The organism is Cognatiyoonia sp. IB215446 (genome assembly GCF_033963825.1).
Classification (GTDB): Bacteria; Pseudomonadota; Alphaproteobacteria; order Rhodobacterales; family Rhodobacteraceae; genus Yoonia.
In genome coordinates this window covers 432,716-488,931 of the sequence record NZ_JAXBMD010000001.1, presented here as the reverse complement: position 1 = coordinate 488,931, position 56,216 = coordinate 432,716, and the positions used below count along the sequence as shown (strand labels likewise).

The following is a 56,216-nucleotide window of genomic DNA, read 5'->3' as shown; positions in this document are numbered from 1 at the left end:
GTCAAGACCCAGGGGGAAGAGCGTCGCGTTGCGCTGAAACGCCTGCAGTTCCGGGAGTGATAATTGGGCCTGGTCTTTGATGCCCGGTCCCTCCAGCGTCGCGCCTTTTGCGGTCAACGTGTTGGTCTCGACAATGCAGGTGACAGAGCGGTCGGGATATTCCGGCGTGCCGATGGCAAACGCGTCGAGCGGCAGCTCATCCCACGCGCCCAGCGCAAACATCGCATCCTTTGCGGCGGCAATCGGCGCGCCGGTATGGAACGTGATCCAACCGCGCGCCTCCGGGGTGTCACGGCTGGGCGCGAGGTAGAGCGGCGTGTCGGGGTCGCACAGCGTCAAGATCACAACACCCGCGGCGGTCGAAAGCGGCGCAGGCGGTGTGGCCCCGGCGACCGTTGAGATCATGCCGGGCCGGGCCATCGCGTTCATGATCTGCCGGAACGCCGCAGCGGCGGCAATCGGGGCGTCCTGAAATCCCCCTTCGAGCGTTGCTGCCTGCATCAGTCCTCTCCCCGTGCCATGGTAAAGAAATCCACCTTGGTCGCTGCCGCCTTGGCCGCGCGCTGTGTCTTTGCGGCGGTCAAGGCCTGCTCCAACGGGGCCAGCACCGCCTGCCGGATGTCATCCGCGCGGTCGGTCAGCATCAGCGCATCTATCAGCGCCGCCTGCACCGCGTGGTCCTTGTTGCGCCCTTGCACATAGGCATGACCAACCGTACCGCAGGCCAGTTTGAGCGAGCAGCGGGTGACCGTCATCTCGCCCAGGTTAAACGCGGCACCGACCGCGCCTGCACGTCCGCGGACCATGACGCCGCCAATCTCGGGCGCGCGCAGATAGGTGTAGTCCGGTGCCTCGACACCGCCCCAAAGCCGCGCGAGATCAGCCGCCGTTGCTTTGGCCAAGAGGCTCATCCAGGCTTTCCGGTCGGCATGCGGGTCGGCCATCACATTCATCTAGACACCTTGCAGATTTGTTGAAATAAATATACAACTAGACAAATATTAGCCGAAGCCCTCTCGGCTCACAAGACCGGCACATGTGAAACTTTCGTGACAAAATGCCCCGCACTGCGATCTGGACCTCAATTTCCAACACCCTGACGCGCGATATCGCAGAAGGGCGCTATGGCCCTGGAGACAAACTGCCGACCGAGGCGGCGCTGTCTGCGCGTTTCGGGGTGAACCGTCATACGGTACGGCGGGCGCTGGCTGCGATGGCGCAGGATGGTTTGGTGCATGCGCGGCGGGGTGCCGGGGTTTTTGTGGCCCAGAAACCCACGGAGTACCCGATCGGGCGGCGCGTGCGGTTCCACCAAAACCTTGCCGCCGCCGGGCGCAGCCCCGCGAAAGAGGTGCTGATGTGCGAAACCCGCGCGGCAGATGCCCGCGAGACGGAGGCGCTTGTCCTTGCGCCCGCCGCGCAAGTCCATGTCTATGAAGGATTATCGCTTGCCGATGACATGCCCGTCGCTGTCTTTCGCAGCGTCTTCCCGGCGGAGCGCTTTCCCGGCCTTCTGACTGATCTTATGGACACAAAATCTGTCACAGCCGCCCTCAAGCGGCACGGCATCAACGATTACACCCGCGCGTCAACCCGGCTCACGGCGAAACAGGCGACGGCCACCCAGGCGCTACATCTTCGGATCGCCGAGGGCGCGCCAATCTTGCGCAGCGTCGGCATCAATATCGACGAGACCGGCACGCCGATCGAGTACGGCCACACCTGGTTTGCGGGCGATCGCGTGACGCTCACCCTGCAAGATAGCTGAATCAAATGGATTTTTGTCACATCCGCGATACATCATGCTGCAATACACGATGAACGTGTTAAGAGGCGAGATCAATGATTGTCCCCCCTTTGTCAGAGCTCACACTGACTGGCGCGCGCTGTCTCGTGGACGGCGCGATGCAGGACGGCATGCTGACCATCCGCGACGGGTTTATTGATTTTGACGCGGGCGGGCAGCATCTTGCACTGGACGGCTACGACGTCCTGCCCGGGATCATAGACCTGCATGGCGACGCGTTCGAGCATCACATCGCGCCACGCCCAACAGCACCTTTCCCGATTGAGCTTGGCCTAACCGGGACGGACCGCGATGCCGCCGCACATGGCGTGACAACCGCCTGGATGGCGCAAAGCTGGTCTTGGGAGGGGGCCGCGCGCGGTCCCGATTTTGCCGAAGCATTCCTCGCCGCTCACCAGACCCTCAAACCCAACCTGCTGACAGATCTGCGCGTGCAAATCCGCTGTGAGACGCATACCGTCGAGACGGAGGAACGGCTGATCAACGCCGTGCGCGATTTCGGTGTCGACTATGTGATCTTCAACAACCACCTCGATGAAGCCATTGAGATCGCGCAGAAATATCCCGAACGCATTGGCGCATGGGCTTCGCGCGCCGGGCGCACATCAGAAGAACATATGGAGGTCGTGCGCAGAACCAAGGAAAGCGGGCCGCGCGTGCCACGCTATCTCTGCAATCTCGCGGTGGCTTTCGACAATCTAGGTGTCCGTTACGGTAGCCACGATGATGGTGACGCCAATACGCGCGATTACTACTCGAATATCGGCGCCAAGATTTGTGAGTTTCCCACCCATCGCAGCGCGGCGGCGATTGCGCGGACCTTGGGCGATCCGGTTGTCATGGGCGCGCCGAATGTTGTGCGCGGCGGCTCTCAGGCGGGGAACATCTCGGCAGCAATGCTGATCCGCGAGGGCCTATGCGACGCGCTGGTGTCGGACTATCACTACCCAACCCTCGCGCAGGCGGCGCAAGCCTTGGCAGATCAGGGACTGAAGGACTTTGCCGATGCCTGGGCACTGATCTCGACCCGACCTGCCCAGATAATGGGGTTAACTGATCGCGGCACGCTGGCCCAAGGCAAGCGAGCTGATCTGGTCATCCGTAACCGAGAAAACCGTCAGATTGAGGCGACGATGGTGGGCGGGCGCTGGTCCTATCTCAGCAACGGCGTGGCCCATCGGCTGTCGCAGGCACCGCGTGCGATGCGCCACGCGGCGGAATAGTCAGGCGTATTTCTCCAAAAACGCCTTAGCGGAAAGCGCACGAAAATCGTCAAGCGCTGCCCGCAGACGGTCGTGCGGCCAATCCCACCAGGCGAGCGCCATCATCTGCTCGGCAATCTCCGGCGCGAAGCGTGCGCGCAAGGGGGCCGCAGGAATACCAGCGACGATCATGTAGGGCGGCACATCCTTGGTGACGATTGCGCCGCCTGCGATGACGGCTCCATGGCCTACTGAGACTTCAGGCCTGATCTGCGCGCCATGTCCGATCCATGTGTCATGCCCAATGAACGCGCGGCGCGACCGGCGGTGGGCGAACCAGGCCTCGTCATGGGTGGCATCGTCGAAATAATCAGCCGAGCGGTAGTGAAAATGATGCAGGCTGGCCTTGTCCATCGGGTGGTCGGTTGCGCCGATGCGGACATAGCTCGCGATGTTCGAAAACTTGCCGATCTCGGCATTGGCGATGTCCGCGTAGCGGTCGCAATAAGAGTAATCACCAAGGCGCGAATGCGCGATCCGGCTGCCGCGGCCAACTTCGGTGAACCGGCCAAAATCCGTGTCGGTAATCTCACAATCCGGATGCAAGAACGGTGCATCCTCCGTCAGTCGCGCCACTTAATGCCCGCCTTCGTCGCCTTTGATTAGCTTGTTGCGGAGCCAGCCAGAGAATGTGTCCATCAGCATGACCATGATCACGATCAGGACGATGTAGTAGGTCACCTCTTCCCAGTCTTTCTGGGTCACGATGGCCTGCGTGATCAAAAGGCCGATACCACCCCCGGTGATCGCCCCGATGATCGTGGCCGACCGTGTGTTGGATTCGAGGAAGTAGAGCACCTGGCTCAGCAGGATGGGCGTCACCTGCGGGATCACGCCAAAGCGGTAGCGTTGCAAGGGTTTTGCCCCGGTCGAGGTCACACCCTCGATTTGTTTGCCATCGACGTTCTCGAATGCTTCAGAGAAAATTTTCCCGAAGGATCCGGTATCTGTCACCAGAATGGCCAGAGCGCCTGTCATAGGCCCCGGCCCGAAGGCGCGCGAGAGGATGATCGTCCAGATCAACCCATCCACGCCGCGCAGGAAATCAAAGACGCGCCGCACGATGTAGCGGATCGGGCCAAGTGGCGTGAAGTTCTTCGCAGCCAGAAACCCAAGCGGCAAGGCAATGATCGCCGCGCCAAACGTGCCGAGAAACGCCATCAGGATCGTTTCGCCAATCGCCCAAACCACATCGGAATGGCGCCACATATTGTTGCCCCAGAAATCCGACAAGATCGCCCCAGCCTCACCATCAAAGGCACGGCCCAGCAGGGCACCCGGCCCCATGCCGTGATAGGGGCTGTCGAGCGTGAAAAAGAACAACTCCCACCCACCGAAATAGCGGAACACCTCGCTCCGGTTACGGGTGATCGTCAGCCGCCCCGCCTCGGTCGTCACTGCAAGCCGGTTCTTGGACGCATTGATCCATTCCGGCACATCACCTTCGGGCAAGGTGGCATTCACCCCGTCCGAACCGGGCCGCGCGGTGATCAGGCCGTAGCCCGGCACATCATAGCGGATCTCTTCCGTTCCAAAAGTCACTACATGACCATCTTCCAGTTCAATAATCGTGCTCTCGCCCAGCGTGACCCATGACGGCGCCTCGCCTTCGGGATAACGACCCTTACGCTCCCCCTCAATCGCCACCCGGACAGAGCCGTCGCGATTGTCTCGCGCCACATGTGTTTTGTAGCTGTAGCTGTCCGCGATCAGGATGCGGGCATCTTCCCCGTCCACGCTGCGGATCACTTCCGGCACGTTGAAGGCAAAGAACACGTAGATCAGATAGGCGACAATCGCCGACAACAGGCCAAAACCCATCAGCCGCTTGTTACGCAGATGGGTCACGGTTTCGGACGTGACCGTATCGATATTGGTCTGCGCCATGGTCATGAACTTGGTTTCCCGTGTGTCAGCCGGTCGCGCACGCGCGAGGAGAGCTGATCGACAATCACGATGGTGACAAAGAGCAGGATGAAGATCGATGCGGCTTCATCAAACTTACCCATGCCGAAGGTGATCGTGTTGCGCAGGTCGTAACCGATGCCGCCTGCGCCCACAAAGCCAAGGATCGCAGACGCCCGAATATTGATCTCAAACCGCAAGAGCGCGTAGCTGAGGTAATTGGGTGCCACCTGCGGCATCACACCCAAGAGCATCCGCTGGCTCCAATTCGCGCCGACCGATTCCAGCCCTTCGATGGGTCCAAGGCTCGCATTCTCGTTGATCTCGGAGAAAAGCTTGCCCAAGGCACCCGCCGTATGCAGCGCAATCGCGATCATTGCGGGGATCGGGCCACCGCCGAGGATAAAGATCAGCACAAGGGCGATCACGATCTCCGGGAACGCCCGCAGAAAGTCCATGGTACGGCGCACAACCGGGACAAATCGCGGATATTTGGCCAAGCCGCGCGTGGCAAACAGCGACAGAAAGATCGCGACCAGACCCCCGATGAGGGTCGAGACGGCTGCGATGTTGATCGTTTCAATCAATGACGGCGTGTATTGCGCGAGGAAACCCGGCAATTGCGCGCGGTTTTGCCAGGCCTCGGCAACCACATCACCCGGAAACTCCAGCACTTTCGGCAGGCCGGGCAGAAAATCTCCGGCGTTCCGCTCTTGCGCGATCAGGAAGCCGCCAACCATCAAGATGATAAAAACTGCCAGGATGATGCCCGACATCAGCCGTTTCTGGCGCGTCATCGCCATATAGGCGGCTTGAATATCCGGACCGCCTTGTTGGCCTGCTTCGGCAAGTGCCATGAAAGATCTCGTGCTGAATGGAAAAACGCACTGACCCCGGCGGGGTCAGTGCCAGATGAAGAAGACCGTCAGATCAGTTGATGACGGATTTCCGTGCGGCGATGATCGATTCGTAGACTTCATGCTCAACCGGCTGGAAGCCGAGGCTTTCACCCGCGGACACGCCGTAAGCGCATTCCTGATCAGTCTCCAACAGGTTGTCGACCAGTTCCGTCATAGTCACCTTGACCTCATCAGGCAGCGCCTGACGCAGCACGATTGGCCCTTCAGGGATCACGTTTGAGCGCCAGATTTCAACCAAGTCGTTCATGTCCACAAGACCGGCATCAACCGCACGACGCAGCGCGCCAGAGTTGAAGCCGTCTTCCCAGTTGCCCTGACCGTCGGCCCAGGTCACACCGCCATCAACGTCACCGGCGTTCACCGCGACGATGGTTTGCTCGTGGCCGCCGGTGAACTTCACTTCACCGAAATAGTCGCCTGAATCCATCGTCGCACCCGTGATCTGCGGGATTTCGATGGAGGGGATCAGGAAGCCGGAAGTGGAGTTCGGGTCACCAAAACCAAAGACCTTGCCCTGCATGTCTTCGAGGGATTCAATGCCGCTATCGGCACGCGCAAACCCTATGGAGTGGTAGCCGATAGAACCGTCGAGGTTTGTTTTGACCAGCACAGGCTCAACCGCGTCAGGGTCCTGAATGTAGATCGCCGCGTAAGACGACGCACCCAGCCACGCCATGTCGATGGTGCCGCCCAGAAGGCCCTGGATCACGCCGTTATAGTCAGCAGGTGTGAAGATGTTCACGTCAACACCGCCCAGCGCCTCGGACGCGTAATCGGCCAGACACTGGTTCGCCGTCATCCGGTCCTGCGCGTTCTCACCACCCAGAACACCGATATTGAATTCGGTGATCCCTTGCGCAGACGCAGCCCCTGTCAGCGCGGTTGTTGCCAGTGCAGCAGCAATCAGTTTTTTCATTGTCTTCTCTCTCGTTAAGCACCCCGTCCGCCGGGGCGCGGGGTTAAAAAGGAAAAAGGCTCAGGCGCTTTCTGCGACCTGAGCCAGTTTGACGACCTCAGCATTGAGGGCTTCGATTTCGGTTGATGTGGCCGCTTCGGAGAATGTCTCGTCCGCGCCGTAAATGTCGCGCGCGACCCCGGTTGTGAGTTGCGCAGGCGTGCCGTCAAAAACGATGCGGCCATCGCGCATACCAATCACACGGTCACAATAGCGGCGCGCCGTGTCGAGCGTATGGAGGTTTGCGATGACCATACGCCCGTCTTCTTCATGAATGCGGCGCAGCGCATCCATCACGACCTGCGCGTTCATCGGGTCGAGTGAAGCGATGGGCTCATCGGCCAGAATGATCTTCGGATCTTGCATCAGCGCCCGCGCAATCGCAACGCGCTGCTGCTGGCCGCCTGAAAGCGCTTCGGCCCGCTTCGGCGCATGTTCGGCAATGCCAAGACGGTCGAGAATCTCAATGGCGGTGTGGATATCTTCGGTTGGATAGAGGTTGAACATCGTCGCCAGCGTGGACCGGCGGTTCAACGTGCCATGCAAAACGTTCGAGACGACATCCATCCGAGGCACGAGATTGAACTGCTGAAAGATCATCGCGCATTGCGATTGCCAGTTCCGCTTGGCGCTGCCGCGCAGTTGCGTCACATCCTGATCTTGAAACATGATTTGGCCGGATGTGGCATCTGTCAGGCGGTTCAACATCCGCAAAAGCGTTGATTTCCCTGCTCCTGAACGCCCGATGATGCCGATCATCGCCGGTTGCTCCACAGCAACGGACGCAGCATCAACCGCCACGTTTGCGCCAAACGATTTCGTTAACTTATTGATGTGCAGCATATACGTCCCCAATGTCGGGCCGTGTGTGACGATGCTGCTTTGCAAATTTGTATCAGAAAAGCGAAAGTTTTGTAACAGAGGGTCTTCGCCTGTGGATATGTTTTCTCTTTCCAGAACCGTTAACAAAGCTAGGATGACTTCGGGGAATCATTAAGACGGGTGTCTGGGTATGGAAGATCTTCGGCATGCAACGCAGTCAGCATCGCAAGAGGTGCTCAGCATCGAAAAAGGCGGTGCTATGGCCTTTATTCAGCAGCAATTGCACGACAGGTTGCTGCATGAAACGGTTGTAAAACTGAACCAGGAATACCTGTTCGGCACGCCAAATGAACGCGAAGACGCACGCAAGGCGTTAACGCGTCTGGGATTTGCCGAAGTTTAACGCCTCAGAAGATCAGCTCGGCTAACGGCCATTTCCACCGATTGCTGTGGTCAGCGTCGCGGCGGCTTTCATGACAAATTCTGCAAGGCCGGGGATGCGATCCTCGGTAATTCTGCTTGTGGGGCCAGAGACGGAGATTCCGGCAACCGCTTCCCCGAACACATTGTAAACTGGGGCAGCGATGCAGCGCATGCCAAGGTTCCGCTCTTCCCCGTCAATCGCATAGCCGCGGGCCTTGGCCGCATGCAGGTCGGCGATCATCGCCTCCGGCTCGGTCAGCGTATGGGGTGTGAATTGCTCCAATTTGCTCGCGGCAAGCACCTCGCGCTGGCGTTTGTCATCCATCCGGCTCAGCAACGCCTTGCCAATGCCAGATGCATGCATCGCCGACGCCGTGCCGGGCGGAAAAAACGCGCGGATCGTGGCATGGGTTTCGACCTGACCGAGGAACAGGACCTTGCCATCACGTTCGATACCAAGATTAGCGGTCTCGCCGGTCGCCTCCATCAAATCGCGCATGATGGGCCGCGCGCGTTCGACCAGCGATGTGCGCCGCAAGAACTGTGACCCAGTCAAAAACGCGGCAGGCCCGATGTTCCAAACCTGGCTTTCGTCGTCGAAATCCACAAAACCCCGCGCCTTGAACGTGCTCAGAACCCGGTAGACCGTCGTAGGCGATTGGCCCAGTTCCCCTGCAATCTCGGACAACGTGCCACCCTGCATCTGGCCAAGCTGCACCAACACCTCAAGCGCACGGTCCAGCGACTTGATCGTGTTCTGCGCGGCCTTGTCATCCCAGGCTTTGGGCCTGCCGCGCCCGCGTTTTACGTCCTCTGCCATCACACAAATATCATTTATGAAAATCGCTTTCACAATATGAAAAATTCAACGTGCTGAAAATGCTTGATTTTTAGACGCACTGGAAAACTGAAACCCAATTTCAAAAAAATGGATTACCGGGCCACGCTCTGCCAAAACACGCTTACCGTAATGGAGGAACGGCCCCATGAGCTTTCAGAACCCCGTCTTTATCCCCGGCCCCACGAACATGCCCGAGGCGATCCGCAAGGCATGTGACATGCCTACAATTGACCACCGCTCACCGCTATTTGGGCAAATTCTGCACCCAGCCCGGGCGGGTGTTCGCGAGATTCTGAAATCGAAAGAGGCTGAAATCTTCATCTTCCCCTCAACCGGCACAGGCGGTTGGGAGACTGCGCTGACCAACACGCTGTCCCCCGGTGACACCGTTCTGGCGTGCCGCAATGGCATGTTCAGCCACAAATGGATCGATATGTGCGAGCGTTTTGGCCTGCAGGTGGAACTGGTCCAGACCGCGTGGGGCGAGGGTATCCCGGCAGAGCGCTACGCCGAAATCCTCTCCGCAGACAAGGCGCATAAGATCAAGGCAGTGCTCGCCACGCATAACGAAACCGCAACCGGCGTGAAATCCGACATCGCGGCCATCCGCAAGGCGATGAATGCGGCAAACCACCCGGCGCTGTTGTTCGTCGACGGGGTCAGTTCCATCGCCTCCATGGATTTTCGGTTTGACGAATGGGGCGTGGACGTCGCCGTCACCGGCTCCCAGAAGGGGTTCATGCTGCCTGCGGGTCTCGCGATTGTTGGCTTTAGCCCAAAGGCGCTTGATGCAAATCGTGATGCCACGCTGCCTCGCACCTTCTTTGATATCAACGACATGACCAAGGGCTATGAGGCCAACGCCTATCCCTATACCCCTGCGGTCGGCCTGATGAACGGCTTGGCACTCGCCACGAAAACGCTGCTGGACGAAGGGCTCGACAGTGTCTTTGCCCGCCATCACCGGATCGCTTCGGGGGTCCGCGCGGCCGTGGATGCCTGGGGCTTGAAGCTCTGTGCCGTTACGCCAGACCTTTATTCCGATACGGTCAGTGCTATTCTTACGCCAGAGGGGTTCAACGCATCAGACATCGTCGCCCATGCCGCCGAGAAATACGGCGTCGCCTTTGGGACCGGTCTGGGCGACGTTGCAGGTAAAGTGTTCCGTATCGGCCATCTGGGCAGCATGACAGACGTCATGGCCCTGTCGGGCATCGCCACGGCCGAGATGTGCATGGTTGATCTTGGTTTGGACATCAAACTTGGTGCCGGTGTCGCCGCTGCGCAGGATTACTATCGCGGTAACACGGCCCAAGCTCTGAAGGATGCAGCATAATGAAAGACATCGGCGATCTCGATCTTCCCACCTATCAGGACATGCTGGACGCGCATGAGCGGATCAAACCGCATATTAACCGCACAGAGGTGTTGACCTCGGATTATCTGAACGAGCTGACGGGCGCGCAGCTCTTTTTCAAGTGCGAGAACTTTCAGGAACCCGGCGCCTTCAAGGTCCGCGGCGCGGCGAATGCCGTCTTTGGCCTGAGCGATAAGCAGGCCGCGAAGGGCGTGGCAACGCATTCGTCCGGCAATCATGCCTCCTGCCTCAGCTATGCCGCAATGCGCCGGGGCATTCCCTGCAACGTTGTGATGCCGCGCACCGCCCCGCAAGCGAAGAAAGACACCGTGCGCCGCTATGGCGGGGTGATCACAGAATGCGAACCGTCGACCACGTCGCGAGAAGAGACCTTTGCCAAGGTTCAAGCCGAAACAGGTGGCGATTTCGTGCATCCCTATAACGATCCGCGCGTTATTGCCGGCCAAGGCACATGTTCCAAGGAATTCATGGAACAGGTCGACGGGCTTGACATGATGGTGGCCCCCATCGGCGGCGGTGGCATGATCTCGGGCACCTGTCTGACGCTGTCGACCCTCGCGCCAGAGGTGCAGATCATCGCGTCCGAGCCGGAACAGGCCGACGACGCCTATCGCAGTTTCAAAGCGGGCTACATCATCGCCGACGATGCGCCCAAAACCATTGCAGACGGGTTGCTGGTGCCGCTCAAGGAACGCACCTGGCATTTCGTATCGAACTATGTGAGCGACATCCTGACAGCGTCGGATAAAGAGATCATCGAGGCAATGAAGATCACGTGGAAACACCTGCGGATCGTGATGGAGCCAAGCTGTGCCGTGCCGCTCGCCACGATCCTGAAGAACAAGGAGCGCTTCGCAGGCAAGCGCGTCGGGGTCATCGTCACTGGCGGCAATGTGGATTTGGACAAACTGCCCTGGATGCAGAAGTAAGGGAGAGAGACCATGAATGATATGAGTAACCTTAGAAACCTCGAAGTGGGCTACGACGTCCCCGCCCTGCCCGGCATGGACGAGGCGGATATCCAGACGCCGTGCCTCGTGCTCGATCTGGATGCGCTGGAACGCAACATCAAGAAGATGGGCGACTATGCGAAGTCCCATGGCATGCGCCACCGCGTGCATGGGAAGATGCACAAGTCCGTGGATGTCGCGCTGTTGCAGGAAAAGCTGGGTGGGTCCGTCGGGGTCTGCTGCCAGAAGGTGAGCGAGGCCGAGGTCTTCGCCCGTGGCGGGATCAAGGATGTGCTGGTGTCCAATCAGGTGCGCGATGCACAGAAGATCGACCGGCTGGCGCGTATTCCCAAACTTGGCGCGCGCGCAATCTGCTGTGTCGATGACCTGGACAACGTTGCCGATCTATCGGCAGCAGCTCAGAAACATGGCACGCAGATTGAATGCCTCGTGGAAATCGACGTCGGCGCGGGTCGCTGTGGTGTGCAGTACGGGGCTCCGGTCGTGGAACTCGCCAAGGCCATCGACGCCGCACCTGGCCTGAAATATGCGGGTATTCAGGCCTATCAAGGCGCCATGCAACATCTCGACTCTTACGAAGAGCGTCAGGGCAAAACACAGATTGCCATCGATCAGGTGCGCGAGACGCTGGAGATGCTGAAGGCCGAAGGGATTGAATCTGATATCGTCGGAGGCGGCGGAACAGGCTCCTACTACTTCGAGAGCAATTCAGGCGTGTTCAACGAATTGCAGTGCGGGTCCTACGCGTTCATGGATGCCGATTACGGACGTATCCTCGACAAAGACGGGAACCGGATCGACGAAAACGAATGGGAAAACGCTCTGTTCATCCTGACAAGCGTGATGAGCCACGCCAAGGCAGATAAGGCGATTGTGGATGCTGGGCTCAAAGCCCAATCCGTCGATAGCGGCCTGCCGACGATCTATGGCCGGACGGATGTGGAATACGTCAAATGCTCGGATGAGCATGGCGTGGTCATGGACCCGGAAGGGGCGTTGAAGGTGAACGACAAGCTGAAGCTTGTGCCGGGCCACTGTGACCCGACCTGCAATGTCCACGACTGGTATGTCGGTGTGCGCAACGGAAAAGTCGAAACGCTCTGGCCTGTTTCGGCCCGCGGCAAGGCGTACTGAGCCACATCAAATTTCTAGAAATTTGATCCCCGGCAGGTCCACCTGCCGGGCTAAGACTATGACGACCAGCCAAGGCTGCTGATCTGCACTAAAGGAATACTCATGATCATTGTCCCCGAAGCGGCGATTGCCGATCTTATCACGCGCGCCAACGCATTCACCGCCGTCGAACAAGTCTTCGCCGCAATGTCATCAGGCGACGCCTACAACTTTCCAGTCATTCGCGAAGCGATCGGCCACGAAGACGCGCTCTACGGTTTCAAGGGCGGCTTTGATGGCAAGGGCATGGCGCTTGGCCTCAAGGCCGGTGGCTACTGGCCGCACAACATGGAGCGTCGTGGGCTGATCAACCATCAATCCACGGTGTTCCTCTTTGACCCCGATACCGGCAAGGTCGCGGCGATGGTCGGGGGCAACCTGCTGACCGCCTTGCGCACCGCTGCAGCCTCATCCGTCTCGATCAAGCATCTGGCCCGCAAAGACGCTAAGGTCATGGGCATGATCGGCGCGGGTCATCAGGCCAAGTTCCAACTGCGCGCAGCGCTGGAAACCCACCAATTCGAGAAGGTTATTGGCTGGAACTATCACCCGGAAATGCTGCCAGGCCTCGCCGAAGTGGCTGAGGAAGCGGGCGTGCCTTTCGAAGTGGGCGACCTCGACGGCATGGTTGAGGCCGATGTCGTGATCTCCATCACTTCCGTCTTCTCGCCGATCTTCGGCGCGGCTCATATCAGCCCTGGCACGCATCTGGCCTGCATGGGCACGGACACAATCGGTAAGCAGGAATGCGAAACCGATCTGGTCGCCAAGTCCACCATTTTCACGGACGAAATCGCGCAATCCATCACACTGGGCGAGGCGCAACATGCCGTCAAGGCAGGCCTCAAGACCAAAGACGACATCACCGAGATCGGGGCCGTCATCAACGGCAAACATCCTGGTCGCACAAGCGATGATGAAATCACGCTTTTCGACGGGACGGGCGTAGGTTTGCAAGACCTCGCCGTCGCCGCTTCAATCGTCGATCTAGCCATTGAAAAGGGAATGGCGACCGAGGTTGATTTCTAACCAATCTATCGGACCACACGGAAGGGCACATCAAAGACATGCTCTTCCAGATTGGGCCCGTCATCCACACGATCAATCACGGCAAAAAGTCCCGGCCCTGACAGCGGCGTTAGCACTCCGTGCCACGTGCCCCGATGAAAATTGATGCCCTCACCAGGGGCGGTCACAAACGACTGCGGGCGCAAATCAAGATCAGCGACTATCACCAGAAACGAATCCATGCTCATTGGAATGAAGGCCTGCGAGCCCAGCGGATGTCGTTCCACCAGATCAAGCTGATAGGGCAACGCGCGCAGCTCTGACCGAAACAGGCTGATCCCGACCTGCCCATCACAATCCACCTTGGCTCGGTCGTGAAATCGCCCGCAGAGACCCGCATTGATCATCTTGTCCGGGTCGCCGTCGCAATTGAGCACATCGCCGAACGGCGCAAATGCCTCTGCCGTCAGCGGAGCGATCTTGATATCGCGGCTCATCGTGGCAGCAAGTCCTTGAGGCGGTGATAGGCGATGCGTTCGACCTGATGACAGGCCTCTGAGAACTCAGTTTCCCGATCATTCTCTAGCCGCGCAGCAAACGCCCCCTTGATCGACGCCTTATCGTGATCGCGCACCGCAATGATGAACGGAAACCCGAATTTCGCGGTATAAGCCGCATTCTGCCTTGCGAACGCCTCGCGCTCCGCATCAGTCAGCGCATCAAGGCCCGCACTCGCCTGCTCTGCCGTGCTTTCTGCGGTCAGCCGCTTGGCCGCTGCGAGTTTCCCGGCAAGGTCGGGGTGGGCTGTCAAAACCCCCAGCCTCTCCTCTTCGGTCGCCGACCGAAACGCCCGACACATCGCGCTATGCAGGCCCGCGACCGTGTCATGGGCCGGACCAAGCTCCAGATCAAAGGCACGGTTCGCGACCCATGCAGAATGCTCAAATATATGACCATAAGCCCCCACGAATGTGGCCTTGTCCATCTGCGACGGGCGCACGAACCGCTGATGCGGATGCACCGTCGCCCAGTGATCCGCGATCTGTTCGCGGGTCGCGAACCAGACGCCTTCATGGTCCTGTGCATATTCAATAAATTGCCGCAAAGCCTCTGCCCGTCCGGGTCGCCCGATCAAACGGCAATGCAGCCCAATCGACATCATCCGCCCGCCCTCGCGATACAGCGCATCAAACGAGGCTTTCAGATAATCTAGAAACTGCCCACCCGCGTTGAAGCCCTGCGGCGTGGCAAAGCGCATGTCATTCGCATCCAGCGTATACGGGACGATCAGCTGTTCACGCCGTCCAAACTCCATCCAGTAAGGCAGGTCATCGGCGTAGCTGTCAGCAACATAGGCAAACTGCCCAGTCTCCGCCGCGAGCCTGACTGTGTTCATCGAACAGCGGCCCGTATACCAGCCACGCGGCGGCGCACCCACCACCTCGGCATGCAGACGAATGGCCTCTGCCATATGTGCCCGCTCCACATCCTCAGGCGTGTTCTTATATTCAACCCATTTCAGCCCGTGGCTGGCGATCTCCCAGCCCGCCTCTTTCATCGCGGCCACCTGTTCCGGCGCACGGGCCAAAGCTGTCGCCACGCCGTAAACCGTGACCGGCAGGTCCGCCATCATCCGGTGCAGCCGCCAGAACCCCGCGCGTGCGCCATATTCATAGATGCTTTCCATGTTCCAGTGGCGCTGGCCAGGCCACGCCGCAGCGCCAACGATCTCGGACAGAAAGGCCTCTGACGCCGCATCACCATGCAGGACGTTATTCTCGCCGCCTTCCTCGTAATTCAGCACGATCTGCACCGCGATCCGCGCGCCACCTGGCCAGCGCGGATCGGGCGGATGTGCCCCATAACCGATCATGTCACGCGGATATCGCTGCACCTTTGCCCCCTGAGCCCGTTTGGCCTTGACTGTTACAGGCAATAGACGCCAACACAAGACGGGTGTGAAATCAGCCGGTTGAGGGGCATTGCCGATGTATGATGCAGCGATCTTGTGGGACTGGCTAGCCTTCGCCGTCCGCTGGCTGCATGTGATCACGGCCATCGCTTGGATCGGGTCGTCCTTCTATTTTATCGCGTTGGACCTGTCGCTGAACCGCGATATCGATGGGCCCGCGGATGGCGAGGAATGGCAGGTCCATGGTGGCGGGTTCTACCATATCCAGAAATATCTGGTGGCCCCGGCGGCGATGCCCGAACATCTGACCTGGTTCAAATGGGAAAGCTATTGGACTTGGCTTTCGGGTTTCGCGCTACTGGCCGTGGTCTATTGGGCCGGGGCCGAGCTTTACCTGATCGACCCCAACAAGGCCGATCTGGCGATCTGGCAAGGCATCCTGATCTCTGCTGGTTCGCTGGCAATCGGCTGGATCATCTATGATTTCCTTTGCAAATCACCCCTTGGCGACCAGCCCACCACCCTGATGCTCCTGCTTTTTGTCCTGCTTGTGGCGATGTCGTGGGGCTACAATCAAGTCTTCACCGGGCGGGCAGCACTTCTGCATCTCGGCGCTTTCACCGCGACGATCATGACTGCCAATGTGTTCTTCATCATTATGCCGAACCAGCGGATTGTCGTGGCCGACCTCAAGGCCGGGCGCACGCCAGACGCCAAATATGGCAAGATCGCCAAGCTGCGTTCGACCCATAACAACTACCTAACCCTGCCGGTCATTTTCCTGATGCTGTCCAACCATTATCCGCTGGCCTTTGGCACAGAATATGCCTGGATCATCGCCGCCCTCGTCTTCCTAATGGGCGTAACGATCCGGCATTACTTCAACTCCATGCATGCACGCAAAGGCCGCCCATCCTGGACATGGGCCGTCACGGTCCTGCTCTTTATCCTGATCGCGCGGCTCTCGACCCAGCCGGGTCACGACACTTACGAAGAGGCCGAGGCGCGGGCACTGACACCATACGAAGCGCGGTTCGCGTCAGCGGACGGCTTTGAAGATGCCCGCGATATCGTCATCGGGCATTGCTCCATGTGCCACGCGCGCGAGCCTGTCTGGAACAATATGCAATGGGCGCCCAAAGGCGTTTTCCTCGAAACCGAAAGCGACATCGCCCGCCACGCGCGGCAGATTTACCTGCAGGCCGGGGTCAGCCACGGCATGCCACCACCGAACGCGGTGGACATGGCGGCAGAAGACCGTGCCAAACTTATCGCTTGGTATCGCAGCGGATCGTAGGGTGGGTGAAACCCACCTTGATTCACAGATAAATACGCGCCCCGGTCTCCGCTTCGAAGAAGTTCAACTTACCTGGTGTTATCGAGAGGTTGACCGGGTCTGTGCTGTTCTCATCCATTCGTCCCGGCAGGCGTGCCGTGACTGTCACGCCGTTCAGACCGAAATTCAGATAGCATTCGGCACCTGTATTCTCGATCATTGTTGGGGTGACTCGCAGGTCTGACCCGCCTAGAGAAAGATGCTCCGGACGAATGCCAACCTGCACGTGGTCGGGCAGACCTTGTCGCGCCGGGAGCGACACATCCCCCAAGTTCAATCGACCATCTGAAATAGTGGCTGGAATGATGTTCATCGGCGGCGACCCCATGAAATCGGCCACAAATGTATTTGCAGGCCGGTCATAAATCTCCTGCGGCGTGCCAATCTGCTGAATGTCGCCGCCTTTCAGCACGACAATCCGGCTGGCCAGTGTCATCGCCTCGATCTGATCATGGGTCACGTAAACGACACTGGCGCCGGTCGTCTTGTGCAGGCGCTTGATCTCGGCCCGCATTTCCACTCGCAACTTGGCGTCGAGGTTTGAGAGCGGCTCGTCGAACAAAAACAACTTGGGGTCCCGCACCAGTGCGCGGCCCATGGCGACCCTTTGGCGCTGTCCGCCAGACAGCTGCGACGGGTTGCGGTCCAACAGATGATCAATCTGTAAGAGCTTCGCCACTTCGGCGATCTTCGCATCCATCTGCGCCTTGGGCACCTTGCGGATCTTCATGCCGAAACCGATGTTTTCGGCAACCGTCATCGTGGGGTACAAAGCATAGCTTTGAAACACCATCGCGATGTCACGGTCCTTGGGCGGTTCCTGCGTGACGTCCCGCCCGCCAATCATGAGCGACCCGGCACTGATCTCCTCTAGCCCCGCGATACAGTTCAAAAGCGTGGATTTCCCGCAGCCCGAAGGGCCGACCAGAACGAGAAACTCGCCTTGTACCATGTCGATATTGACATCGCGCAAGACCTCAACAGCACCGTAAGCTTTAGCAAGGCCGTTGGTTTGAAGGACGTGTGAGGTGCTCATGTCGAGAGCCATGGTGTTTCTCCTCCTTTTGGTGCAGGACCGGTCGAGGCACGGACGATGAGTTCCGCCCGCTCGATCCTTTGTTCGGCCGGTGCGCCCTTCACATGGGCCACAAGCAACTCTGCCAGGGGCTGACATGCATCGCGCAACGGTGCACGGGTCACCGTCAGGGCCGGTTCAAGATCGCGTGCCTGCGTCAGTGGCAAGGCATCGTCATGACCCATCACCGAAACGTCGCCCGGCACGGACAACCCGCGATCCTTCACGGCTCGCATGACGCCCGCCGCGACTAGCGTCGATGCGCAGACAAAAGCCGTGGGCGAAGGTCCGTCACGACCGGCCAACATTTCAAGCGCATGCGTATAGCCATGTGTCTCGGTCTCGGCATCTGACGTCATGAAGGCCGCAGGCACAGAAAGCCCCTCCGCTTCCATCGCCTTGGAGAAGCCGCGCAACCGGTCGACCGAGAATGCGTAGCGGGACTGCCCGTTGATCAGCGCGATGCGCTTGTGACCAAGCGAGGTGAGCAGCCGCACCGCATCGGCAGATACGGCCGCGTTATCGATCCCGAAACAGGCATAATCGACATCCGGTGCCGTCTGCCCGTGCATCACAAACGGGATGCCCTTTTCCTGCAAAAATGCCACGCGGGGGTCGTCGGGCACCGGCGCATTCAGGATGAAACCATCAAGGATGTCACGCTCCATCAGTTTGCGGTAAGGCAGCACCGGATCATCATCCTGATCCACGGCAAGAACGAGGTCCGTATCCTGCGCCCCAAGTGCTGCGGTCAATCCCGTGAGCATCTCGAAGAAGGTCTGGTCGGCACTCATATCTGCACGGATCTTAATGATTAGCCCCACCATGCCAGAGCGTCCCGTGACCAGCCGCTGTGCCACGCGGTTTGGCCGGTAGCCAAGCCGCTCTGCCACCTCGCGGACGCGGTCAACGGTGTTCTTGTTCACTTCGGGAAAGCCATTCAGCGCCCGGCTCACCGTCGCAGGTGACAGTCCCAGCTCGGCGCCGATTTCCTTGAGCGTTGCCACACGCGCTCCTCCTCAAAGCGATTACATATCTTCCATCTTGTAATGCAATAAATCGACTATTCATAGCGGAAAACCGAATTTAAAACGATTTGAAAGTCTGATCCGATTTGTTACCGTACTGGCGAATCAATGGAGAGCACCAATGCGTGAATGGTGGCGTGACGCCGTAATCTATCAGGTCTACCCCCGCTCGTTTCAGGACGATGATGGCGACGGGATCGGCGATCTGAAGGGGATTACACGCCGCCTGCCCCATATCGCGGCATTGGGGGCTGATTGCATCTGGCTGTCGCCGATCTTCACCTCGCCGCAAAAGGACATGGGCTATGACGTGTCCAATTACACCGATATCGACCCGCTTTTTGGCACGTTGGAAGATTTCGACGCGCTGATCGCCTGTGCCCATGAACTGGGGCTGAAAGTGATCACCGATCAGGTCTTGTCACATACCTCTGACCAGCACCCATGGTTCATGGAATCGCGTGTCAGCCGGGACAACCCGAAGTCGGATTGGTATGTCTGGGCCGACCCGCTACCTGACGGGTCCCCCCCGACCAACTGGCATAGCCATTTCGGCGGCCCGGCCTGGGAATTCGACCCGCAGCGCGGTCAGTATTACCTGCACAATTTCCTCGCCGCGCAACCCGATCTGAACTTCCACAACCCCGATGTGGTCGATGCGATCCTCGAGACGTGTAAGTTCTGGCTCGACCGTGGGCTCGACGGCTTCCGGTTAGACACGGTGAACTACTACTTCCACGACGCGCAGTTACGCTCCAACCCCCCAGCGCAGTCCCGTCCGCAGGTCATGGCGACCGATCTTTATGGGATGCAGGACAACATCTACAACAAGACCCGGCCCGAGAACCTTGGCTTTCTGGAACGCTTGCGCGCGCTGACAGACCAATATGACGACATCATGATGGTCGGTGAAGTGGGCGAGATGGGGCGCAAATCGATTCAGATCATGGGCGATTACACCGCCGGCAGCAGCCGTCTGCACATGGCATATAGCTTTGCGATGCTCAGCCCCGATTTCACCGCCGATCACTTCCGCAGTTGCATCGAAGGCTTTCAACAAGGTGCGCCCGATGGCCACCCAAAATGGTCTTTCAGCAACCATGATGTGCCCCGCCACGTTACCCGCTGGGATGAGCATGCAGTCAGCGAGGGGCATATGGCCCGGCTCGCCTGCGCGATGCTGATGTCATTCGAGGGCACGATTGGCATCTACCAAGGCGAAGAACTGGGGCAAACCGAAACCGAGCTGACCTATGACGAACTGACCGACCCACCAGCATTGCGGTATTGGCCCGCAATCAAGGGGCGCGATGGTTGCCGGACACCCATGGTCTGGGAACAGGACAAACCGAATGCCGGTTTCTCGACCGGGCGTCCCTGGCTGCCCATCAAATCGCCGCAGGCCGCACTTGCCGTCGATGGCCAAGAGGCGGCCAATGACAGCACGCTGCATTTCTACAAAAGCGCTATAGCTTTTCGGAAATCGCAGCCCGCGCTGACCACTGGCGACACGTCTTTCATCAACCTGCCCGAACCCCTGCTGGCGTTTCAGCGCCAATCCGAAGGGCAGCAGATCACCTGCGCTTTCAACCTCTCGAAAGACCCGCAGGTCATCACCCTTTCAGGCGAGGCGGCCCTGACCGGCCCGCGTCACGCCAATCTTGACGGGCCTACACTCACCCTGCCCGGCAACGGCTTTGCTTACCTGACCCATGACGGGGCGCTCGCCTTGTCAGCCTAAACCAACTCTCTGGGAGGAGACAAAAATGAAAAAGACCCTGACCACTCTGGCGCTGTTGCTCAGCACAGCCGCCCCTGCAGCCGCATTGGAAGACGGCAAGATCCTGATCTGGACAGGCAACAACCGCGACCGCGATGCATTGCTTGAAGCTGTGCAACCCTTTGTTGATGATCTCGGGGTCGAGGTTGCCGTCGAAATCGTTGACCCGGACCTGGCGCAGAAGTTTCAGCAAGCAGCCGCCACGGGCGACGGTCCTGACATTGTGCTTTGGGCGCATGACCGCTTTGGTGAATGGGCCAGCGGCGGTCTGATTGCACCGGTGCAACCCGCGGCCAGCTGGTCCGACGACATCCTGCCTGCTGCAATGGATGCTGTGCAATTCGACGGCAAGACATGGGGCTATCCGCTCGCCGTCGAAGCGGTGACCCTGATCTACAATAAGGACATCATCGACACCCCGCCGGCATCTTTCGAAGAGATCAAGGATCTCGACGTGTCGGGCCAGAAAATCCTCTGGGACTACAACAACACCTATTTCACGATGCCATTGCTGATGGCAGGTGGCGGATATGCCTTCCAGAAGGTCGATGGATCCTATGACGGCTCCACCACGGGCGTAAATACCGAAGGCGCCATCGCAGGCGCTGAAGTCCTGAAATCACTCTTCGACGATGGCGTGATGCCGCAGGGCGTCGATTACGGTGTTATGGACGGCGCAATGAATAATGGCGAAGTGGCCATGGTGTTGAACGGCCCATGGTCCTGGGGCGCGTTCAAAGACTCTGAAATCAACATTGGTGTGGCCCCGATCCCCACGGTGAATGGCGAGGTTTCCCCACCCTTCCTTGGCGTGCAGGTTCTTGGGCTCAATGCGGCCTCACCCAATACGGATCTGGCTGTTGAGCTTATCGAAAACTACCTTGCAACTGATGACGGACTTGCAGTCTGGAACGCAAATGGCGCTCTGGGTGCACTGGCGGACATGTCTGCGGCCACAGCGCAGGGCGATCCACTCGTGACTGACATGTTGGCCGTAGCAGCCAACGGCGTGCCGATGCCCTCCAACCCTGAAATGGGTGCGTTCTGGGCCGCGATGGCGCCCGCGCTCACGAACATTACAACGGGTGCTGCTGCGCCCGCCGACGCGCTGAACGACGCTGCGGCGCGCATTCTGGGCGAGTAGTCCCTGCTTCGGGCGGCGGCTCCTCCCAACCGCCACCCCCATCCACACAAAGACACCACTCCTGTTTCACCGGGCCGTGGCAGGCATGCACCTTCAAGGACAGCGATGACCGCAATCAACGACATACCCGCAGACGAAGGATCACCGATCCTGCGGCTGGCCCTTGTGGGGATCGTCGCGGTCGCGCTGCTTTTTGGAGCGTTCTTTCTTTATCAGATTGCGCAGCCGATCTATGGGGTGATCCTGCTGGTACTTGCGACCGGCTTTGCGATCGTCTTTGGTCTGAACCAGTATTACGGTGCGCGATTCATCTTTCCGGGTGTCGCCGCCGTTCTGATCTTTATCGCCTTCCCGGTCGTCTACACGATCTATATCGGCTTCACGAATTACAGTTCTTCCAATCTGCTGACCTATGAACGCGCAATCGAGGTGCTCACCGCGCGCGGCTCGGTCGACCCCGCAACCGAACAGCCTTTCGCCGTCGCGCGCGACGGTGATCAATACCGGATTTGGCTGCCAGAGGCAGGGCTGTTGTCCGGTCCGGTCGCGTTGGATGGCACCGCCGAGACAAGCCTTTCCCCTGCTGACGCACCAGCAGTGTTGCTCGAACGTCGCGAGGCCATTCAGCTGCGCGCCGGTCTCCAGGCGCTGACCCTCATCACGCCCGATGGCGGGATCATCCAGAATGCAGGATTGCGCACCTTCGCCATCGTCACGCCTGACTATGTGCAGACCGGCCCCAATACACTGACCCGCTTTGACGGCGTCAAACTGATAGCGAACCATGATACCGGTTTCTTCGTCGACGAAAACGGCGATCAGGTGCCACCTGGCTGGCGTGTCGGCGTCGGCCTGGCCAATTTTGAACGCGTGTTCCAGTCCGAAGGCATTCGCGGCCCGATGGTCAGCATCTTCATCTGGACCTTTGTTTTCGCAGCACTTTCAGTCGTACTCACATTTGCAGTCGGGCTGACACTGGCCGTCATCCTGCAATGGCCACATCTGCGGTTCAAGGCGATCTATCGGATCCTGCTGATCCTGCCTTATGCTGTGCCAGCCTTCATCTCGATCCTCGTCTTCAAGGGGCTCTTCAATCAGAACTTTGGAGAAATCAACCTGATCCTCGAGGCTCTGTTCGGCATCCGTCCAAACTGGTTCACCGATGGCAATCTCGCGCGGGCAATGGTGCTCATCGTGAATACCTGGCTCGGCTACCCATACATGATGCTGCTCGCCATGGGGTTCCTGCAGGCCGTGCCGGAGGATCACAAGAAAGCCGCCGCTCTGGAAGGCGCCAGTGCTATCCGTGTTTTCTTCACGATCACCCTGCCGCAGATCATCCCGCCTTTCCTGCCTCTCATGATCGCGAGCTTTGCGTTTAACTTCAACAATATGGTGTTGATCTTTCTGCTGACACGCGGGTTGCCTGACATTCCGGGCACCATCATCCCGGCGGGCGAGACAGACATACTTGCCAGCTTCACCTACCGGCTTGCCTTTGACAATGCAGGCCAGCAATTCGGCCTCGCAGGTGCAATCACCTTGCTGATCTTCCTCGCTGTCGCGGCCATTTCCTATGCCAACTTCGTCGCCATGCGACGCGCCGCCGAGAAACGGGCGGGCCGCTAACGGGACGGTGGGTGGGGCGATGTGGCAAAGCCACGAGCGTCACTCAGCCGGAAAGGACATACATGATCGTCGAACGCCCAAAAGACCTTCTGATCAAAAAGATCCTCGCCCATGGGTTCATGCTGATCTTTCTGACGTTGATCCTCTTTCCCTTCTTCATGGTGCTGTCGATCAGTTTCCGTGAAGGGAATTTCTCGGTCGGCTCTATCATCCCTGAGAACCCAACGCTCGAGCACTGGTATCTCGCCTTCGGCTTCGACTACACACGGGCCGACGGCACCGTGGTTGAACCACCCTACCCCGTCATGCTCTGGATGTGGAACTCGGTCAAAATCGGTCTGATCGCGGGGCTTGGCGTGCTGGCCATCGCGACAATCTCGGCTTACGCGTTCAGCCGGATCAAGATCAAAGGCAAGGGCGCAATGCTTGACGGACTTTTCCTGATCCAGATGTTCCCGACCACGCTGGCATTGGTCGCCATCTATGCGATCTTCGACGCTTTGGGTGAGGTTCATCCCGTTCTCGGCCTCGATTCCCATGTCGCGCTTATCCTGATCTACCTCTCGGGCGTCACGCTGCATATCTGGACGATCAAGGGCTATTTCGACAGTATCGACACCGCCCTCGACAAAGCCGCCGCGATCGACGGGGCGACGCCTTGGCAAACCTTCCGGTACATCTTCCTGCCGCTTGCTGTCCCGATCATGAGCGTCGTCTTCGTGCTCGCCTTCATCGGCTTCATCAACGATTATCCCATCGCCTCCGTTCTGATCCGCTCCGAGGACCAAATGACCCTTGCAGTCGGTTCCAGGCTTTATCTCAACGAGTTCAAATATCTCTGGGGCGATTTCGCCGCAGCCGCGATCCTGTCAGGTCTGCCGATCACCATCGTTTTCCTGATCGCCCAGCGCTATCTGGTCTCGGGATTGAGTGAAGGTGCAGTTAAGGGGTAGATCGGTGATTTCACCCGTCAAACCGGATCTCGAATGTCGCGCCCGGACCGTCCATCAGCCTGATTTCCGCGCCCTGTGCCTGCAATATCCGCCGTACAATCGGCAGGCCCATACCGGTACCGCCGGCCTCGCGCCGTGTGGTGAAAAAGGGGTCGAAAATCCGGTCGCGATTGCCCTCGGAAACACCCGGCCCGTCATCGCTTACGATCAGCCTGTCCGCGTCCAGTTCAAATGTCACAGAACTGGCCCCATGCGCGTGCGCATTTCCGATCAGATGCGTCGCCACAAGGTCCATCACGTCACGCGGCAGGGGCACCCGTCCATCACGCGGTAGAGCCACATCATGCGGCGCCAAAACTTCTGACAGCAGGCAGGAACCGGGTGGCATCGGTTCCTGTGCCTGCGCAAGGGCACGCTGCCCGTCCAACAGCGCCTCCATCCGGGCCACGGCATCGCCGATATTGCCCAGCATCCGGCCTCGGTCTTGATCACACAGCCCCGGATTATCCAAGAGTTCCGCCGCCCCCCGGATCACCGTCAGCGGCGATTTCAGTTCATGCGTCACATGATCCGCGTAAGACCGCAACACCGCCTCGCGGCCCTGCAAGGTCCGGGTCATGCCGATCACGGCCTGCCCAAGCTGCGAAAACTCCGGCGTCCCGAAATGGGCGGGCACCTTCGCCGTACCCTCACTTTTGGCATAGGCGGTCAGTGTACGGACGGGGGACAGGACCAACCGCCACAAAAGATATCCCAGCACCACGGTCGCCACAAAGGCCATCCAGCCGATCATCCACGACGTCTCTGCCCAGCCCAGAATGCCGCCCGCCACCCGGAAATAGGCAATCCCGATGATCGGCAGAAAGAATACCGCCGCCAGCGGTCCGACCAGCACAAGCGCCAGAGGCGGGCGCCATTTCCGCCTTACCCGCCGCGACATGCGCCCATCCGGATCCCCACGCCATGCACGGTTTCAATCGCATCCGCACAGCCCGCCTTGGCGAGCTTACCGCGCAAGTTGCGCAGATGGCTGTCCATCGTCCGGTCGCTGACATGGACATTGGTGCCATAGATCGAATCCACCAGTTGCGGGCGTGACATCACGTGATCGGGGCGCGAGATCAGGCGCTCCAGCAACGCCATTTCCCGAGATGTCAGCGTGACCGCCGCCTCGCCCACATGGCACAAATGCCGCTCCGGATCGACGCTGACCATCCCGCGCCGCAGCACCGCCTGCGCCGCCTGCACCGGTGCCGCCCGCTTCAGGATCGCCCGCACACGCGCCACCAGCTCGCGCGGCGAAAACGGTTTGGAGACATAGTCATCCGCCCCGAGCTCCAGCCCCACAACCCGGTCAATCTCATCACCATGGGCGGTCAGAAAGACCACCGGAACCTGCGACGCCTTGCGCAGTTCACGGCAAACATCGAGCCCGTCCATCTCCGGCATCCCGATATCCAGCACGATCAGATCGGGCGTCAGGCTCTGCGCCATCTCCAGCGCCTCTTGACCGTCAGCAGCCTCGGCCACCGTAAACCCCGCCTGACCCAGCGCGATGCGCACCACATCGCGGATCTGCCCGTCATCATCGGCGACCAGTATCTGACCACTCATCCCTGCACCTCTTCCATCTGTGCCACGCTACGGCGTAGCCTTGCATTGCGAAACCCCCATGCGCGCCAATCCTGCGGCACGCTAACCGCGCGCTGGCAGAGCGGCGGACCATAGGCCGCCAAAGCGGGTGCGGCCCCTTCGCTCAAGCCGCAAAGGTAGTACCCATCCACCTTGCCCACTGCGAGATTATGCCGAGCAATGAACCCGTCCACATTGACCAGAGACACGGTGTAAAGCGCGAGCAACCCCAGCCCAGCCGCCCGCGCGATGAACCAGCCAGCGCTGCGTTTCGCCATCATCTGCATGATCATCAGCACAAGGCCCAGCGCCACCAGAACCATCCAGATGAAGGCCGCAAAGCGCAGGCGGGTCAGCCCATAAGCCTCCACATAAAGGTCGAGCCGCAGGATCGAGGACAACACCAACAGAACGGTCTGCCCAATCCAGATATAGAGAAGGATGCGCAGCACCGGTCGGTCACCCGCAAAAGGCTGTGAGATCAGCGCGAAGAAGCCAGCGAGCAGTGCCGCAACCAGCAACGGATAGGCCCCGCGGTGGGCATATTCGGCGTAACTCATCCCGGCAGGCAGTCTGACCCCGCCCCAAAGGTAGCCCATATCCAAGAGGCTTTGGACCGCGAAAATCAGGTTGAACAGGACAAGCGCGCGCAGCACCGAGCGGCCATTGATCAGGCGGCTTTGTGGCAGGGCGATCCGGCGCGATGGGCGGTTCAATGTGCCTTTCATGACGGCCAGGCGCAGCAGCGGCCAGGCGATCAGCGCCACCGCACCCCAAAACGCGACACGCCCCGCATCTACGGAAAAGCCGGTTTCCAACGCCCCTAGCCGAATGAGCCAGGCATCAACCACCGGATTGGCAAGCGCCAGCAGACATATGAAAACGCCGCCCACCGCCAATGGCACCAGCCAATCGGTCAGCACCCGTCCGACCGCGACTTTCGACGGCATCGATGGCTTTGCATTCTTCGCATCGCGGAAGGTCTGGACCAGCCCCGCGCCGGGCAATCTCAGCGCTGTCCGGAAAAGCGCCGAAGCGTCCCAATCAGGTACGATCATGCACGCGCTGAAGGCCAACATGCCAAGCACCGCAAAGCCGACCGACAGGGGCTGCACCAAATCCACAGCTGGCAACAGGCTAACGATCAGCAGCCCCCAGGCCGCCATCGCGCGCCAAAGCGGCACCGCCTGCCCAACCGCCAGATGCACCGCCGCCGTAACCAGCAACAGACAGACCACGAAGCCCAGCCCCGCCGCCACGCCCCAAACCAGCAAATCAGCGCAAATCACCACCGCCAGCAGCAGCCAAACCGGCGCCACACGCCGTGGTGGCGCATCATCCAGCCACCACCCATCCCGCGCCAATCGCCTTGGCACCCCACGCACAACCATATCTGTCCCTTTCTTTCTTAATTGGGACCAGCTCTAGGCGGCTGCCGTGCAAAGGCGCTGGCAGAGATGTGCAGTTTTTGTGCAGCCCGGTCAGGCAGTTGCCGCCGCGCGGATCGCCCGGATATTGGCGCCATAAGGGGCCGGATCGCTGACCGAACCGCCCTTGAACACCGCCGAGCCCGCCACAAGCACATCCGCCCCTGCCGCCGTCACCAAAGGTGCCGTGGTCGGGTCAACGCCGCCATCGATCTCGATATGGATGGGCCGGTCACCAATCATCGCCCGCAAGGCGCGCACCTTCCCCGTCATATCTATGAATTTCTGGCCACCAAAGCCGGGGTTCACGGTCATCACACAGATCAGATCAACCATGTCGAGCAGTTCCGCCACCGCCTCTGCCGGGGTGCCTGGGTTTAGCGCCACACCGGCCTTGGCACCCGCGCCGCGAATGGCCTGCAAGGTACGATGAATATGCGGCCCTGCCTCCACATGCGCGGTGATGATATCGGCCCCTGCCTTGGCAAAAGCATCGACATACGGATCGACCGGCGCGATCATCAGGTGCACGTCCATTACCCTCTTGATATGCGGGCGGATCGCGGCACACATCTCCGGGCCGAAGGTGATGTTGGGGACGAAATGCCCGTCCATCACGTCCACATGCACCCAATCCGCGCCCTGCGCCTCAATGGCCTCGCATTCAGCACCAAAATTCGCGAAATCGGCGGCCAGGATCGACGGCGCGATTTTGATAGAGCGGTCCAAAGACATCAACGGCATTCCCTTCTGCATGGATGATGCGCGCCATAGCCTGCCACGCGCCGATTGTCACCCGGGTGCAGTTTATTTGATGTCAATCGCGAATTTATCCGCTGCATTGATGAATTGATTCTGCAATGCAGCATAATCTGTGTTATCCGGCCTCATGACCCTCATTTTGCATCACCGCGACATCCTGCAAAACGGCACGCAGATACACCTTGCCCGCGCGACACTGACCCCCGCGCGACCGAAATCACTGCATGATCACGACTTTTTTGAGCTTGTCTGGGTCCAGAACGGAAAGGTTCGGCATCACTTGCCGGAAGGCGCCGAGACACTGACCGAAGGCGACGTCATCTTCCTTCGCCCCGGCCAGCCCCATGGCTTGCAAGGCCGGGGCGATCATGCGCTTGTTGTAGCGCTTTGTATTCATCCCGACATCATAAAAGGGTTGGGCAAGCGGTACCCACATCTCAAAGGGCATCTGTTCTGGTCAACCGGTGGACCGGCGAAGGCTTTCCGCAATATGGGCCAGCTTGCCGCACTCAACCATCAGGCTGGTGTACTCGAACGCAGCCGCTGTGATGTTTTGGCGGCAGAGGCCTTTCTGCTCCCTCTCTGTTCGGACCTTACTACCGAACGCCTCACTGACAACATGCCCGCGTGGCTGCGCGATGCCTGCCACTCCGCCCATGACATCAGCGTCTTCCAGTCGGGGGCGGCAGGGCTCGTGGCACAGACGGGCAAGGCCCACGCTCATGTCAGCCGCAGCATGCGCAAGCATCTTGGATTGACCCCCTCCGACTATGTCAATCAGATCCGCATGTCTCACGCTGCGCGCGCGCTGACCACCGACGATGCGCCGGTCAGCGAAATCGCGAGTGATTGCGGCATCCCCAACATGTCCCACTTTCACAAACTGTTCCGCGCCGCGCATGGTCTTACGCCCTTGCAATACCGGCAGAAGTTCCAGCGTCAGGTGGTACAGCCGACATAGTATTTGACCAAATGGTCAAACCTTGCCAAGAACGCGCCAAAGTGCCACCCTATCGAGGCACCGCAGGAGGCCACCTTGCAAACCACAGCCACCCCCACGACAACCGCGACGCAGCTGCCTCAGGTGCAGCATCAGCGCAATGATGGCACAGCGCTGGACCTCGATTGGGTCATGGCTGCGCAGGCGAATACATCGGCCATCGAACGACGGGCGAAATCGCTGCCCGGGAGGCGCAGCGTCAAGAAAGACTATCAGGCAGCATGGCTTTGCAAGGCGATCAGTCTGATGGACCTCACCACATTGTCGGGCGACGATAGCGAAGGACGCGTGCGCCGTCTGTGTGCAAAGGCGAAACAACCCGTCGCACAACCGATCCTCGAAGCGCTGGGGATGACCGGTCTGACCACTGGCGCCGTCTGTGTCTATCACGACATGGTCCCCACCGCCGTTGACGCGCTGGCGGGGTCCGGCATCCCTGTCGCCGCCGTCTCAACCGGCTTTCCGGCGGGTCTTTCCCCGTTCCCACTACGGATCGCCGAGATCAAGGAAAGCGTGAAAGCAGGTGCCGAGGAGATCGACATCGTTATCAGCCGACGCCACGCCCTGACCGGCAATTGGCAGGCGCTTTATGATGAGATGAAAGAAATGCGCGCGGCTTGCGGCGACGCCCATGTCAAGGCGATCCTCGCTACCGGCGAACTCGGCACCCTGCGCAACGTAGCCCGCGCCTCGCTGGTCTGCATGATGGCCGGGGCGGATTTTATCAAGACCTCCACCGGCAAGGAACCCGTCAACGCCACCCTGCCCGTAACTCTGACCATGATCCGCGCGATCCGCGACTATGAGGATCGGACCGGTATCATGGTCGGCTACAAACCGGCAGGCGGAATTTCCATGGCTAAAGACGCGCTCGTCTACCTCGCCGTGATCAAGGATGAGCTTGGCGACCGCTGGCTGCAACCCGACCTCTTCCGCTTCGGTGCCTCTAGCCTCTTGGGAGACATCGAACGACAACTCGAACACCACGTCACAGGTGCCTATTCGGCGTCCTGGCGGCATGCGATTGGGTGAGGCAATGCAGCTAATTCTTGGCTACTTCTTCATTCTTGGCTTTATCTTGTTCATAGCCGCTCTTGCATGGTCCTTAGTAAGGCCAACTCCAACTTTGCGGGCGGGCATCCCTGCCAAACAACGCCGAAACATATCCGCCTTTGTAGCGACCGTTGGCGCACTTTTGGCTCTCATTCTTCTCCTTCTCCTCAACGCCTGGGCGCTCCCATGACCATAAAAGAAATCTTCGACACCATGGATTACGGCCCCGCCCCCGAAAGCGCGTCCGAGGCGCTGCAATGGATCGCCGACCGTGGCGGTATCGCAGGGCACTACATAGGTGGCAAATGGGGCCCGCTGCGCGACGATTTCCCATCCAACAACCCCGCCACTGGCGAAAAGCTCGCAGGCGTCACCAAAGGCACGGCGGAGGAAATCGAAACGGCGGTCTCCGCCGCCCGCAAGGCCCAACTCGCCTGGGCCAAGTCAGGCCACAAGCGCGCCCGCATTCTCTATGCCATCGCCCGGCTGATGCAAAAGCACTCTCGTCTGCTCGCCGTGATGGAAAGCCTCGACAACGGCAAACCGATCCGCGAAAGCCGCGATATCGACGTGCCGCTCGCCATCCGGCATTTTTACCACCACGCCGGGTTCGCCCAACTCATGCGCACCGAACTGCCCGACCGCGAACCGCTCGGCGTTTGCGGCCAAATCATCCCGTGGAACTTCCCCCTCCTGATGCTCGCCTGGAAAATCGCGCCCGCGATGGCCATGGGCAACACGGTCGTCCTGAAACCCGCCGAATACACGTCGCTCACGGCCATGATCTTCGCCGAAATCTGCACAGAGGCAGGCGTGCCCCCCGGCGTCGTTAACATCGTCACGGGCGACGGCGAAACCGGTGCGGCCCTTGTGAACGCCGATGTGGACAAGATTGCCTTCACCGGCTCCACCGAAGTCGGCCGCAAAATCCGCGAAGCGACCGCCGGATCGGGCAAGGCGCTCTCTCTCGAACTCGGCGGCAAGAGCCCCTACATCGTCTTCGACGATGCGGACATGGACAGCGCCGTCGAAGGCCTCGTCGACGCCATTTGGTTCAACCAGGGTCAGGTCTGCTGTGCCGGATCACGGCTCTTGGTGCAGGAAGGCATCGCCGACCAGTTCTACACCAAGCTCAAGGCCCGCATGCAGAACCTCCGCATCGGCGACCCGCTGGACAAATGCATCGATATCGGCGCCATCGTGGACCCGGTGCAACTCGATCAGATCACCAAGATGGTCGACGCTAACACCGAAGGCGAAACCTTCCAGACGACCGCACCCAAGGGCTGTTTCTACCCCCCTACGCTGATCACCGGCCTATCCCCCGCATCCACCCTGATGCAAGAGGAGATCTTCGGCCCCGTCCTCGCCGCCACCACCTTCCGCACGCCTGCCGAGGCCGTGCAGATCGCCAAAAACACGCGCTACGGCCTCGCGGCGTCCGTCTGGTCGGAAAACATCAACCTCGCGCTCGACATCGCACCCAAACTCGCCGCGGGCATCGTCTGGGTCAACGGCACCAACATGATGGACGCCGCCGCAGGTTTCGGCGGCGTGCGCGAAAGCGGTTTCGGGCGCGAAGGTGGCTGGGAAGGGCTGGCAGGCTACACCAAACCGAAAGGCACCCCCAAAGCGCTCAAAAAGATCGACGCCTACACCACCGAAGACGGCACCCCCGCCGACCCGCTCGACCGTACCGCAAAACTCTATATCGACGGCAAGCAGGCCCGTCCCGATGGCGGCTATTCCAAACCCGTCTACAGCCCGCGCGGCAAACTGCTGGGCCACGCATCCGTCGCTAACCGCAAGGACCTGCGCAACGCGGTTGAGGCGATGAACGGGGCGAAATCCTGGTCCAAAACTACCGGACATCTGCGCGCACAAATCCTCTACTACATCGCTGAAAACTTGTCAGCGCGGGCCGAGGAACTGTCCAAACGCATCAAGGACCTGACCGGCAAATCCGGGCAGGACGAGGTTGATCATTGCATCCGCACCTTGTTCACCTTTGCCGCCTGGGCGGACAAATATGACGGGCAGGCGCATGGCGTGCCGATCCGGGGCGTGGCGCTGGCCATGAAAGAACCCGTCGGCAATATGGCCGTCTTCTGCGAAGATGGCTGGCCGCTCTTGGGCATGATCTCCCCCATGGCCGCCGCCATCGCCATGGGCAACCGGGTCACGCTGATCGCGTCAGACCCGTTCCCGCTCATGGCCGCCGAGCTTTACCAGTTGCTTGAGACCTCGGATGTACCCGGCGGGGTGGTCAACATCCTGACCGGCGATCACACCGAACTCGCCCCACACGCCGCCGCGCATATGGATATCGACGCGGTCTGGTCTTTCTCGGGCGCTGACATCTCTGCCGTGATCGAAAAAGCCAGCGCCGGCAACCTCAAACGGACCTGGGTGAACCACGGCAAGATGATCGAGCCAACCGCGCGCGACATGCTGGCCGCCGCAACTGAGATTAAAAACATCTGGATCCCCTACGGCGAGTAAGTTCGCCCCTCTTTTGGCCCAAAATATCCTGGGGGAGGCCCGGAACGGTACGGGGGCAAAGCCCCCACCAAAAATGTCGTCGGCGCAGCCGTCCTTTAGGTCACTTCTTCGACCGCCAGGTATCCAACCAACGGCGAACGCGCCCGCGCCGCTCGGCTACGCTGGCTTGCACCTCATCAATCTGCTCGCCCGCCGCGTCTAGGATTGGGTCAACCGAGCGTTCGCGGAACTGCCGCCACGCGGCGCGGACAAACAGGATGGCAGCCATCAGGAAGATGAAGAAGAAGATGTTGAACCACGGGATGATTGTCACATCCGGGCCCGCAACGGTCCGCAAAGCCACTGCATTGGGATAGATGCTCGCCCAGCGGACGCGCCATCCGTAATGCGTGACCACCACCCATTCATCACCGCGGGCGAGGTTGGCCGCCTCCGCCTGCAAATCAGCACTGTCGAATTTGAAGTAAGGCGGATAAATCCACCCCGTATCTTCATTCCGATAAACCATCACGCTGTCGCTGTCACGGCGCACAAAACCGAGCAAGAAAGTGTCCTGCTTCTGCGTGTTGATCAAACGCAGATCACGCGTAGGCTGCTCTGCCGCGCCCGCATCCGCCTGCGCATAGAAGATCCGATTAAATGAACTGAAATCGGTACGAATGATCTCGGTCGATGTGACCTTCACCACATCATGCTGCGGCAGGATGTAGTGGAAATAGAGGCCCAGCCCCACGAAGAACACGATGCGGAAGATCGTTTTGACACGTTGCATTTCGAAAATCCTCAATTCGCGTTGATCGTATAGGCAATTGCCGCAACCACAACCGTCGGTACGACATAAACAAGCCCAATCAGCTTGGGCCGAATGGAACTGTCATAGGCTTTCAGCCCTTCCGCGATAAACGCATCCCGCGCACCGGTTGCCCCACCTTCGGGATGTTCGGCGTCAAACTGGTTTTCCAATCGCTCCTTGCGCACCGACCGTGAGAAAAGTGCGATGGACCAATACACCACCGTCAGCCCGATAAAGCCAAAGACAACCAGCTTCACAAAACCCATCTAACGTCTCCTTGGCGCGACCGCACCCCATGGACCCACGCGGGTGATCAGATCGGGCTGCGCTATCGCCCCCGGCTCTTCCATCGGGGCCTCGTGACCAAACAATGCTGCCCGTGTTCCCGCCTTATCGACTTGGTACTCCCGGTCAAGAAAATCAACGACATAGGCCTGTTTTTCCGGCGGCCAGCCTGCATAGGTCCGGTAAAACAGCTCTTTATGGCAGATAAAAAGCTGCCGGAAATCGAGCGGGGTGAGTTCGGCCAAAAGCCGATTCACAAGATCCGCATCCGCATGCGCCTTCGCCCGCAGGGTATAGAAATAGGCCGGATGCTCCGACGTGATCTTGGGCCATGGCCCGTCTTCCTCCGCCCAGCGCAAAAGCGCTGCAAGCCCCTGCCATTCCTGCGGCAGCTCCTTCGCATAATGCCGCCCCAACCGGCGCAAATCCCGCCGCGTGGCCCCCAGCACATCCTCGCCCATCCGTGCGGCAACCGAGGCGACGATGAAATCCATCTTCTGCTGCAGGATCGCCGCCGCGTCCAAACCACGCGCCTCGACAATGGGCTCAACAAGGTCATTGAGTTCCAGAAACTTCGCGATGGCCGAACGATCTGCCAGATCGAAGGTGTAGGCGATAGGCAAATCGCTAATCCTCTCCTTGTCGCCCGCCACAATCGCCGCCGGATGCGGCACGCCCCGGAAAAGATACATGCCGCCGAAATGGTCGGTCCAGAAATTCTCCTGCACGAATTCCATCTGCCGCAGTTGCACCGGGTTGCGCATGACATCCCCGGTCTCCTTCGCCATCCCGATCATCTCGGCAATCAGGACATCGTCAAACCAGGCATCCGGCTCGGTCTTGAACCGGTCAATCATCCCGCCCAGTTTGGCCGCCGTCGCAACCGTCCCGCTTGTCGTATCCGCCTCAATCCGCACTTTGCGCAGATCAAAAAGGCGCGCAGGCGTATCCGCTTCATAGACGGAATTCACAAGCTCCCCCGCCACCGCATCCCGCGTGGTCAGCGCAAAAAGCTGCGCGCGGTTTTCCGTAATGAATTGTTTCAGGATACCCCGCGCTGCGGAGAACTTCGCATTCAAAAGTGGCGCTCTCGCTTGGTCGGTCGTCAGCAGAATGAACTGCCGGTTCACGCCCGCATGGTTCAGATAGAGGTCATCCTCAAATTCATCACCGATCTCCGGTGAGTAGCCCGAAATATCAATATGAAACACATCTAGGCCTGTTTCACGCCCGGAAAGATGTTTCAGCGCACGATTATAGCGTTCGACCAAAACAGGTGAATCCACCCGGATCAGGTTCCCGAACATCAGCCCCTTTTCGATCAGAAGGTGCATCGCAAACCTCCGTGGGGTGGGTGAAACCCACGCAAGCGAAACGACAAAACTACCATGTCTCCTTCACCCACTTGCGCGGCAACCCGGCCACAGACAGCACCATGATCGGCGCCCAGATCAAGGCCGAGGCCAAACCCAAGCGCCCGAAGAACACGACGTTCGCAAAGAAACCAGGCTCCAGCAGCGCATCAGCATCCGCCCCTTGCCCGACATAAAGCAGAAAGAACCCGAAGCCCGCCAAGGCGAACAGGATGAAGGTCGACAAGAGCGCGTTCAGCATCAGCGGCTTCACCCCCTCTGGCAAAACCCGCGCGAGCAGGCGCGGCACCAGAAACCCCAGAAAGCCGAGGCCCAATGCGGGCAAGAGCAGGCTGTCCGAGATCAGGTTCACCGCAAACGCCTCCGTTGCCCTCGCATCATCCCTTGCTCTCCAGATACCGTTTTTTGGCGATCTCCTGCCGCCCAAAGTCGCGCACCATCGCGTCAATCGCAACTTCGTCCGATTTGTCGGCATAGCGGAATTCGCTATCGGCGTAGCGGTTGATCTCCTGGATCACCATCTCCACCGTGATCGGCTGCCGCAGTTCCGAAATCATCCCCTTCTTGGTCTCGTAATCCTTGAAGAGGAACAGGTCCGGTTCTTCCATCCACTCATCGGGCAGTTCGAAATCCATCGCGCGAACCTTCACCGCATCGGTGATGTTCTTGATCGCGCGGCCCGTAAACCGCTCATCCGCCTCCTGAATGCCTTTCAGATAGGTGCCCAGCTTGGCAATCGTGTTCAGATCACCGACTTGCGAGTGGACCCGCTCAAACACCCGCTGCAACCCCTCTTCATGCGGCCTCGCATGGCTTTCGAAAGAGGCCGCAACCGCCTTCTTGATCTCCTGCGCGCTGAAAATCTCGTGCTCTCCGACGGGGATGTCGTGGTTCTTGCCCATCAGGAGGTAGAGGATGTCGATGTAATCCTCCCGCGTCTGCGGTCCGTCTACGAGAAACCGCGCCCCCGCCCGTTGACGCAGGGCGTCGTCCACATTCTCCGGATAGTTCGAGAACATCCCGAAGGTGCAATTCCCCCGCACGACCGTATTCGCCCCCGCAAAGCTTTCCATCAAAACAGCCGTAATCTCCAACTGCCCCGCGGATGACTGGCGGTCCCCCCGCTTGCCCGCCAACTGGTCGATGTCGTCAATCGTCCCAAACCCGATCACATGAGGATCGAGCACGTTGTTGATAAACGCCTTCGCGTTCTGGCCCGACTTGCCTTGATAGCTGTCGATATTGTCCGTGCTCAGGTTCTGATAGCGAAACGGATAACCCGCGATCTGGCAATAATCATTGATCATCCCCGCCATCATCTGGATCAGCGTCGTCTTCCCCGTCCCCGGCTTGCCATCGCCCATGAAGGTGAAGATGAAACCGCCCAGTTCCGCAAACGGGTTCAGCCTGCGGTCGAAATCATAAGCCATCAGCATCTTGGCGAGCTTCATCGCCTGATATTTGGCGATGTGGTTGCCCACGACCTCGTTCGGTTTCTTGAAGGTCATCGTCAGGGTCGAGCCCTTTGCCTTCAGCGCGGGCGTAAAGCCTTGAACAACAAAGTCATCCGCTTCCACCCGCCACGACACTTGGTTGAAACTCTCCAACCGCCCCACAGTCGACGCGCGCAAGCTGACCTTTGCCATCAACTGCTCGCAATAGGCCAGCATCGTGGCGATCAGCGTCGCCTCGTCCTTCGCAAATTGCCCAAGCTTCTGATCCAACTCCCAGATCGCGCCATGCAGGGCGAGCGGTGCGTTGTCGGTCAGCACCTCGTCCACCGCGCCCACCTCAACACTCACTTCGGTCGCTTGGGCGGACAGAAAAAACGATGAGGCATTGGCAAGGGTATAAAGCGCCACCAGCGACTCTGCCGCCAGATACTCAGTAAACTCCACAGACCGGTCCGCCGCCAGCCGCCCCTCCAGATTAATCCGCTTGAGCTCCGTCAGCGGCGTCTGATCCGAAAACGCGTCCGCCACGGTCAGCGCAATCGACAGCGCCCGGCGCAACGCATGCGCGACGGAGGCCTGCGCGGGTGAAGTCAGCGGATCATCATCATCGCTTTCCGCAATCCGATCCAAGAGCCTCACACCACCCGACGGCGCCGATGTCCGCGACAAAAGCCCCGGCGTGGTCGACCGGAAACGGCGGCGGGTCGCGGCCACATCGGGCGATTTCTCGGGCTGCTCCAACGACAGCCGCGCCTGCGCCAAACGGGGCGTGTGATCCAACTGCATCAGCATCTCGGTCGCGGGGCCGTAATGGGCGCGAATGTCTTCCTCACGCAGTTCCATCTGATCACTTGACTGGCTCATATAATCCTCATCATCTCGCCCAAAATACTCCCGCCGGAGGCTCCGGCACCTGCCACAAAAGCTGCCGTATCACCGATAACTCAACACCCGCCCGCCATCGCTAACGATAAATTTCCGCACCTGCCGAAACCCCGGCGGGTTGCGCTCGGCCAGCGCCTGATAGGGCCGTTCGGGCATGATCAAAGACCGCTCCATCCGGCTCGCCCCCGTCTCGGCCCCGCCGCCCTCAAACGGGTCCAGCGCAAAGATCTGCCGCTCAACCGAACCAAACCAGCCCGACTTCACTTGCTCCACCCGTTCCGAGACCAGCTCTTCCTCGGTCCAGACCAGCGCCCAATCCTCGCCCACCGGCGCATTCGCCGCCTTCAACACATCGCGCAAGGGCCCCGATTGCTGCGTGAACGCATAGGAATACATCGGCCCGATATGAAAGCGGCGCAGACGGACGGGATGCAGGTCATCAAAATCCTCGTCAAAGCCCTTCGCAATCGTCAAAAGCTTCAGATGCGCGAGCGACTGCGCCATCAGATGCGCCTGTGCCTCTGGCCAGCGGCGCTCATCCTTCGGCAGACCCGTCCGCCCGGTATCCTCCAGATCCATCAGATAGATCGTGGGCAGGTTGACCTGGCTGTCATAGACCGCCCAATGGATCAGAAACCGCCGCCGGTCGCCCTGATTTCCCAGCCACACCGCCTGCGGATCATTGCGCGCCCAGAACTGGTCCCCGCGCTTGAGTTCCTCATAATAAAGCCGCTGCGACAGCGCATATTGCAGCTTCGTCGGGATCTCCTGTTCCGACAGGATCACCCGGACCATCTGATCCTTCAGATCCCCGACAGACGGCATAGAGGCCAGATGCCGCTCTGCCTGCTGCGCATCATTGGCCATCTCCAAAAGCTCTTGATAAACCGGAAACCCGCTTTCCCGCCGGTCAAAGGTCAGCTTGCCTGCATGTGCGAACCGGCCCGAGAAATGGTATTTGTGCGACAGCGCTGCAAAGGTCCAGTTGAGCCCCACCAGATACCGCGCCAGCGCCTCGATATCCTTCCGCCCAAACCGCCCCTCGGCCTCCATCGTCGCGGCCACTTTGGTCAAATAACCGGTGATCTTGGAGAACTTGCCAAAATACCGCCGCGTGACGCGGGTATCTTCCAGCTTCATATGGTCGGCTTGGAGGTCAGTCACCGGCGTTCGGGACCTGCATGATAGAATGGTATCGCCCTTGAAACGCCTCGGAGGATTAAATCAACTGCCTCCTTAAGACCGATCTGTTCTCTATTGAACATCACACCATTCGCTCTTTTGCTGAGAGCCAGCATGGTCGGAAAAAAGAAGAGGAACGCCACCCATAACATCCATCCGGTTGTTACTATCATCGCGCCAAACTTCGCGTGGTCCTGACCCAAACCTTCGTAAGAAAAAGCTAAGGACAACACCAAGACGGCAGGTAAGAGCGATACTAAAGTGATGATCATTACAAGTATCAGACCTACCCAAACGTTCCGATAGCTTTTGGGTTCAATACCTTTGCTGCTCAAGCCCGATCACCATACTGATTGCTATCATGCTTCTCCACGATTTCCTGGAACCGGCGGATAAAGCGTTCGTCCGCTTTCGCCTTCTGCTCCAGCACCTCGCGGGCAAAGACCATGTGGTCTTCATGCGCCTCCAGCATATCGGCCATCCGCGCATTCGTGGCCGAGCCGATGGCCGCCATGGCCGTCTGCGCCTCCTGGTCGGTCTTCACGCCAATCTCGTTGATCTGGTGCGCCACGTCCTGCTGCTGCGCCGTCTTCAACGACTTTGACAGCGCATCATAAAGCACCACCCGCTGTTTCGTATCCGTCTGAAGCTTGTTGATCAGCACCATCTGGGTCGCCGCCTGGTTCTGCAGGCTGTCGATCCAGGTCTTGCCCTTTTCGATATAGCGCTCCAGCGTCTGGGATTTCGCGAGCTTCACCTGCTCTTGCTGGACCATCTCGTTATATTGCGCGTTCAACGCGGCGAGTTCGGTTTCCAGCTTGGTCCGGGCCGCCGCATCCTGCTCGACGGAAATCTTCCCCTCAAGCTCAATAATCTTGGGGTCCATCGCCAGAATATCCGCACGCACCGTTTCCAACTCGCCCACGGTCATCTCACGCTCTTCCAGCGTCCCGGCGAGGTTCTTTTCCACGCTGTCCTTCTGCTCGTTTAGGATACCGAGCTGCCCTTCGAGCAGCTTCATGATCACGTCGGACTTGCTGATCAGATCCTGCAGCTTGTCATCGATCGAGGCCGTGCGCATCCGCTCCTGCCGCATCGATTCCGCCTTGCCCTTGCTGAAGATGCCGATGAACGTCTCCATCCCGGTTTTCGAACGCATCTCGTCAAAGTCTTTGGAAAAAGCCGAAGTCACATCGTCCAGACCCATGATCAGCTCGGCAATATTGGCATTCATGAGTTCCGTATGGGAATGCACATCCTCAAGTGAAGCGTTTTCGATATCGACAGAAATATCCGTACCCTGCGCCATCTTCTGGCGGGCCGTCTCAATCCGGCTAGTCAATTCCGAGATTTTGCTTTGCGCCTCGGCCACCTGTGCCTGCGATTCCTTAATCTGCGTTTCGAAATTCGCCATAAACTGTCCCTTTATTACTCTGCGATATCAGTGACATAAGTACTGAGGGCGCAAAATTAAACCACAAGGCACATGTTACCGCGCCCATTTCGCGGCGATTGTGGCCCGACAGACATGCAAAGAAAAGCGCTTAGGCCTCGTCAAAAACCGGCGGGCGATCCAAGGCCTCGGCCTCAGGCCCAAGCAATTGTTCGGGGTCAATGATCTTCGGTGGCAATTCGATCCCGCGCTCGTAGTTTTCGGGGTCAACACGCAGGGATTCATCCCGGTCCCGGATATGGACCTGCATCGGCACCTCGATCTGGTCATAAAGGTGGATGATGTCCTGATTGAACATGCGGATACAGCCAGCAGAGCCGGAATTTCCGATAGATTCCAGATCGTTAGTTCCGTGGATACGGTAGAATGTGTCGCGACTGCCACGGTAGAGATAGAGCGCGCGGGACCCCAGCGGGCTGCGCAACCCGCCCGGCAAACCTGCCGCGAATGGGCCATACACTTCGGGTTCGGTCCGCAACATGTTCTGCGTGGGTGTCCATCCAGGCCATTGGCGCTTAAGCCGGATCGTCGCCTTCCCCCGGATCGACCGGCCCTGACGGCCAACCCCAACCGGATAACGCGTCGTCGTCCCGTCCTCGCGGATGTGATAAAGAAACTTCGCAAACGGGTCGACGTCGAGCGTATTTGGCCCCTGTTCCCCGTTATAGATCCCCGACATACGGCGATTGACCCCTTGGGTGTAGCGGGTTGGAATACCGGGCAGATTATAACCCGCATCGGGGAGCGGGCCGTAGCCCGGCAGATAATCCGCGCGCGACGACAGATCGAGTATCTCGGTCGGCTCAACACGCGGCGCACAGGCGGCTGCGCCGCTTGCCAGCATCATCGCCCCGAAAGACCTGCGTGTCAGTCCCCTCATATTCCTTGCCATCCCACCCGGATTCACCGCGAATCATCTGATAACACCTTGACGGCAGGGCGCAAAACACCGCCCCGGCAAGTTTCTGCATTTGCATTACAAAATGTGACAATCTACGTAAGGCCTGTTCTTGCGTCACAAAATGCATGCAATCATTAGGACGAACAAATTGATCCGCCTAAGCTTCGCTCTCTGCTTCTCGCTCTTTTCCATATCGGCAGTGGCGCAAAACCGTCTTGAAGATGGCACTGAGTTGGCACCACTTGATATGTTCCAAGAATGCGATGTCTGTCCGGAGATGATTGTTCTGCCTTTAGGCAGTTTCACCATGGGCGGACCTATTGGTGACTCAATCAACGGTCTGGTCATGCTCGATGGCCAGCTAGCCATGGTCGAGGTGGGGCATCCCGCGATCGGTGCCGATGAACGCCCGCTGCATGAGGTTGAGATCGACATCCCCATTGCGATGGGCCGCAATGAGGTCAAGCACGATCAATGGATGGCCTGTGTAAATGACGGCGGATGCGGCGGACACATTCCGCTCGACACGGTATTCCACGTCAATGACGCACGCGAACGGGTTGAGCACCTTGTCCGCGGCAACCACCCCGTGATCGATGTATCTTACCTTGATGCGCAAGCCTACGTCGCTTGGCTGAACGAAAAGGTCGGTACAGATGCCTATCGTCTGCCGACCGAGGCCGAATGGGAATATGCCGCGCGCGCGGGCACGCAAACCCGCTTTGCACAAGGCGATGAACTGACGTCCGATCAGGCGAATTTCCTGGGCGCCGGGACAGAGAAGCTCACCGGTGTGGCACGGCCCGATCTACTCTCGCGGCGGAAACCGGTACCCATCGATGAACTGGATGCCGCAAATCAATGGGGCTTGCGGCACATGTCTGGGAATGTCATGGAGCGCACCCGCTCTTGCTACACGGACGAATATGCTGGTTGGCCAACGGCGAGTGAGTGGCTCCGGCAGAGCCTAGTGGACAGCTGTAAACGCGCGTCACGCGGTGGCGCTTACAATTCAGCGATGGACTTTTCGCGCGTCGCCTCACGCGGTGCTGCGGAAGAAGACTTCAGAGGCCGCTCAACCGGCTTTCGTGTTGTGCGCGAAATGGGCCAGCGTCCATAAGGGTTCGGCCCCTCCATTGAAACGCGGCCACTCCAGCAAACTACAAATCTCGAAAAGCCAAGTGTCAATGACCTTAATCTTTCGTGTGACTTCGCTAGTGGCGGTCACAATAGCCGCCGTGGTTTTCATGCGGTCGCAGCCAGACACAGGTCAGGCATTTGCGGTCAGCGTCGATGACGAGACTTATGCGGTCACCTGTTTTGCGCAGTCAGGAACGCCGCCATCACAAGAACACGCCAATTTGGCGTTTCAGGTTTTCGATGAAAAGCTGGCTTTGCTCAACGGATGGGCAGCGCGCGAGATGACAGTGGCGATGGAAATGTCTAACGCCTCTGAAACCGTTGCGGCACTCGAGCGCATTGAGCAGCAGCGCACAGTGTTCACGCGCAACCTGACTAGCAACACCCACTGCGAGTTTGGGTGCGACGTATCTGACACAAGACACATACCGTACTAGACGCACCCGGTCCTAACCAACCACGTTATGTTCAGGCCCATACGGGAAGCCTGTGATATTCTCGTTCCCATCCTCCGTGATGAACAGGATATCGTGTTCCCGGTACCCGCCCGCGCCCGGCTCACCTTCTGGAATCGTCAGCATCGGCTCCATCGAGATCACCATGCCCGGCTCCAGGATCGTCTCGATATCCTCACGCAGTTCCAGCCCCGCTTCGCGCCCGTAATAATGCGACAGCACGCCAAAAGAATGGCCGTAGCCAAAACTGCGATACTGCAAGAGGTCCCGTTCGGCAAAGAAGTCGTTGATCTCCGCGGTTACCTCAGCACAAGACGCGCCCGGTTTCAAAAGCGATATGCCCAGTTCATGGGCGGCGACATTCGCCTCCCAGATCTTCAGGCTCGCCTCATCCACTGACCCCAGAAACAGGGTCCGTTCGAGCGCCGTGTAATACCCGCTGATCATGGGAAAGGTGTTGAGCGACAGGATATCGCCCTCTTGCAGTTCCCGCGCCGTCACCGGGTTATGGGCACCGTCGGTGTTAATGCCGGACTGGAACCAGACCCAGGTGTCGCGATACTCGGCCTCAGGAAAGCGTTTGGCTATCTCCAGCTCCATCGCATCGCGCCCTGCCATCGACACGTCAATCTCGCGCGCGCCGGGTTTGATCGCATCGCGGATGGCCTCGCCACCCATATCGGCGACAGCGGCCCCGGCACGGATCAGCTCACGCTCCGCCTCGGATTTGCGCATGCGCTGTTGCATCGTCTCAGGTGCCACATCGATCAGACCGGTGGGATGCAAATGGTGCCGCAGTGCCTGCGATTGCGCGACGCTCATATGATCAGCCTCATACCCAACCACCCGGCCAATCCCGGCCACCGACCGGACAACGCGCCAGAAATTGCTCCGCTCCCAATCGGTATAGGTCAGGTTGTCACCGAAAGACCGGCGCGAGGGCTGGCCGCCATCGATGCCTGCGCTGATCGTCACGCAGTCATGAGCCGTCACGACCAGCGCATAGGGCCGCCCGAAGGCGCAATAGAGGAAGCCGGAATAATAGGCGACATTGTGCATCGAGGTCAGGATCGCCACCGCCACATCGCGATCCGCCATGATCCGGCGCAACCCGGCGAGCCGCACCTCATATTCCGCCGCCGCGAAAGGCAGCGCCTTCTCACCCTGATGAAAACGAAAATACTGCGGACGATCGGTCATCGCAGACCCTTCTGACACAAGGCCCCGGCGTTCAGGACGGTGAACAACAGATACGCGAAAACGCCATTTCCGCCGCGCGACGCTAGCCGCAGGCGCGGGCCAAATCAACCAAGCTGCGTGATTTCGCTAGGAGAGCCTTTCGCCCAGATCGAGCCCCTTCAGCACCTCATCCGCCGCCATTGGCCGCTTGCCCGCCCGTTGCGCGCGCGTGATTTCAACGGCACCGTCACCGCAGACAATGGTAAACCCACCCAGCACCATACCCGGCGCACCGGTGCCCGCCACAAGACGAGACCCCAGCAGCTTGACCCGTTCACCGGCAACGTCGCACCACGCGCCGGGAAAGGGAGAAAGGCCGCGGATCAACCGATCCACCTCTGTGGCCGGCCGCGTCCAATCCACCCGCGCTTCTGCCTTGTTGATCTTTTCGGCATAGGTCACGCCCGCGTCGGGCTGCGGCTCCGGCAACAGATCAGACAACCCCTCCAAAGCTTCGACGATCAGCCGTGCCCCCAATGCCGACAGCCGGTCATGCAGGTCCCCGGTCGTCTCTTCCGCGCCGATCGCCACAGCGTCGCGCAAAAGGACCGGCCCGGTATCCAACCCAGCCTCCATTTGCATGATGCAGACACCTGTCTCAGCATCCCCCGCCATGATCGCCCTGTGGATCGGCGCAGCTCCCCGCCAGCGCGGCAAGAGCGAGGCGTGAATGTTCAAACAACCCGCCTTTGGCGCATCCAGCACCGCCTGCGGCAGGATCAACCCGTAGGCGACCACCACTGCCACATCCGCGCTCAAAGCCGCAAAGGCCTCCTGCGCTTCCGCCCCTTTCAGCGAAACCGGATGCCGGACCTCTAGCCCCAATTCCTCAGCGCGGGCATGCACCGGCGAAGGACGCTCTTTCTTGCCCCGCCCCGCAGGCCGCGGCGGCTGGCAATAGACCGCGGCAATCTCATGCCCGGATGCCGCCAAGGCGTCCAATACCGGCACCGAAAAATCCGGGGTCCCCATGAATATGACGCGCAAAGGCCCCTCCTTCTCATGTTTCAAAATACCTCCGCCGGAGGCTTCCGAACGCTCAACCAGCACCCAACTTCCGGGCTTTCTTAATCAACATATCCCGCTTCACTCGGCTGAGATGGTCAAAATACATCTTGCCCTGCAAGTGGTCGATCTGGTGCTGCACGGAAGTGGCCCAAAGTCCCACGAATTCCTGCCGGTCCCATTGACCCATCGCGTTCAGAAACCGCACGGTGACCGCGCGCGGGCGCGAAATCTTCGCCCAGACGCCCGGCAGATTGGGCGAGCCTTCCTCATGATCGCGCATCTGCACAGAGCTGTGCAGGATTTCCGGATTGGCCAACCGGATCGCCCGACCGCGCTCTTCCGAAGCATCCACCACGGCGAGTGCGAGGCTGACTCCCAATTGAGGTGCCGCCAAACCAACGCCCGGCATCGTATCCATCGCGACGATCATCTCATCCCACAGGGCGTGTACCTCATCGGTGATCGCCTCAACCGGCTCCGTAGGCTTGCGCAATGCCGGATGCGGCCAGGGCACATAAGGGCAATGGCTCATCGCTCTACCCCGTGATCGGTGATCAGCACGCCGTTCAGATGATCGAGTTCATGGCAAAAGCAGATGGCCTGCGGGCCTTCAAACCGGGCAGTCTGCGCCGCGCCATGAGCATCGAGCCACCGCGCCGCGACCCAAGCGGGGCGGTTCACATCAAAGGCACGGTCCGGGATCGACAGACAGGCCTCTGGCCCCGTCACCACATCCTCGGCCCGTGCAAAAATCTCCGGATTAACAAAAGCGATGGGCGTCTGCGGCCCATTTTTCCAGGTCACATCGGTCACAAAAACCCGCGATGACACGCCGACCTGCGGGGCCGCCAGACCACGACCGGGTGCGGCATACATCGTCTCGAACATATCCGCGATCAGCTCCGCCAAATCCTGATCAAACTGCGCCACGGGTACCGCCACCGCGCGCAGAACCGGCTCCCCGATCAGGCACACCTCGCGCAAGGCCATCAGCCGCGCGCCATCTCGCGTTTGCGCTTTTGCATCTTGCGGGTGATCATCTGGCGCTTCAGCGGCTTGAGGTAGTCAATGAACAGCTTCCCATCGAGGTGATCAATCTCGTGCTGCACGCAGGTCGCCCAAAGCCCGTCAAAGCGTTCGCGCTGGGTCTTGCCATCGAGATCGAGCCACTCCACATCAACCTCCGCCGGGCGCTCAACATCGGCATATTGTTCGGGGATCGACAGACAGCCCTCTTCGTAGACGTTGCGCTCATCCGACGACCAGACAACCTGCGGGTTCACCAGCACCATCGGTTGTGGCGTCGCACCCTCGTCCTTTTCGCAATCCATCACGATCAGGCGCGACATAACCGCCACCTGCGGGGCCGCCAGACCGATGCCGGGGGCGTCATACATCGTCTCCAGCATGTCGTCGGCAAGCCGCCTGACGTCATCAGTGATCTCGGCAACCGGGTCGGTCACCTTCTTCAAACGCGGATCGGGGTGGATCAGGATGTTACGCAAAGCCATGGGAGGGATTTAGGCCGCAGCACAAAAAAATGCAACGGAGCGCAGATGTAACCTTGACGTTACAATATTCAACCCTTATGTCACCCCAAGGTTACAAAGCGAAAGGAGCTTCCATGTCGAACAATCCCGTCAGTCGCGCGCGCCTTTTCGGAAGCGCCGCAATCGTCATCGCCACCCTCTGCGCAATCAGCGCCTCGGTTCTGTCTATCGGGCCGCCAGGTCTGACTTGGGCCGCGATCATCGCAACCATCGCAATTGGCTATGCCATTATCTCTGCCGTGATCAGCCTGCTTAACCCCGATGCGGCTGATGCCGCCTGGGACGAACAGAACAGCGCCGTCCATCGCGACAGCCTGATCTTTGGCTTCTGGGCCGTTCTGGCCGTCTTCATCCTCTTCCTTGCGCTCAGCCTGACCGACCGGATGGACCCTGCGATGGCGTTCTACTGGCTGGGCCCCGTCCTCGGCGCAGTGCCGCCCGCCTATTACGTCGTCGCGGTCCTGCGCGGACGCGCTGAATGAGCGTCAGGCTCATCGTCCATCTGCGCGCCCACCGCACCAAGGCTGGCCTGACCCAGGCCGAGCTTGCCGCTGCTGTGGGCGTCTCACGCAAAACGATCAACACCATCGAAAACGGCGTCTTCACCCCGTCCACGATCCTGGCACTCACCCTCGCCGAAGAGCTTGAATGCAGCGTCCATGATCTGTTTGAATTGCCGGATGAGCAGGACTGAAACCATCATCAAAGACGCCAACGCGGTCAGTATGCAAGACCTGTGCACAGCGATGGCCAGCGCCTTTTCTGATTACGCCGTGCCAATCAACCTGACGCTCCCCGCTTTCAGCTTCATGATGAAACAGCGCGGGCTCAGCCCGGAAGCCTCGCGCATCGCCATCGTGGATGGTCAAGTCGCGGCCATCTGGCTCGTCTCCGTCCGCGACGGCGCCTCCTATCTGATCTCAAGCGGGACGAACCCGGAATTCCGGGGGCGCGGGCTGGCCACCAAACTTGCGGAGGCCTCGCTCCGCCACCTGCGCCAAAACGCTGTCGCCACCTTCCAAACTGAAGTGCTTATCGAAAACACGACAGCCTTCGGCCTCTACGACAAGCTCGGCATGAAGAAACACCGGGACCTGTCCTGCTATATCATCACCGGCCCCAAACCGTCGGGCGCAGCACCCGAAATCAGCGAAGTCCCGTGGTCCGAAATCGCCTCAGCGACACAATCACTCCAGGATTGGCCCCCTTCTTGGCAAAACAGCGCCCACTCCGTCGCAGCCATTGCCGATGACATCCGCTGCTTCTGCACCCGCAACGGCACGGCGCTCACAGGCTATGCAGCACTTGCCCCCGGCAGTGGCAACCTGCACCAAATCGGCGTTCTCCCCGACACGCGCGGGCAAGGCATCGGCACCGCCCTGATCAACCACGCGCTCACCGCATCAGACCGGCCGCTGCGGCTGATCAATGCCGACGCCGCCGATACCGGCTTTGCCGCGTTTGTCCGCTCGTTCCCTCATGAACAGACCCAGGGCCAATTCGAACTCCTGATGCGGCTCTGACGACCCACGCGGATTTTGCACCTTGCACTCCGCCGCACCTTCCGTAGCCTGCACGCCGACCAGCAGGAGAGCCCCATGTCATTCGATCACGCCCCCGACCGCCGCAACACCCATTGCGTGAAATGGGACGCGATGGAGCAGCTTTTCGGCGTCAGCCCCGATGACGGCTTGTCCATGTGGGTCGCGGATATGGAGTTCAGGGCCGCCCCACCCATTCAGAAAGCCGTGCAGGACATGGTCGACCACGGCGTCTACGGCTATTTCGGGGATGAGAGCAAATACCGCGCCGCGATCCAGTGGTGGATGGCCGAGCGTCATGGCTGGCAGATCGATCCGTCCTGGATCTTCACCACCCACGGCCTCGTCAACGGCACGGCCATGTGCATCGACGCCTACACCAATCCCGGCGACGGCATCGTCCTCTTCACCCCCGTCTACCACGCCTTTGCCCGCGTGATTGCCGCGGCTGAGCGGCAGGTCGTCGAATGCGAGCTTGTCAACAATAACGGGCGGTATGAGATGGATTTCACCGCCTACGACGCCCAGATGACGGGGAATGAGCGGATGGTGATCCTCTGCTCCCCCCACAATCCCGGCGGGCGGGTCTGGACCAAGGCGGAACTCCAGGCCGTCGCCGCCTTCGCCAAACGGCACGAGTTGATCCTGGTCTCGGACGAAATCCACCACGACCTGACCATGCCCGGCCAGACCCACACGCCCATGGCCCATATCGATGGGATCACAGAACGGCTGATCATGATGACGGCCACCACAAAGACCTTCAACATCGCAGGCAGCCATGTGGGCAATGTCATCATCGAAGACCCCGATCTGCGCGCCCGCTTTGCCAAACGGATGGCGGCCCTGGGCATGTCGCCCAACAGCTTTGGCCTCTTCATGGCCACGGCCGCCTATACACCCGAAGGGGCCGCATGGGTCGATGATTGCTGCGCCTACATCAACGAAAACCGCAAGATTTTCGACACAGGCGTCAACGCGATCCCCGGCCTCGCCTCCATGCCGCTTGAGGCCACCTATCTCGCCTGGGTGGACTTCACGAATACCGGCATGGCCCGCGAAGAGTTCACCGCGCGCGTGCAGGACAAAGCCAAGATCGCCGCCAACCACGGACCAACCTTCGGCAAAGGCGGCGAGAGCTTCCTGCGCTTCAACCTCGGCGCCCCGCGCGTGCAGGTGGAAGACGCCGTAGCTCGGCTGCAAAAGGCATTTGCTGACTTGCAGTAGCGCCCTCTAGAAGAACGGGCCGTATTTCCAGTCGTCGGCATCCGGGGTCACCTCGTCCAGATCGTAATCCGCACCCTGCAACCGCCTTGCAATATCCAGCCCGTCTGCCGCCGCCTGGTCAACGAGTTGTCGACCCAATGCCTCGTCCTGCGCGACGCCATGACCGCGCATCAGGTTCAAGCCATGGTTAAACCGGGCAACCGGGTCACCCGCCTCTGCCGCGCGCCGATCCCATTCGGCTGACGCATCCGGATCATAGGCACCGCCCATACCGTTGTTTTCCAGCTGGCTCATCCAGGTCATCGCCTTGGTGTACCCCGCCTCGGCGCATTGCCGCGTCAGTTCCCGCGCAAGCTCATGTGCGTCATTCTTGGTGGCGTTAATACCCAGCGAGCAGGTCACCGAGTCGATCACACCCATTTCGATCTTGCGGATCAGCATTTCGCGGCCCGTATCCTGCGGGTTCAGGATGCCCAGCTCATCCTCCACCGTCACCGGTGGATCTGCATGCACCGCTACTGGAAACAGTGCGGCAAGAAGTACCAGATGTCGCATGTCAATGACCTCCGCAAGAGGCAGGATATCATCCGGATTGCATCCAGTCACCGCGGCGAAGGTCATAGAGAGCCTGACTGGTGTTGGCCGATGCCCCGCCGTTACAAATCGGTCATCTGGCCTTGATCCCCCTGTGATCTTCTTCCGCGACCCTTTGCGTGGGTGGCGCAACCACCCGTTGTTCCACCACAAACAGGGAGACAGACATGCCAGTTACCACCAGCCGTCGTTCGCTGATCACCGGGGCTGCCGCCTCGGCCCTTGCCCTGCCATTTTCCGGCCTCTACGCCCGCCGCGCCGCCGCTTTGACACGGATGGAGCCCATCGGCTCCCCCTATGGCCCCGTCGCACCGGTGCGCGATCAGGTCACCGGTCTGCCGCTTTTGCAACTGCCCGAAGGCTTCACCTACCAGACATTCGGCTGGGCCGGCGACCTCATGGACGATGGTAACCCGACCCCCATCGATCATGACGGAATGGCTGTCGTCCGCTCGCGCGTTGTGAATGGCGAAACCGAACTCACCCTTGTGCGCAATCACGAAGACAAGCTAAACCCCATGATCGGCACGATCCCGGCACCCGCCGTCTATGATACCGCCGACGTGGTGGATGAAGAGGATGCCGGTCGCCCCTCTGGCGGCACAACAAACCTTGTCTTCCGGGGTGGCAAGTTCGTCTCAACCGTACCGTCACTTGGCGGTACCTTCGACAATTGCGCAGGCGGACCGACCCCGTGGGGCACGTGGCTGACCTGCGAAGAAGACCTGATCAACTTCACCGATCAGGGCGGCAAGAAACACGGCTATGTCTTTGAGGTTGCCGCCGATGCGGATCAGACGACCGGCAATCCCATCGTCGGCATGGGCCGCTTCGTGCACGAGGCGATCGCCTATGACCCGGTCTCAAACGCGATTTTCCTGACCGAGGACAGCCGCAATCAGGCCGGCCTTTACAAGTTCCTGCCCAATGATGACAGCCGCCGCATCGGCGCGCTGGAACAAGGCGGCGCGCTTTACATGGCCAAGGTCGCGGGCGAGGATAAGGCCGACCTGATCCAGCCGATCATGGGCGAAAGCTACCAGATCGAATGGGTGCTGATCGAAGACCCCGATCTTGACCCGCAAACTTTCACCGAAGCCCCGTTCGAGGCCGACAACCTCGCCTCCGGCCCCTTCGTGCAAGGCCGCGATGCGGGTTGTTTGCGGATGAGCCGCCTGGAAGGCTGCTGGTACTCCGCCTCTGACCGGCTCGTCTATCTGGTCGACACTTCATCCGGGGTCGATGAAGACGGTGCCATCGGACGCGGCGACGGCTCTGTCTGGACGTTCGACCCCGCCTCTGACCGGCTGACCTGCATCTTCCAGGCCGAGAACAAGGCGGCAGGCAACAATTTCGACAACATCACTGTCAGCCCCCGCGGCGGTGTCCTGCTCTGCGAGGATGGCGGCGGCGTCGAAGATGCCTTTGGCATTGGCGAACGCCTGATGGGCCTGACCCCGGCGGGTGAGACATACCTATTCGCCAAGAACAACGTGATGCTGACAGAGGCTGACATTCGCGGCGCGGGCAAGTCGCTCGAATTCATCACCGCCGAGGATCATCGCAACAACGAATGGGCCGGGGCGACTTTCGACCCGTCCGGCCGAGTGCTGTTTGTGAACATCCAGACGCCGGGCATCACCTTCGCCATCGAAGGCCCGTGGGAACGCGGCCTGCTCTGATTTGGGAAAGCCAAAAGGCGGCATTTCGGTGCCGCCTTTCGCGTGATGCAACGCGCGCTGCGTTAAGGCGCGCCGTGTATGACGTTGTGCGTACAGCATATGTAAAGGATCTGTACGCCTTCTGCACACGATAACAGGGCCCTTTTGGGGCGTTAAACATTGGCCTCCAGAAGCGGCGCGAGCAATGGATGCGGGAAACTCCGCCGGATCGTGACCGCAAAAAACGCCTCTGTAATCTGCAGATCAAACGGCGCCGTCGCGATCCGGCCAGAGGCGATTTCATCCGCCAGAACCACCGTCGGCGCCACCGCCAACCCGGCATTCGCCCGCGCCAGCAGGCGCACCATCGCCATGTCATCCACATCCGCCAGAATACGCGGCGTGACCCCAAGTTTGGCCACCAGACTGTCAAACGCAATCCGGATCGCATTGTCTGTGGGCACGATAAGTGGTTCATTTTGCAGTGCTTCTTTCAGGCTCGCATGACGCAGGCGGTTAGGTGTGCCATGCAGTGCAACAACCTGCTCGGCCAGCCGATGTGCGGTAAAATCACCCCCCGCCTGCGGTGGTTCGGTCGTCAGCACCACGTCCAGCGCGAGAGATTTGAGCGCGGTGAAAAGCACCGCCGCACTGCCTGATTTCAACACCAGATCGACGCCCCCATCGGCCAGGAGCGGCGCCAGAAACCGCATCTGAAAGTTCCGCGACAGTGTGGAGAGCGCACCAACCCTTAACGGCGGCTTTACCATGCTGCTGGCATCAAGCGTCGCCAGCAATTCCGCCCCCGTCCCAAAAATCCGATCCGCATGATCCAGCACGATCCGCCCCACTTCGGTCAGTTCCAGCTTGCGGCCCACCCGCTGGAACAGATCATGGCCCAGCCGGGCCTCTAACTGCTTGATTTGCGTAGATAAAGCCGACTGAGACAGGTTCACGCGCGCCGCCGTCCGAGTCAGGTTGCCATCATGCGCGACCTCGCGGAAGTACCGCAGGTGATGATAGTTCAGGTTGTCCATAGTTCTTATTTATAGAACAATTTATGCCAAAAGATATATTTTTCTTTTCGCCCCCGCGCATGCATATGACCCGTTAGAGCCGCAAAAGGGTCAGATATGGACATCCTCGTCGACATCGCGACAACCATCGTCGCACAGATGCAAAAGCCAACGCTGGCCTTTCTCTTGGGCGGCATGATGCTCGCCGCATTGGGCAGCAAGCTGGAAGTCCCTGATCCTGTTTACAAATTCATCGTCATTCTGTTGTTGCTGAAGGTGGGCTTGGGTGCCGGCATCTCCATCAGAGAGGCTGATTTTGTCGCCCTCATGGTCCCTGCCTTGGGTGCCGCGCTCATCGGCATCCTGATTGTCTTCCTCGGCGGCATCACCCTCGCCCGCAGGCGCGGCGTGGCGCCCATGGACGGGATGGCCACGGCGGGGCTTTTCGGCGCCGTCTCCGCCTCGACCCTAGCTGCAGGCATGGCGATGCTCGACAGCGAAGGCATCTTTTACGAGGGCTTCATCGGCGCGCTTTACCCGTTCATGGACGTCGCGGCCTTGGTCACTGCCATCATCCTCGCGAGGATGAGTGCTGCACGCAAAGCCGCACCCGCCGCTGCAGGCGGAACCGCGACCCTCACTGTCGGCGGCGGCCCCGGCTTCAACGGTGATCTGATCAAGGGCATTCTTGTCGACACGCTGCGCAGCCCGGCCATCTCGGCTCTGCTTCTGGGTATCATGATCGGCCTCTTCGCGCGCCCCGAAAGCGTCTACGAAAGCTTCTACGAACCACTCTTCCGCGGCCTTCTGTCGATCCTGATGCTGATCATGGGGATGGAGGCGTGGTCGCGCCTGTCAGAACTGCGCAAAGTCGCCCACGCTTACGTTCTTTACGGGATTACAGCGCCGATCATCCACGGCCTTCTGGGTTTTGCCGTCGGCCTCGCCGCCCACCACCTGACGGGTTTCTCTGGTGGAGGTGTTGTTCTGCTGGCCGTCATGGCCGCCTCAAGTTCGGACATCTCCGGCCCGCCCACGATGCGTGGTGCCCTGCCAGAGGCGAACCCTTCCGCCTATGTCGGCACCTCCACCGGGCTCGGCACACCTGTCGCGATCCTTAGCATCCCGCTTTTCATCGCGTTGGCCGAGCAATTCATCGGTTTCTGAGACAGTAAGGTCATCGCGGCACCCCGCCGCGATGGCTCAATTCCCGATCAGACCCGCAGGCACGAAATCAGGGCGCACAAAATCGGCAGCAGGCTGGTTCGCCACAGGTGTCAGCCACTTGAACTCAAACACCCGCTCATCATCCTCATCAACCGAAGATACAACAAGGCATTGGTAAAGGTGCTTTGGCCCGTCATAGATATCGACATGGCCACGCAGCCGCTCCGACCCTTCAAGATCAAGGGCAAAGCCGCCATCCCAGAAACGCCTGATGCGATAGGTTTCATCGCCATCATGAACCGCCAGCCGGTCCTTTCGCTTCAACGCAGCTTTCCGAGCATCTTCTAAACCCTGACGCACAGCCTCAGGCAAAAACGTATACATTACAGTCCCCTCCAGACATGGCTCAAGATGACCGAAAGAAGGTAAATATCAAGTAACGAAATCCGCCGCAGCGCGGCAAACCCTTGCAATTAAGCCTTCACGCGGGGCCGCAAAACATGCGGTTTGGCCGCATCGTAAAGCGCGCTGTCAGGAAAGCCATGCGAATCGGCCAGGGCAGGCCCCACGAGAATCAGTGCCGTCCGTGTGATCTTGGCCGCACGCACCTTCTCACGCACATCCGTCAATGTGCCCCGAATGATCATCTGATCCGGCCACCCGACGCGGTACACCACAGCCACCGGACACTCCGCCCCGTAATGGGGCACCAATTGCCGCTCGATCTCGCGCAGCGCGCGGACGCCCAGATGGATCGCCAATGTGGCGCCGGAACGGGCGAAATTCTCCAGCGTCTCACCCGGCGGCATGCCTGTCGATTTCATCGACATCCGCGTCAGAATGATCGATTGGGCCACTTCCGGCACTGTCAGCTCAGTCCCCAAGGCCGCAGCCGCCGCCGCATAGGCGGGCACGCCGGGAATGATCTGGTAATCAATCCCATCCGCCTTCAACCGCCTAATCTGCTCGGCAATCGCGCCGTAAAGCGATGGATCGCCCGAATGTACCCGGGCGACATCCTGCTCCTTGCCATGCGCCTCCATGATCACCGCATGGGTCTCATCCAGCGTCATCGGTGCGGTATCCATCACCAACGCCCCTTCCGGCGCACAAGACACAACGTCGGCAGGCACCAAAGAGCCCGCATACAAACAAACCGGACAAGCACCAATCAGCCGCGCCGCTTTCAAGGTCAAAAGCTCCGGGTCACCCGGCCCTGCACCGATAAAGTAAACTGTCATATTGCCTCCATGGAATGGCGGGGTCGTAGGGGAACAAGAATGGCTCCGGTGGAGCCATTCCCCCGAAGACGGGCGGAGCCCCGGGGGAGGGCGGCTTTCGCGCAGCGAAACAGCGTCATCCCGCCAGATCCCCATCAATCTTGCGCGCGTAACCGCGCGGCGTATACATCCGCGGCCCCTCGCCCAATTGCGCCAACCGCGAGTGCGATGACCCGATCAAAACGACAGTCAGCATATCCACCTCGTCAACCTCTAGTTCATCCAACCGGCGGTAGCGCACATGTTCCTCCGGCCGTCCCAGCGAAGTGGCCAGCATCACCGGCGTCGCCCCGGGCCGATGCTTCAGCAGAATATCACGTGCCTCCGCCAGCAATGTCCGCCGCCGCATCGATACCGGATTGTAGAACGCGATCACAAAGTCCCCTTCAGCCGCCGCTCGCAGGCGCTTCAGAATATCCTCCCGAGGTGTCAGCAAATCAGACAGCGAAATCGCGCAAAAGTCATGCCCCAAAGGCGCCCCCGCCCGCGCAGCGGCCCCTTGAAGTGCGCTCACCCCGGGTGAACATATAACCTCAACCCTGCGTGCCGCATCCGACACCCCCATCTGATCCGGTCCCCGGTCCAACAACTCAAAGACAAGCGCCCCCATCGCATAAATCCCGGCATCACCCGAACAGACAAGGGCCACGTTCTTGCCCGTCCCCGCCTGCTCCAACGCATAGCGGCACCGATCTTCCTCACCACCTAACGGAAAATCCGACCGCTCTTTGCCCACCCCCAGCGGCCCTAGTAGATCGATATAGAGACCGTAGCCCACCAGCTCATCCGCCTCGGCCACCAGCTTCGACACCTCTGGCGTCCGCCATGCGGCTTGCCCCGGACCGATCCCAACAACCGAAAGCCGCCCACGCCTGCGCCCGCGCAATTCCGTCGACGGGGCTTTGGCTTCCGCAATCGCGCATGTTGCATTCGCAGATTTGCGCTTTGGCACTGATAAGCGCGCCGCGTTACCCGCTTGCGCCAAAGCCGCCGCCTCCGATACACCGTGTGTGCCCACTTCGGCAAAAACCACGTCAGAGGGATGCGCCAATCTAGGTGTCTCAGCCTCCAATTCCTCCGCTGAAAACAACCGCAACGGCAGGCGCAACCGCGCCGCCAACTCGATCACCGCTGGCTCATCGGCCTTGAGCGCCACCGTGTTGACAGAGCTTAAGGCTTCAGCGCAAATACCAGCCTCTGCAAGCGCATCATTAACAAGCGCGCTCAGTTCCTCAGGCGAACAATCCCGCGCGCAGCCCACCCCCAGCGCAAAGCACGTCGGTGCAAACTGGAGATGATCCGATCCCAGATCAG

Annotated in this window: 58 protein-coding genes (2 of these 58 running past the window's edge); 23 read left to right on the top strand and 35 right to left on the bottom strand. The window is 59.8% G+C overall.

Features of this window, described 5'->3' with window-relative positions; genetic code table 11:
- Positions 1-501, bottom strand: the 5' portion of a protein-coding gene (gene phnH / locus SLH49_RS02455; protein WP_320267584.1) for a phosphonate C-P lyase system protein PhnH. Its footprint begins 60 nt before the window's first position; the window shows 501 of its 561 coding nt (coding positions 1-501); its start codon is at positions 499-501; the stop codon falls past the left edge of the window.
- Complete coding sequence (gene phnG, locus SLH49_RS02450; RefSeq protein WP_320267583.1) at positions 501-953, bottom strand: phosphonate C-P lyase system protein PhnG; 453 nt, start codon at positions 951-953, stop codon at positions 501-503. Before phnG ends, phnH begins: the two co-directional genes overlap by 1 nt.
- A 104-nt stretch (positions 954-1,057) precedes the next feature.
- Here phnG and phnF point away from each other — a divergent pair, with 104 nt between their 5' ends.
- Entirely contained in the window at positions 1,058-1,768 is a 711-nt protein-coding gene (gene phnF / locus SLH49_RS02445) for a phosphonate metabolism transcriptional regulator PhnF (RefSeq protein ID WP_320267582.1), read from the top strand.
- Positions 1,769-1,842: 74 nt separating this feature from the next.
- Positions 1,843-3,030 carry an alpha-D-ribose 1-methylphosphonate 5-triphosphate diphosphatase gene (locus SLH49_RS02440; RefSeq protein ID WP_320267581.1) on the top strand — a complete coding sequence of 396 codons (1,188 nt, stop codon included), beginning with the start codon at positions 1,843-1,845 and terminating at the stop codon, positions 3,028-3,030.
- On the opposite strand, the gene SLH49_RS02435 is transcribed toward SLH49_RS02440, so the two are convergent.
- From SLH49_RS02435 to phnC, 5 genes are all read right to left on the bottom strand, one after another.
- On the bottom strand, positions 3,031-3,645 hold the full coding sequence (locus SLH49_RS02435) for a chloramphenicol acetyltransferase (RefSeq protein WP_320267580.1): 615 nt from the start codon (positions 3,643-3,645) through the stop codon (positions 3,031-3,033).
- The gene (gene phnE, locus SLH49_RS02430; RefSeq protein WP_320268503.1) at positions 3,646-4,956 is read right to left on the bottom strand and encodes a phosphonate ABC transporter, permease protein PhnE; all 1,311 of its coding nucleotides are present in this window, start codon (positions 4,954-4,956) and stop codon (positions 3,646-3,648) included.
- 2 nt (positions 4,957-4,958) lie between these two features.
- Positions 4,959-5,831, bottom strand: coding sequence for a phosphonate ABC transporter, permease protein PhnE (gene phnE / locus SLH49_RS02425; protein WP_320267579.1), 873 nt, complete (start codon positions 5,829-5,831; stop codon positions 4,959-4,961).
- A gap of 73 nt (positions 5,832-5,904) precedes the next feature.
- Entirely contained in the window at positions 5,905-6,810 is a 906-nt protein-coding gene (gene phnD / locus SLH49_RS02420) for a phosphonate ABC transporter substrate-binding protein (RefSeq protein ID WP_320267578.1), read from the bottom strand.
- A gap of 60 nt (positions 6,811-6,870) precedes the next feature.
- Positions 6,871-7,692, bottom strand: coding sequence for a phosphonate ABC transporter ATP-binding protein (gene phnC / locus SLH49_RS02415; RefSeq protein WP_320267577.1), 822 nt, complete (start codon positions 7,690-7,692; stop codon positions 6,871-6,873).
- Positions 7,693-7,861: 169 nt separating this feature from the next.
- Here phnC and SLH49_RS02410 point away from each other — a divergent pair, with 169 nt between their 5' ends.
- On the top strand, positions 7,862-8,074 hold the full coding sequence (locus SLH49_RS02410; protein WP_320267576.1) for a hypothetical protein: 213 nt from the start codon (positions 7,862-7,864) through the stop codon (positions 8,072-8,074).
- A gap of 21 nt (positions 8,075-8,095) precedes the next feature.
- On the opposite strand, the gene bhcR is transcribed toward SLH49_RS02410, so the two are convergent.
- On the bottom strand, positions 8,096-8,914 hold the full coding sequence (gene bhcR / locus SLH49_RS02405) for an HTH-type transcriptional regulator BhcR (protein ID WP_320267575.1): 819 nt from the start codon (positions 8,912-8,914) through the stop codon (positions 8,096-8,098).
- Between the two features lie 166 nt (positions 8,915-9,080).
- On the opposite strand from bhcR, the gene bhcA reads away from it, so the two are divergent.
- From bhcA to bhcD, 4 genes are all read left to right on the top strand, one after another.
- Entirely contained in the window at positions 9,081-10,271 is a 1,191-nt protein-coding gene (gene bhcA, locus SLH49_RS02400) for an L-aspartate--glyoxylate aminotransferase BhcA (RefSeq protein WP_320267574.1), read from the top strand.
- The gene (gene bhcB, locus SLH49_RS02395; RefSeq protein ID WP_320267573.1) at positions 10,271-11,242 is read left to right on the top strand and encodes a beta-hydroxyaspartate dehydratase BhcB; all 972 of its coding nucleotides are present in this window, start codon (positions 10,271-10,273) and stop codon (positions 11,240-11,242) included. Before bhcA ends, bhcB begins: the two co-directional genes overlap by 1 nt.
- A 12-nt stretch (positions 11,243-11,254) precedes the next feature.
- Positions 11,255-12,418: a 3-hydroxy-D-aspartate aldolase BhcC gene (gene bhcC / locus SLH49_RS02390; protein ID WP_320267572.1), complete on the top strand. Its 1,164-nt coding sequence runs from the start codon at positions 11,255-11,257 to the stop codon at positions 12,416-12,418.
- 102 nt (positions 12,419-12,520) lie between these two features.
- Positions 12,521-13,486: an iminosuccinate reductase BhcD gene (bhcD, locus tag SLH49_RS02385; protein ID WP_320267571.1), complete on the top strand. Its 966-nt coding sequence runs from the start codon at positions 12,521-12,523 to the stop codon at positions 13,484-13,486.
- Positions 13,487-13,491: 5 nt separating this feature from the next.
- Here the strand turns inward: bhcD and SLH49_RS02380 are convergent, their stop codons facing one another.
- Both SLH49_RS02380 and puuE read right to left on the bottom strand, forming a co-directional pair.
- Entirely contained in the window at positions 13,492-13,962 is a 471-nt protein-coding gene (locus SLH49_RS02380; RefSeq protein ID WP_320267570.1) for an ureidoglycolate lyase, read from the bottom strand.
- Positions 13,959-15,359, bottom strand: a complete 1,401-nt coding sequence (gene puuE / locus SLH49_RS02375; protein ID WP_413785262.1) for an allantoinase PuuE — start codon at positions 15,357-15,359, stop codon at positions 13,959-13,961. The genes SLH49_RS02380 and puuE overlap by 4 nt, the downstream gene beginning before the upstream one ends.
- Before the next feature lie 94 nt (positions 15,360-15,453).
- On the opposite strand from puuE, the gene SLH49_RS02370 reads away from it, so the two are divergent.
- Entirely contained in the window at positions 15,454-16,674 is a 1,221-nt protein-coding gene (locus tag SLH49_RS02370; RefSeq protein ID WP_320267569.1) for a urate hydroxylase PuuD, read from the top strand.
- A gap of 22 nt (positions 16,675-16,696) precedes the next feature.
- On the opposite strand, the gene SLH49_RS02365 is transcribed toward SLH49_RS02370, so the two are convergent.
- Complete coding sequence (locus SLH49_RS02365) at positions 16,697-17,749, bottom strand: sn-glycerol-3-phosphate ABC transporter ATP-binding protein UgpC (RefSeq protein ID WP_320267568.1); 1,053 nt, start codon at positions 17,747-17,749, stop codon at positions 16,697-16,699.
- Complete coding sequence (locus SLH49_RS02360; protein ID WP_320267567.1) at positions 17,746-18,795, bottom strand: substrate-binding domain-containing protein; 1,050 nt, start codon at positions 18,793-18,795, stop codon at positions 17,746-17,748. The genes SLH49_RS02365 and SLH49_RS02360 overlap by 4 nt, the downstream gene beginning before the upstream one ends.
- A 142-nt stretch (positions 18,796-18,937) precedes the next feature.
- Between SLH49_RS02360 and SLH49_RS02355 the strand changes: the two genes are divergently transcribed.
- The 4 genes from SLH49_RS02355 (at position 18,938) to malG (ending at position 24,322) form a co-directional block, all read left to right on the top strand.
- Complete coding sequence (locus SLH49_RS02355) at positions 18,938-20,557, top strand: alpha-glucosidase (RefSeq protein ID WP_320267566.1); 1,620 nt, start codon at positions 18,938-18,940, stop codon at positions 20,555-20,557.
- Positions 20,558-20,582: 25 nt separating this feature from the next.
- Positions 20,583-21,740 carry a maltose/maltodextrin ABC transporter substrate-binding protein MalE gene (gene malE / locus SLH49_RS02350; protein WP_320267565.1) on the top strand — a complete coding sequence of 386 codons (1,158 nt, stop codon included), beginning with the start codon at positions 20,583-20,585 and terminating at the stop codon, positions 21,738-21,740.
- A gap of 105 nt (positions 21,741-21,845) precedes the next feature.
- Positions 21,846-23,369: a maltose ABC transporter permease MalF gene (gene malF / locus SLH49_RS02345; protein WP_320267564.1), complete on the top strand. Its 1,524-nt coding sequence runs from the start codon at positions 21,846-21,848 to the stop codon at positions 23,367-23,369.
- A gap of 62 nt (positions 23,370-23,431) precedes the next feature.
- Complete coding sequence (gene malG, locus SLH49_RS02340) at positions 23,432-24,322, top strand: maltose ABC transporter permease MalG (protein WP_320267563.1); 891 nt, start codon at positions 23,432-23,434, stop codon at positions 24,320-24,322.
- 10 nt (positions 24,323-24,332) lie between these two features.
- On the opposite strand, the gene SLH49_RS02335 is transcribed toward malG, so the two are convergent.
- From SLH49_RS02335 to rpe, 4 genes are all read right to left on the bottom strand, one after another.
- On the bottom strand, positions 24,333-25,262 hold the full coding sequence (locus SLH49_RS02335) for an ATP-binding protein (RefSeq protein WP_320267562.1): 930 nt from the start codon (positions 25,260-25,262) through the stop codon (positions 24,333-24,335).
- The gene (locus SLH49_RS02330; protein WP_320267561.1) at positions 25,247-25,936 is read right to left on the bottom strand and encodes a response regulator transcription factor; all 690 of its coding nucleotides are present in this window, start codon (positions 25,934-25,936) and stop codon (positions 25,247-25,249) included. Before SLH49_RS02330 ends, SLH49_RS02335 begins: the two co-directional genes overlap by 16 nt.
- Complete coding sequence (locus SLH49_RS02325) at positions 25,933-27,345, bottom strand: DUF4173 domain-containing protein (protein WP_320267560.1); 1,413 nt, start codon at positions 27,343-27,345, stop codon at positions 25,933-25,935. The genes SLH49_RS02330 and SLH49_RS02325 overlap by 4 nt, the downstream gene beginning before the upstream one ends.
- 90 nt (positions 27,346-27,435) lie before the next feature.
- Positions 27,436-28,116, bottom strand: coding sequence for a ribulose-phosphate 3-epimerase (rpe, locus tag SLH49_RS02320; RefSeq protein ID WP_320267559.1), 681 nt, complete (start codon positions 28,114-28,116; stop codon positions 27,436-27,438).
- A 154-nt stretch (positions 28,117-28,270) separates the two neighbouring features.
- On the opposite strand from rpe, the gene SLH49_RS02315 reads away from it, so the two are divergent.
- From SLH49_RS02315 to SLH49_RS02305, 3 genes are all read left to right on the top strand, one after another.
- The gene (locus tag SLH49_RS02315) at positions 28,271-29,104 is read left to right on the top strand and encodes an AraC family transcriptional regulator (protein ID WP_320267558.1); all 834 of its coding nucleotides are present in this window, start codon (positions 28,271-28,273) and stop codon (positions 29,102-29,104) included.
- A gap of 75 nt (positions 29,105-29,179) precedes the next feature.
- A complete protein-coding gene (gene deoC / locus SLH49_RS02310) occupies positions 29,180-30,175 on the top strand; it encodes a deoxyribose-phosphate aldolase (RefSeq protein WP_320267557.1) in 996 nt (331 codons plus the stop codon).
- Between the two features lie 207 nt (positions 30,176-30,382).
- Complete coding sequence (locus SLH49_RS02305) at positions 30,383-32,698, top strand: aldehyde dehydrogenase family protein (RefSeq protein ID WP_320267556.1); 2,316 nt, start codon at positions 30,383-30,385, stop codon at positions 32,696-32,698.
- 100 nt (positions 32,699-32,798) lie between these two features.
- Here SLH49_RS02305 and SLH49_RS02300 read toward each other — a convergent pair whose 3' ends face one another.
- The 9 genes from SLH49_RS02300 to SLH49_RS02260 form a co-directional block, all read right to left on the bottom strand.
- Positions 32,799-33,470 carry a DUF1523 family protein gene (locus tag SLH49_RS02300; RefSeq protein ID WP_320267555.1) on the bottom strand — a complete coding sequence of 224 codons (672 nt, stop codon included), beginning with the start codon at positions 33,468-33,470 and terminating at the stop codon, positions 32,799-32,801.
- Positions 33,471-33,481: 11 nt separating this feature from the next.
- Positions 33,482-33,757, bottom strand: a complete 276-nt coding sequence (locus SLH49_RS02295) for a hypothetical protein (protein WP_320267554.1) — start codon at positions 33,755-33,757, stop codon at positions 33,482-33,484.
- Complete coding sequence (locus tag SLH49_RS02290; protein WP_320267553.1) at positions 33,758-35,110, bottom strand: DUF6638 family protein; 1,353 nt, start codon at positions 35,108-35,110, stop codon at positions 33,758-33,760.
- A 49-nt stretch (positions 35,111-35,159) separates the two neighbouring features.
- Positions 35,160-35,501: a hypothetical protein gene (locus SLH49_RS02285; protein ID WP_320267552.1), complete on the bottom strand. Its 342-nt coding sequence runs from the start codon at positions 35,499-35,501 to the stop codon at positions 35,160-35,162.
- Between the two features lie 25 nt (positions 35,502-35,526).
- Entirely contained in the window at positions 35,527-37,467 is a 1,941-nt protein-coding gene (locus SLH49_RS02280) for an ATP-binding protein (protein ID WP_320267551.1), read from the bottom strand.
- A gap of 69 nt (positions 37,468-37,536) precedes the next feature.
- Positions 37,537-38,652: a hypothetical protein gene (locus SLH49_RS02275; RefSeq protein WP_320267550.1), complete on the bottom strand. Its 1,116-nt coding sequence runs from the start codon at positions 38,650-38,652 to the stop codon at positions 37,537-37,539.
- Complete coding sequence (locus tag SLH49_RS02270; RefSeq protein WP_320267549.1) at positions 38,649-39,005, bottom strand: hypothetical protein; 357 nt, start codon at positions 39,003-39,005, stop codon at positions 38,649-38,651. Before SLH49_RS02270 ends, SLH49_RS02275 begins: the two co-directional genes overlap by 4 nt.
- On the bottom strand, positions 39,002-40,084 hold the full coding sequence (locus tag SLH49_RS02265; protein ID WP_320267548.1) for a hypothetical protein: 1,083 nt from the start codon (positions 40,082-40,084) through the stop codon (positions 39,002-39,004). The genes SLH49_RS02270 and SLH49_RS02265 overlap by 4 nt, the downstream gene beginning before the upstream one ends.
- A gap of 130 nt (positions 40,085-40,214) precedes the next feature.
- On the bottom strand, positions 40,215-41,003 hold the full coding sequence (locus SLH49_RS02260; protein ID WP_320267547.1) for a L,D-transpeptidase: 789 nt from the start codon (positions 41,001-41,003) through the stop codon (positions 40,215-40,217).
- 169 nt (positions 41,004-41,172) lie between these two features.
- Between SLH49_RS02260 and SLH49_RS02255 the strand changes: the two genes are divergently transcribed.
- Complete coding sequence (locus SLH49_RS02255; protein ID WP_320267546.1) at positions 41,173-42,144, top strand: formylglycine-generating enzyme family protein; 972 nt, start codon at positions 41,173-41,175, stop codon at positions 42,142-42,144.
- A 16-nt stretch (positions 42,145-42,160) separates the two neighbouring features.
- Entirely contained in the window at positions 42,161-42,601 is a 441-nt protein-coding gene (locus SLH49_RS02250; RefSeq protein ID WP_320267545.1) for a hypothetical protein, read from the top strand.
- A gap of 12 nt (positions 42,602-42,613) precedes the next feature.
- Here SLH49_RS02250 and SLH49_RS02245 read toward each other — a convergent pair whose 3' ends face one another.
- The 5 genes from SLH49_RS02245 to def (SLH49_RS02225) all read right to left on the bottom strand — a co-directional run bounded on the left by SLH49_RS02245 (position 42,614) and on the right by def (SLH49_RS02225) (position 46,377).
- On the bottom strand, positions 42,614-43,819 hold the full coding sequence (locus SLH49_RS02245; RefSeq protein ID WP_320267544.1) for an aminopeptidase P family protein: 1,206 nt from the start codon (positions 43,817-43,819) through the stop codon (positions 42,614-42,616).
- Positions 43,820-43,945: 126 nt separating this feature from the next.
- Positions 43,946-44,845, bottom strand: coding sequence for a methionyl-tRNA formyltransferase (gene fmt, locus SLH49_RS02240; RefSeq protein WP_320267543.1), 900 nt, complete (start codon positions 44,843-44,845; stop codon positions 43,946-43,948).
- Positions 44,846-44,897: 52 nt separating this feature from the next.
- Positions 44,898-45,398: a peptide deformylase gene (gene def, locus SLH49_RS02235; RefSeq protein ID WP_320267542.1), complete on the bottom strand. Its 501-nt coding sequence runs from the start codon at positions 45,396-45,398 to the stop codon at positions 44,898-44,900.
- Positions 45,395-45,856: a peptide deformylase gene (gene def, locus SLH49_RS02230; RefSeq protein ID WP_320267541.1), complete on the bottom strand. Its 462-nt coding sequence runs from the start codon at positions 45,854-45,856 to the stop codon at positions 45,395-45,397. The genes def (SLH49_RS02235) and def (SLH49_RS02230) overlap by 4 nt, the downstream gene beginning before the upstream one ends.
- Positions 45,856-46,377, bottom strand: a complete 522-nt coding sequence (gene def / locus SLH49_RS02225) for a peptide deformylase (RefSeq protein ID WP_320267540.1) — start codon at positions 46,375-46,377, stop codon at positions 45,856-45,858. Before def (SLH49_RS02225) ends, def (SLH49_RS02230) begins: the two co-directional genes overlap by 1 nt.
- A 113-nt stretch (positions 46,378-46,490) precedes the next feature.
- Here def (SLH49_RS02225) and SLH49_RS02220 point away from each other — a divergent pair, with 113 nt between their 5' ends.
- From SLH49_RS02220 to SLH49_RS02205, 4 genes are all read left to right on the top strand, one after another.
- Positions 46,491-46,898, top strand: coding sequence for a hypothetical protein (locus tag SLH49_RS02220; RefSeq protein WP_320267539.1), 408 nt, complete (start codon positions 46,491-46,493; stop codon positions 46,896-46,898).
- Entirely contained in the window at positions 46,895-47,110 is a 216-nt protein-coding gene (locus SLH49_RS02215) for a helix-turn-helix transcriptional regulator (RefSeq protein ID WP_320267538.1), read from the top strand. Before SLH49_RS02220 ends, SLH49_RS02215 begins: the two co-directional genes overlap by 4 nt.
- A complete protein-coding gene (locus SLH49_RS02210; RefSeq protein ID WP_320267537.1) occupies positions 47,097-47,939 on the top strand; it encodes a GNAT family N-acetyltransferase in 843 nt (280 codons plus the stop codon). The genes SLH49_RS02215 and SLH49_RS02210 overlap by 14 nt, the downstream gene beginning before the upstream one ends.
- Before the next feature lie 75 nt (positions 47,940-48,014).
- Positions 48,015-49,184 carry a MalY/PatB family protein gene (locus SLH49_RS02205; protein ID WP_320267536.1) on the top strand — a complete coding sequence of 390 codons (1,170 nt, stop codon included), beginning with the start codon at positions 48,015-48,017 and terminating at the stop codon, positions 49,182-49,184.
- A gap of 6 nt (positions 49,185-49,190) precedes the next feature.
- On the opposite strand, the gene SLH49_RS02200 is transcribed toward SLH49_RS02205, so the two are convergent.
- Complete coding sequence (locus SLH49_RS02200; RefSeq protein WP_320267535.1) at positions 49,191-49,805, bottom strand: sel1 repeat family protein; 615 nt, start codon at positions 49,803-49,805, stop codon at positions 49,191-49,193.
- Positions 49,806-49,945: 140 nt separating this feature from the next.
- Between SLH49_RS02200 and SLH49_RS02195 the strand changes: the two genes are divergently transcribed.
- Positions 49,946-51,460, top strand: coding sequence for an alkaline phosphatase PhoX (locus tag SLH49_RS02195; RefSeq protein ID WP_320267534.1), 1,515 nt, complete (start codon positions 49,946-49,948; stop codon positions 51,458-51,460).
- A gap of 152 nt (positions 51,461-51,612) precedes the next feature.
- Here the strand turns inward: SLH49_RS02195 and SLH49_RS02190 are convergent, their stop codons facing one another.
- Complete coding sequence (locus tag SLH49_RS02190) at positions 51,613-52,476, bottom strand: LysR family transcriptional regulator (RefSeq protein WP_320267533.1); 864 nt, start codon at positions 52,474-52,476, stop codon at positions 51,613-51,615.
- Between the two features lie 96 nt (positions 52,477-52,572).
- Between SLH49_RS02190 and SLH49_RS02185 the strand changes: the two genes are divergently transcribed.
- Positions 52,573-53,622: a sodium-dependent bicarbonate transport family permease gene (locus SLH49_RS02185; protein ID WP_320267532.1), complete on the top strand. Its 1,050-nt coding sequence runs from the start codon at positions 52,573-52,575 to the stop codon at positions 53,620-53,622.
- A 36-nt stretch (positions 53,623-53,658) separates the two neighbouring features.
- On the opposite strand, the gene SLH49_RS02180 is transcribed toward SLH49_RS02185, so the two are convergent.
- From SLH49_RS02180 to cobJ, 3 genes are all read right to left on the bottom strand, one after another.
- On the bottom strand, positions 53,659-54,006 hold the full coding sequence (locus tag SLH49_RS02180; protein ID WP_320267531.1) for a hypothetical protein: 348 nt from the start codon (positions 54,004-54,006) through the stop codon (positions 53,659-53,661).
- Positions 54,007-54,095: 89 nt separating this feature from the next.
- Positions 54,096-54,863 (bottom strand): precorrin-4 C(11)-methyltransferase, encoded by a 768-nt coding sequence (cobM, locus tag SLH49_RS02175; protein ID WP_320267530.1) that lies wholly within the window; start codon positions 54,861-54,863, stop codon positions 54,096-54,098.
- Positions 54,864-54,978: 115 nt separating this feature from the next.
- Positions 54,979-56,216, bottom strand: the 3' portion of a protein-coding gene (cobJ, locus tag SLH49_RS02170) for a precorrin-3B C(17)-methyltransferase (RefSeq protein ID WP_320267529.1). The gene runs 583 nt beyond the window's last position; 1,238 of the gene's 1,821 nt are visible here — the last part of the coding sequence; its start codon lies beyond the right edge, outside the window; the stop codon is at positions 54,979-54,981.

What these genes read in the sequence shown, in the direction of transcription:
- phnG (WP_320267583.1), bottom strand. Translation starts at nt 953, where the DNA reads ATGAATGTGATGGCCGACCCGCATGCCGACCGGAAAGCCTGGATGAGC.
- phnF (WP_320267582.1), top strand. Translation starts at nt 1,058, where the DNA reads ATGCCCCGCACTGCGATCTGGACCTCAATTTCCAACACCCTGACGCGC.
- SLH49_RS02440 (WP_320267581.1), top strand. Translation starts at nt 1,843, where the DNA reads ATGATTGTCCCCCCTTTGTCAGAGCTCACACTGACTGGCGCGCGCTGT.
- phnE (WP_320268503.1), bottom strand. Translation starts at nt 4,956, where the DNA reads ATGGCGCAGACCAATATCGATACGGTCACGTCCGAAACCGTGACCCAT.
- phnE (WP_320267579.1), bottom strand. Translation starts at nt 5,831, where the DNA reads ATGGCACTTGCCGAAGCAGGCCAACAAGGCGGTCCGGATATTCAAGCC.
- phnD (WP_320267578.1), bottom strand. Translation starts at nt 6,810, where the DNA reads ATGAAAAAACTGATTGCTGCTGCACTGGCAACAACCGCGCTGACAGGG.
- phnC (WP_320267577.1), bottom strand. Translation starts at nt 7,692, where the DNA reads ATGCTGCACATCAATAAGTTAACGAAATCGTTTGGCGCAAACGTGGCG.
- SLH49_RS02410 (WP_320267576.1), top strand. Translation starts at nt 7,862, where the DNA reads ATGGAAGATCTTCGGCATGCAACGCAGTCAGCATCGCAAGAGGTGCTC.
- bhcR (WP_320267575.1), bottom strand. Translation starts at nt 8,914, where the DNA reads ATGGCAGAGGACGTAAAACGCGGGCGCGGCAGGCCCAAAGCCTGGGAT.
- bhcA (WP_320267574.1), top strand. Translation starts at nt 9,081, where the DNA reads ATGAGCTTTCAGAACCCCGTCTTTATCCCCGGCCCCACGAACATGCCC.
- bhcB (WP_320267573.1), top strand. Translation starts at nt 10,271, where the DNA reads ATGAAAGACATCGGCGATCTCGATCTTCCCACCTATCAGGACATGCTG.
- bhcC (WP_320267572.1), top strand. Translation starts at nt 11,255, where the DNA reads ATGAATGATATGAGTAACCTTAGAAACCTCGAAGTGGGCTACGACGTC.
- bhcD (WP_320267571.1), top strand. Translation starts at nt 12,521, where the DNA reads ATGATCATTGTCCCCGAAGCGGCGATTGCCGATCTTATCACGCGCGCC.
- SLH49_RS02380 (WP_320267570.1), bottom strand. Translation starts at nt 13,962, where the DNA reads ATGAGCCGCGATATCAAGATCGCTCCGCTGACGGCAGAGGCATTTGCG.
- SLH49_RS02370 (WP_320267569.1), top strand. Translation starts at nt 15,454, where the DNA reads ATGTATGATGCAGCGATCTTGTGGGACTGGCTAGCCTTCGCCGTCCGC.
- SLH49_RS02365 (WP_320267568.1), bottom strand. Translation starts at nt 17,749, where the DNA reads ATGAGCACCTCACACGTCCTTCAAACCAACGGCCTTGCTAAAGCTTAC.
- SLH49_RS02355 (WP_320267566.1), top strand. Translation starts at nt 18,938, where the DNA reads ATGCGTGAATGGTGGCGTGACGCCGTAATCTATCAGGTCTACCCCCGC.
- malE (WP_320267565.1), top strand. Translation starts at nt 20,583, where the DNA reads ATGAAAAAGACCCTGACCACTCTGGCGCTGTTGCTCAGCACAGCCGCC.
- malF (WP_320267564.1), top strand. Translation starts at nt 21,846, where the DNA reads ATGACCGCAATCAACGACATACCCGCAGACGAAGGATCACCGATCCTG.
- malG (WP_320267563.1), top strand. Translation starts at nt 23,432, where the DNA reads ATGATCGTCGAACGCCCAAAAGACCTTCTGATCAAAAAGATCCTCGCC.
- SLH49_RS02335 (WP_320267562.1), bottom strand. Translation starts at nt 25,262, where the DNA reads ATGTCGCGGCGGGTAAGGCGGAAATGGCGCCCGCCTCTGGCGCTTGTG.
- SLH49_RS02330 (WP_320267561.1), bottom strand. Translation starts at nt 25,936, where the DNA reads ATGAGTGGTCAGATACTGGTCGCCGATGATGACGGGCAGATCCGCGAT.
- SLH49_RS02325 (WP_320267560.1), bottom strand. Translation starts at nt 27,345, where the DNA reads ATGGTTGTGCGTGGGGTGCCAAGGCGATTGGCGCGGGATGGGTGGTGG.
- rpe (WP_320267559.1), bottom strand. Translation starts at nt 28,116, where the DNA reads ATGTCTTTGGACCGCTCTATCAAAATCGCGCCGTCGATCCTGGCCGCC.
- SLH49_RS02315 (WP_320267558.1), top strand. Translation starts at nt 28,271, where the DNA reads ATGACCCTCATTTTGCATCACCGCGACATCCTGCAAAACGGCACGCAG.
- SLH49_RS02305 (WP_320267556.1), top strand. Translation starts at nt 30,383, where the DNA reads ATGACCATAAAAGAAATCTTCGACACCATGGATTACGGCCCCGCCCCC.
- SLH49_RS02300 (WP_320267555.1), bottom strand. Translation starts at nt 33,470, where the DNA reads ATGCAACGTGTCAAAACGATCTTCCGCATCGTGTTCTTCGTGGGGCTG.
- SLH49_RS02295 (WP_320267554.1), bottom strand. Translation starts at nt 33,757, where the DNA reads ATGGGTTTTGTGAAGCTGGTTGTCTTTGGCTTTATCGGGCTGACGGTG.
- SLH49_RS02290 (WP_320267553.1), bottom strand. Translation starts at nt 35,110, where the DNA reads ATGCACCTTCTGATCGAAAAGGGGCTGATGTTCGGGAACCTGATCCGG.
- SLH49_RS02280 (WP_320267551.1), bottom strand. Translation starts at nt 37,467, where the DNA reads ATGAGCCAGTCAAGTGATCAGATGGAACTGCGTGAGGAAGACATTCGC.
- SLH49_RS02265 (WP_320267548.1), bottom strand. Translation starts at nt 40,084, where the DNA reads ATGGCGAATTTCGAAACGCAGATTAAGGAATCGCAGGCACAGGTGGCC.
- SLH49_RS02260 (WP_320267547.1), bottom strand. Translation starts at nt 41,003, where the DNA reads ATGAGGGGACTGACACGCAGGTCTTTCGGGGCGATGATGCTGGCAAGC.
- SLH49_RS02245 (WP_320267544.1), bottom strand. Translation starts at nt 43,819, where the DNA reads ATGACCGATCGTCCGCAGTATTTTCGTTTTCATCAGGGTGAGAAGGCG.
- def (WP_320267542.1), bottom strand. Translation starts at nt 45,398, where the DNA reads ATGAGCCATTGCCCTTATGTGCCCTGGCCGCATCCGGCATTGCGCAAG.
- def (WP_320267541.1), bottom strand. Translation starts at nt 45,856, where the DNA reads ATGGCCTTGCGCGAGGTGTGCCTGATCGGGGAGCCGGTTCTGCGCGCG.
- def (WP_320267540.1), bottom strand. Translation starts at nt 46,377, where the DNA reads ATGGCTTTGCGTAACATCCTGATCCACCCCGATCCGCGTTTGAAGAAG.
- SLH49_RS02220 (WP_320267539.1), top strand. Translation starts at nt 46,491, where the DNA reads ATGTCGAACAATCCCGTCAGTCGCGCGCGCCTTTTCGGAAGCGCCGCA.
- SLH49_RS02215 (WP_320267538.1), top strand. Translation starts at nt 46,895, where the DNA reads ATGAGCGTCAGGCTCATCGTCCATCTGCGCGCCCACCGCACCAAGGCT.
- SLH49_RS02210 (WP_320267537.1), top strand. Translation starts at nt 47,097, where the DNA reads ATGAGCAGGACTGAAACCATCATCAAAGACGCCAACGCGGTCAGTATG.
- SLH49_RS02205 (WP_320267536.1), top strand. Translation starts at nt 48,015, where the DNA reads ATGTCATTCGATCACGCCCCCGACCGCCGCAACACCCATTGCGTGAAA.
- SLH49_RS02200 (WP_320267535.1), bottom strand. Translation starts at nt 49,805, where the DNA reads ATGACCTTCGCCGCGGTGACTGGATGCAATCCGGATGATATCCTGCCT.
- SLH49_RS02195 (WP_320267534.1), top strand. Translation starts at nt 49,946, where the DNA reads ATGCCAGTTACCACCAGCCGTCGTTCGCTGATCACCGGGGCTGCCGCC.
- SLH49_RS02190 (WP_320267533.1), bottom strand. Translation starts at nt 52,476, where the DNA reads ATGGACAACCTGAACTATCATCACCTGCGGTACTTCCGCGAGGTCGCG.
- SLH49_RS02185 (WP_320267532.1), top strand. Translation starts at nt 52,573, where the DNA reads ATGGACATCCTCGTCGACATCGCGACAACCATCGTCGCACAGATGCAA.
- SLH49_RS02180 (WP_320267531.1), bottom strand. Translation starts at nt 54,006, where the DNA reads ATGTATACGTTTTTGCCTGAGGCTGTGCGTCAGGGTTTAGAAGATGCT.
- cobM (WP_320267530.1), bottom strand. Translation starts at nt 54,863, where the DNA reads ATGACAGTTTACTTTATCGGTGCAGGGCCGGGTGACCCGGAGCTTTTG.